This is a genomic window from Vitreoscilla sp. C1, assembly GCF_002951955.2.
Taxonomy (GTDB): Bacteria; Pseudomonadota; Gammaproteobacteria; order Burkholderiales; family Neisseriaceae; genus Vitreoscilla; species Vitreoscilla stercoraria.
Map to the genome: position 1 here is coordinate 1,205,038 of NZ_CP019644.2, position 57,671 is coordinate 1,262,708.

The 57,671-nt window shown below is 44.5% G+C and carries 46 protein-coding genes and 1 pseudogene (1 of these 47 running past the window's edge); 26 read left to right on the forward strand and 21 right to left on the reverse strand.

The genetic code is table 11. From position 1 onward, the window contains the following. Positions 1-94 precede the first annotated feature (94 nt). The gene (locus ADP71_RS05870; RefSeq protein ID WP_019957743.1) at positions 95-1,012 is read right to left on the reverse strand and encodes a LysR family transcriptional regulator; all 918 of its coding nucleotides are present in this window, start codon (positions 1,010-1,012) and stop codon (positions 95-97) included. 175 nt (positions 1,013-1,187) lie between these two features. Between ADP71_RS05870 and ADP71_RS05875 the strand changes: the two genes are divergently transcribed. From ADP71_RS05875 to ADP71_RS05900, 6 genes are all read left to right on the forward strand, one after another. Further along, positions 1,188-2,231 carry a cupin domain-containing protein gene (locus ADP71_RS05875; protein ID WP_019957742.1) on the forward strand — a complete coding sequence of 348 codons (1,044 nt, stop codon included), beginning with the start codon at positions 1,188-1,190 and terminating at the stop codon, positions 2,229-2,231. 75 nt (positions 2,232-2,306) lie between these two features. Beyond that, entirely contained in the window at positions 2,307-3,548 is a 1,242-nt protein-coding gene (locus ADP71_RS05880) for a 3-hydroxybenzoate 6-monooxygenase (protein ID WP_104931720.1), read from the forward strand. Continuing rightward, the gene (maiA, locus tag ADP71_RS05885; protein ID WP_237343048.1) at positions 3,529-4,179 is read left to right on the forward strand and encodes a maleylacetoacetate isomerase; all 651 of its coding nucleotides are present in this window, start codon (positions 3,529-3,531) and stop codon (positions 4,177-4,179) included. The genes ADP71_RS05880 and maiA overlap by 20 nt, the downstream gene beginning before the upstream one ends. A gap of 35 nt (positions 4,180-4,214) precedes the next feature. After that, complete coding sequence (locus tag ADP71_RS05890) at positions 4,215-4,919, forward strand: fumarylacetoacetate hydrolase family protein (protein WP_104931721.1); 705 nt, start codon at positions 4,215-4,217, stop codon at positions 4,917-4,919. A 136-nt stretch (positions 4,920-5,055) separates the two neighbouring features. Further along, positions 5,056-6,417, forward strand: coding sequence for an MFS transporter (locus ADP71_RS05895; RefSeq protein WP_171460977.1), 1,362 nt, complete (start codon positions 5,056-5,058; stop codon positions 6,415-6,417). 279 nt (positions 6,418-6,696) lie between these two features. Continuing rightward, positions 6,697-7,950 carry an IS256 family transposase gene (locus tag ADP71_RS05900; protein ID WP_104931213.1) on the forward strand — a complete coding sequence of 418 codons (1,254 nt, stop codon included), beginning with the start codon at positions 6,697-6,699 and terminating at the stop codon, positions 7,948-7,950. Here the strand turns inward: ADP71_RS05900 and ADP71_RS05905 are convergent. Further along, entirely contained in the window at positions 7,857-8,501 is a 645-nt protein-coding gene (locus ADP71_RS05905; protein WP_171460978.1) for a helix-turn-helix domain-containing protein, read from the reverse strand. The genes ADP71_RS05900 and ADP71_RS05905 overlap by 94 nt on opposite strands. Positions 8,502-8,901: 400 nt before the next feature. Between ADP71_RS05905 and ADP71_RS05910 the strand changes: the two genes are divergently transcribed. Beyond that, a complete protein-coding gene (locus tag ADP71_RS05910) occupies positions 8,902-9,087 on the forward strand; it encodes a hypothetical protein (RefSeq protein WP_104931722.1) in 186 nt (61 codons plus the stop codon). A gap of 54 nt (positions 9,088-9,141) precedes the next feature. On the opposite strand, the gene ADP71_RS05915 is transcribed toward ADP71_RS05910, so the two are convergent. Continuing rightward, entirely contained in the window at positions 9,142-9,426 is a 285-nt protein-coding gene (locus ADP71_RS05915) for a hypothetical protein (RefSeq protein ID WP_104931723.1), read from the reverse strand. A gap of 159 nt (positions 9,427-9,585) precedes the next feature. Between ADP71_RS05915 and ADP71_RS05920 the strand changes: the two genes are divergently transcribed. After that, the gene (locus ADP71_RS05920; RefSeq protein ID WP_019957734.1) at positions 9,586-10,119 is read left to right on the forward strand and encodes a YaeQ family protein; all 534 of its coding nucleotides are present in this window, start codon (positions 9,586-9,588) and stop codon (positions 10,117-10,119) included. Positions 10,120-10,188: 69 nt separating this feature from the next. Here the strand turns inward: ADP71_RS05920 and ADP71_RS05925 are convergent, their stop codons facing one another. Together ADP71_RS05925 and ADP71_RS05930 are read right to left on the reverse strand one after the other, a co-directional pair. Further along, positions 10,189-11,376, reverse strand: a complete 1,188-nt coding sequence (locus ADP71_RS05925) for a polyamine ABC transporter substrate-binding protein (RefSeq protein WP_026353449.1) — start codon at positions 11,374-11,376, stop codon at positions 10,189-10,191. Positions 11,377-11,724: 348 nt separating this feature from the next. Then, a complete protein-coding gene (locus ADP71_RS05930) occupies positions 11,725-12,882 on the reverse strand; it encodes an extracellular solute-binding protein (RefSeq protein ID WP_040755654.1) in 1,158 nt (385 codons plus the stop codon). Positions 12,883-13,290: 408 nt separating this feature from the next. On the opposite strand from ADP71_RS05930, the gene ADP71_RS05935 reads away from it, so the two are divergent. Genes ADP71_RS05935 through ADP71_RS05955 form a run of 5 tightly spaced genes read left to right on the forward strand, consistent with a single transcriptional unit; the run spans position 13,291 to position 20,988 of the window. Beyond that, the gene (locus ADP71_RS05935) at positions 13,291-14,688 is read left to right on the forward strand and encodes an SWIM zinc finger family protein (protein WP_171460979.1); all 1,398 of its coding nucleotides are present in this window, start codon (positions 13,291-13,293) and stop codon (positions 14,686-14,688) included. Continuing rightward, entirely contained in the window at positions 14,685-16,292 is a 1,608-nt protein-coding gene (locus tag ADP71_RS05940) for a DUF5691 domain-containing protein (RefSeq protein ID WP_019957729.1), read from the forward strand. The genes ADP71_RS05935 and ADP71_RS05940 overlap by 4 nt, the downstream gene beginning before the upstream one ends. Positions 16,293-16,306: 14 nt before the next feature. Next, on the forward strand, positions 16,307-17,392 hold the full coding sequence (locus ADP71_RS05945) for an ATP-binding protein (RefSeq protein WP_019957728.1): 1,086 nt from the start codon (positions 16,307-16,309) through the stop codon (positions 17,390-17,392). 36 nt (positions 17,393-17,428) lie between these two features. Beyond that, positions 17,429-19,819 carry a DUF5682 family protein gene (locus tag ADP71_RS05950; protein WP_171460980.1) on the forward strand — a complete coding sequence of 797 codons (2,391 nt, stop codon included), beginning with the start codon at positions 17,429-17,431 and terminating at the stop codon, positions 19,817-19,819. After that, positions 19,816-20,988 (forward strand): VWA domain-containing protein, encoded by a 1,173-nt coding sequence (locus ADP71_RS05955; RefSeq protein ID WP_019957726.1) that lies wholly within the window; start codon positions 19,816-19,818, stop codon positions 20,986-20,988. Before ADP71_RS05950 ends, ADP71_RS05955 begins: the two co-directional genes overlap by 4 nt. 59 nt (positions 20,989-21,047) lie before the next feature. Here ADP71_RS05955 and ADP71_RS05960 read toward each other — a convergent pair whose 3' ends face one another. The 3 genes from ADP71_RS05960 to ADP71_RS05970 form a co-directional block, all read right to left on the reverse strand. Next, positions 21,048-21,785: a peptidase gene (locus ADP71_RS05960; RefSeq protein ID WP_026353446.1), complete on the reverse strand. Its 738-nt coding sequence runs from the start codon at positions 21,783-21,785 to the stop codon at positions 21,048-21,050. Positions 21,786-22,174: 389 nt separating this feature from the next. Continuing rightward, positions 22,175-22,771, reverse strand: a complete 597-nt coding sequence (gene prfH, locus ADP71_RS05965; RefSeq protein WP_104931730.1) for a peptide chain release factor H — start codon at positions 22,769-22,771, stop codon at positions 22,175-22,177. Further along, positions 22,762-23,910 carry an RNA ligase RtcB family protein gene (locus ADP71_RS05970; protein WP_019957723.1) on the reverse strand — a complete coding sequence of 383 codons (1,149 nt, stop codon included), beginning with the start codon at positions 23,908-23,910 and terminating at the stop codon, positions 22,762-22,764. The genes prfH and ADP71_RS05970 overlap by 10 nt, the downstream gene beginning before the upstream one ends. Positions 23,911-24,161: 251 nt before the next feature. On the opposite strand from ADP71_RS05970, the gene ADP71_RS05975 reads away from it, so the two are divergent. Next, complete coding sequence (locus ADP71_RS05975) at positions 24,162-24,377, forward strand: hypothetical protein (RefSeq protein ID WP_104931731.1); 216 nt, start codon at positions 24,162-24,164, stop codon at positions 24,375-24,377. A 507-nt stretch (positions 24,378-24,884) separates the two neighbouring features. Here ADP71_RS05975 and ADP71_RS05980 read toward each other — a convergent pair. After that, positions 24,885-25,694 (reverse strand): FUSC family protein, encoded by an 810-nt coding sequence (locus ADP71_RS05980; protein ID WP_171460981.1) that lies wholly within the window; start codon positions 25,692-25,694, stop codon positions 24,885-24,887. On the opposite strand from ADP71_RS05980, the gene ADP71_RS05985 reads away from it, so the two are divergent. Continuing rightward, positions 25,678-26,175, forward strand: a complete 498-nt coding sequence (locus ADP71_RS05985; RefSeq protein ID WP_237343049.1) for a 2,4'-dihydroxyacetophenone dioxygenase family protein — start codon at positions 25,678-25,680, stop codon at positions 26,173-26,175. The two genes, ADP71_RS05980 and ADP71_RS05985, sit on opposite strands and share 17 nt — an antisense overlap. A 399-nt stretch (positions 26,176-26,574) precedes the next feature. Continuing rightward, complete coding sequence (locus ADP71_RS05990) at positions 26,575-27,807, forward strand: MFS transporter (RefSeq protein WP_171460982.1); 1,233 nt, start codon at positions 26,575-26,577, stop codon at positions 27,805-27,807. Between the two features lie 80 nt (positions 27,808-27,887). Here ADP71_RS05990 and hppD read toward each other — a convergent pair whose 3' ends face one another. The 3 genes from hppD to ADP71_RS06005 form a co-directional block, all read right to left on the reverse strand. Next, positions 27,888-28,991, reverse strand: coding sequence for a 4-hydroxyphenylpyruvate dioxygenase (gene hppD / locus ADP71_RS05995; RefSeq protein ID WP_171460983.1), 1,104 nt, complete (start codon positions 28,989-28,991; stop codon positions 27,888-27,890). Positions 28,992-29,209: 218 nt separating this feature from the next. Continuing rightward, positions 29,210-29,584, reverse strand: a complete 375-nt coding sequence (locus tag ADP71_RS06000) for a hypothetical protein (protein WP_019957717.1) — start codon at positions 29,582-29,584, stop codon at positions 29,210-29,212. Positions 29,585-29,695: 111 nt separating this feature from the next. Then, positions 29,696-30,247, reverse strand: coding sequence for a glutathione peroxidase (locus ADP71_RS06005; protein WP_171460984.1), 552 nt, complete (start codon positions 30,245-30,247; stop codon positions 29,696-29,698). 444 nt (positions 30,248-30,691) lie between these two features. Here ADP71_RS06005 and nadE point away from each other — a divergent pair, with 444 nt between their 5' ends. After that, positions 30,692-31,483 carry an NAD(+) synthase gene (gene nadE / locus ADP71_RS06010; RefSeq protein WP_019957715.1) on the forward strand — a complete coding sequence of 264 codons (792 nt, stop codon included), beginning with the start codon at positions 30,692-30,694 and terminating at the stop codon, positions 31,481-31,483. A gap of 223 nt (positions 31,484-31,706) precedes the next feature. Beyond that, a complete protein-coding gene (gene lolA / locus ADP71_RS06015; protein ID WP_171460985.1) occupies positions 31,707-32,324 on the forward strand; it encodes an outer membrane lipoprotein chaperone LolA in 618 nt (205 codons plus the stop codon). Positions 32,325-32,377: 53 nt separating this feature from the next. On the opposite strand, the gene ADP71_RS06020 is transcribed toward lolA, so the two are convergent. From ADP71_RS06020 to ilvA, 3 genes are all read right to left on the reverse strand, one after another. Beyond that, positions 32,378-33,679 (reverse strand): hypothetical protein, encoded by a 1,302-nt coding sequence (locus ADP71_RS06020; RefSeq protein ID WP_019957713.1) that lies wholly within the window; start codon positions 33,677-33,679, stop codon positions 32,378-32,380. A 166-nt stretch (positions 33,680-33,845) separates the two neighbouring features. Continuing rightward, entirely contained in the window at positions 33,846-38,621 is a 4,776-nt protein-coding gene (locus tag ADP71_RS06025; protein WP_171460986.1) for an NAD-glutamate dehydrogenase, read from the reverse strand. A gap of 218 nt (positions 38,622-38,839) precedes the next feature. Then, positions 38,840-40,357: a threonine ammonia-lyase, biosynthetic gene (gene ilvA, locus ADP71_RS06030; protein WP_171460987.1), complete on the reverse strand. Its 1,518-nt coding sequence runs from the start codon at positions 40,355-40,357 to the stop codon at positions 38,840-38,842. 254 nt (positions 40,358-40,611) lie between these two features. Between ilvA and ADP71_RS06035 the strand changes: the two are divergent. Next, positions 40,612-41,761: pseudogene (locus tag ADP71_RS06035) on the forward strand (D-alanyl-D-alanine carboxypeptidase family protein). A gap of 144 nt (positions 41,762-41,905) precedes the next feature. On the opposite strand, the gene ADP71_RS06040 reads toward ADP71_RS06035, so the two are convergent. Then, the gene (locus ADP71_RS06040; RefSeq protein ID WP_171460988.1) at positions 41,906-42,829 is read right to left on the reverse strand and encodes a DMT family transporter; all 924 of its coding nucleotides are present in this window, start codon (positions 42,827-42,829) and stop codon (positions 41,906-41,908) included. A gap of 82 nt (positions 42,830-42,911) precedes the next feature. Between ADP71_RS06040 and ADP71_RS06045 the strand changes: the two genes are divergently transcribed. Further along, complete coding sequence (locus ADP71_RS06045; protein WP_019957708.1) at positions 42,912-43,784, forward strand: LysR family transcriptional regulator; 873 nt, start codon at positions 42,912-42,914, stop codon at positions 43,782-43,784. Between the two features lie 179 nt (positions 43,785-43,963). Here ADP71_RS06045 and ADP71_RS06050 read toward each other — a convergent pair whose 3' ends face one another. From ADP71_RS06050 to ADP71_RS06070, 5 genes are all read right to left on the reverse strand, one after another. Then, on the reverse strand, positions 43,964-44,350 hold the full coding sequence (locus tag ADP71_RS06050; protein ID WP_019957707.1) for a PaaI family thioesterase: 387 nt from the start codon (positions 44,348-44,350) through the stop codon (positions 43,964-43,966). A gap of 54 nt (positions 44,351-44,404) precedes the next feature. After that, complete coding sequence (locus tag ADP71_RS06055) at positions 44,405-45,565, reverse strand: acyl-CoA dehydrogenase family protein (protein WP_104931741.1); 1,161 nt, start codon at positions 45,563-45,565, stop codon at positions 44,405-44,407. Positions 45,566-45,580: 15 nt separating this feature from the next. Beyond that, the gene (locus tag ADP71_RS06060) at positions 45,581-47,455 is read right to left on the reverse strand and encodes a feruloyl-CoA synthase (protein ID WP_019957705.1); all 1,875 of its coding nucleotides are present in this window, start codon (positions 47,453-47,455) and stop codon (positions 45,581-45,583) included. Positions 47,456-47,559: 104 nt separating this feature from the next. Then, on the reverse strand, positions 47,560-49,029 hold the full coding sequence (locus ADP71_RS06065) for an aldehyde dehydrogenase (RefSeq protein ID WP_019957704.1): 1,470 nt from the start codon (positions 49,027-49,029) through the stop codon (positions 47,560-47,562). 15 nt (positions 49,030-49,044) lie between these two features. Continuing rightward, positions 49,045-49,890 carry a p-hydroxycinnamoyl CoA hydratase/lyase gene (locus tag ADP71_RS06070; RefSeq protein WP_019957703.1) on the reverse strand — a complete coding sequence of 282 codons (846 nt, stop codon included), beginning with the start codon at positions 49,888-49,890 and terminating at the stop codon, positions 49,045-49,047. 283 nt (positions 49,891-50,173) lie between these two features. Between ADP71_RS06070 and mhpT the strand changes: the two genes are divergently transcribed. From mhpT to ADP71_RS06100, 6 genes are all read left to right on the forward strand, one after another. Beyond that, positions 50,174-51,373, forward strand: coding sequence for a 3-(3-hydroxy-phenyl)propionate transporter MhpT (mhpT, locus tag ADP71_RS06075; protein WP_019957702.1), 1,200 nt, complete (start codon positions 50,174-50,176; stop codon positions 51,371-51,373). Positions 51,374-51,433: 60 nt separating this feature from the next. Continuing rightward, positions 51,434-51,871 (forward strand): MarR family winged helix-turn-helix transcriptional regulator, encoded by a 438-nt coding sequence (locus tag ADP71_RS06080; protein ID WP_019957701.1) that lies wholly within the window; start codon positions 51,434-51,436, stop codon positions 51,869-51,871. Between the two features lie 485 nt (positions 51,872-52,356). Beyond that, positions 52,357-53,469: a YkvI family membrane protein gene (locus ADP71_RS06085; protein ID WP_171460989.1), complete on the forward strand. Its 1,113-nt coding sequence runs from the start codon at positions 52,357-52,359 to the stop codon at positions 53,467-53,469. A gap of 310 nt (positions 53,470-53,779) precedes the next feature. Then, positions 53,780-54,199, forward strand: coding sequence for a hypothetical protein (locus tag ADP71_RS06090; RefSeq protein ID WP_019958832.1), 420 nt, complete (start codon positions 53,780-53,782; stop codon positions 54,197-54,199). 51 nt (positions 54,200-54,250) lie between these two features. Next, positions 54,251-55,156: a formyltetrahydrofolate deformylase gene (gene purU, locus ADP71_RS06095; RefSeq protein ID WP_237343051.1), complete on the forward strand. Its 906-nt coding sequence runs from the start codon at positions 54,251-54,253 to the stop codon at positions 55,154-55,156. 33 nt (positions 55,157-55,189) lie between these two features. Then, a protein-coding gene (locus ADP71_RS06100) for a GcvT family protein (protein WP_104931743.1) crosses the window boundary here: on the forward strand, positions 55,190-57,671 show its 5' portion. The gene runs 23 nt beyond the window's last position; 2,482 of the gene's 2,505 nt are visible here — the first part of the coding sequence; its start codon is at positions 55,190-55,192; its stop codon lies beyond the right edge, outside the window.

The window sequence follows — 57,671 nt, forward strand, 5'->3', positions numbered from 1 at the left end:
CCATCATAAGTAGGGCAGCCCAATCTTTCAATGAATAAATCATGCGGCAACATTCTAATAGCTTTAATGAATACCGCTGCAAAATTGCTGTTTTTTACAGGACGCTGTTATGATGACCATGATGAAATAATTGAAAACAAACTTGGCGCAACCATTGGTTTTCAGGGCTGTTGTGCATGCGCTCATGCCAGTGTTGTTTGACGCTATACGTAGGCAAAGCATAAGGCAGTGGCAATGCTTTGATGTGACCACGAGACAACAACAAATGGCTCAAACGCTCTGGAATGGTGGCAATCAATTCGGTTTCTTGAATCACCAAGCCAACACCCAAATAACTGGGCAGCTTCACCACAACATTGCGCTTTAAACCCATTTTCCGCAATTCGCTCTCCACCAAATAATGCCCTGTTCCATGTGGCACAATTTCAATATGGTTTTCATTTAAATAAGCTTCCACACTCAATTCGTTGCCTTGTATGCGCGGATGATATTTGCTCACCAAGGCGACATAGTGTTGCTTAAATAAGGTTTGTTGATAAAACCCCGCTTCCAATTGTGGAATGAACCCGATGGCCAAATCCACTTCTCCCGTACTCATTAAGCCCGGTAAATTGCTGTTAATGGGCACCACATTGATGCGAATGTGTGGCGCATGATGTTTCAAATACTCTACCAATTTTGGAATCATCTGCAAATGGCTAATATCGGTCATGCTGAGACAGAATTCTTGGCTAGACACCGCAGGATTAAACGCTTTGCGATATTCGTTCACCGCCCGAATTTGTTCCAATGCCTCATCCACCATCGGTGCCAATTCTTTGGCAATGTCGGTTGCCTCCATCCGATTGCCGACACGCACAAACAATTGATTTGAGAAATGACTGCGCAACTTATTCAGACCAATGCTGGCAGCAGGTTGCCCAATATTGAGCTTCACCGCGGCTTTAGAAACACTGCCGTTGCGAAAAATGGCTTGAAAAAGTTGCAATAACCGAACATCTACATCAAACATGACCAACAGTCTCGCTTCAAAGATATTAAAAATATTAATACAGATTATTGCTTTTTGGCTATGGAAACAAGTGTTTTGAATTGCTACATTACAAACCTGCAAGCACAAACACACACGAAATTTAATGCATCACCTTGATTTTTAACAATTTGGTGAATTTCAATAAGGAAAGCAAATGGAAAACTTGGCCACTTTAGCAGATTTGCCAAAAGAATATGTCACTGACTTAGAGCAAAAAAATTTGGTACCGCTTTGGCCAAGTTTGCGCGATGTGATGCCGCCTGAAACACCGCGTCCACGCACTTTAGCCACTTGCTGGAATTTTCAAGACATTCGTCCATTGCTGTTACAAGCGGGTGAATTGACCCCAATTGAAAAAGCCGAACGCCGTGTGTTGGTGTTGGCCAATCCAGGTCACGGCTTGGAAAACATGCGTGCCAGCTCGATTATTTACTTGGGCATGCAATTGTTGTTGCCGGGCGAATGGGCTCCATCTCACCGCCATACGCCTAACGCGGTGCGTTTGATTGTGGAAGGCGAAGGCGCTTACACCACAGTTGAAGGCGAAAAATGCCCTATGGAACACGGTGACTTGATTTTGACCCCATCTGGCATGTGGCACGAACACGGTCACGATGGCGACAAAGAAGTGATTTGGTTGGATGTGTTGGATTTGCCATTGGTATATTACTCTGAAGCCACTTACGTTCAAGGCAGCGACGGTCAAAGTATCCACAAAACCGCCACTGACACCATTTACGGCGGCGGCATTGTGCCGAGCAAACATTTCCAACGCGCAAGCAGCACCACACCGATTATGCGTTACAAATGGTCTGATGCCAAAAAAGCTTTGGAAACCATGGCACAAGTGGAACCTGACAGCAATATTTTACAGGTCGCTTATGTCAATCCTGAAACAGGTGACGATTGCCAAAAAATCATCGGTTACAGCGCCATCATGTTGCGCCCGAACGAAAGCGTACAATTGCCACGCCGCTCTTGCGCGATGGTTTTCCACATCATTGACGGTGATGTCAAAGTGGATGTGGATGACAAAGCTTTCCAAATGACGCGTGCTGACACCAGTGTTGCCCCTGCTTTTGGTCATGTGACTTTGACCAACTTGCGCCATGAAGCAAGCTTTGTGTTTGTGGCTGATGAAGCCCCATTCCAGAAAAAATTAGGCTTGTATTCAGAACGCGAACGCAACGACCAATAATCTCTATCCAAGCGCCCTGTAAAACAGGGTGTTGCATACACAATAAGACACACAATAGAAGACAAGGAACGAATCATGACAACGGAACAACAACCGATTTTGATTGCAGGTGGCGGCATTGGTGGTTTTGCAGCAGCGTTGGCCTTGGTCAAACAAGGCTTTCACGTCAAAGTATTTGAACAAGCCCCTGAAATCGGTGAAATCGGTGCAGGCATCCAATTAGGCCCCAATGCGTTTCATGCTTTTGATGCTTTAGGCATTGGCGATGCAGCGCGTAAAGTTGCCGTTTATACCGATTATATGGTGATGCACGATGCCATCAATGAATATCAAGTGGGTAAAATTCCAACCGATGAAAATTTCATCAAGCGTTTTGGCAATCCATATGCCGTGATTCACCGCGCAGATGTGCATTCTTGTTTGGTCAATGGTGCTAAAGATTCTGGCGATGTCGAAATCATCACCAATTGCCGCATTCAAAGCGTCGATCAAGACGAAAATGGCGTGAGCATTGTTGACCAAAACGGCAATGTGTATACAGGTCGTGCTTTGATTGGTGCAGATGGCGTGAAATCAATTGTGCGTGAAAAATACGTCGGTGACCCCGCTTTGGTCACAGGTCATGTGGTTTACCGTGCGGTGGTGCCAAAAGAAGATTTCCCTGAAGAATTGCGTTGGAATGCGGCATCTATTTGGGTCGGTCCTAATTGCCATTTGGTACATTATCCATTGCGTGGCGGCGAAGAATACAATGTGGTCGTGACTTTCCACAGCCGCGAGCAAGAAGAATGGGGTGTGAAAGACGGCAGTCAAGAAGAAGTATTCAGCTATTTCAAAGAAGTTTGCCCATTGGCGCACAAATTGATTGAATTGCCAAAAACTTGGAAACGTTGGGCCACTGCTGACCGTGAACCAATCGACACTTGGACGTTTGGTCGCATCACATTATTAGGCGATGCTGCACATCCAACCACACAATACATGGCGCAAGGTGCTTGTATGGCGATGGAAGACGCAGTAACCTTGGGTGAGGCTTTGCGTGTTCATAACAATGACATCGACAAAGCATTCAATATGTATCAACGCGCTCGTGTGGCTCGTACGGCTCGCATCGTTTTGTCTTCTCGTGAAATGGGCAAAATTTACCATGCCAAAGGCGTACAACGCATGATACGCAATGATTTATGGCGTGGTCGCTCACCTGAGCGTTTCTATGATGCAATGGAATGGTTGTACGGCTGGAACGTGAACAACTGTTTGGATGCAGCACAACATTACACTGGTAAGGCACAAAACAATGAGCATGAAACTGTATAATTTTTTTAGAAGCGGCACTTCTCACCGCACCCGCATTGCTCTGAATCTGAAAGGCTTGGATTACGAGTATGTGGCGGTGAGCTTGGGCAAAGAAGAACATTTACAGGACGCTTTCAAAGCCATCAATCCTCAAGGTTTGGTGCCTGCTTTGGTCTTGGAAGATGGCAGCACTTTGACGCAAAGCCCTGCGATTTTGGAATGGTTGGAAGAAACTTTTACCGACACGCCTTTGTTACCAAACACTGCCATAGACCGTGCTCGTGTGCGCGCCATGGCGGCTTTGGTCGGTTGCGACATTCACCCTATTAACAATCGCCGTATTTTGGAATATTTACGCGGTGAATTAAAACAGCCTGAAGAGGCCGTGTTGCAATGGTGTGGTGAATGGATCAGCGCAGGCTTTGAAGCTTTGGAAGCTTTATTGGAACAAGACCAAAATCGTGGTGACTTTTGCTTTGGTAACAGCCCGACATTGGCAGATGTGTATTTGATTCCACAAGTGGAATCGGCTCGCCGCTTCAATGTGGATTTAAGCCCTTACCCTAATATTGTTGCCATCGACAAACATTGCATGCAATTGAAAGCCTTTGCAGATGCTGCACCGTTTGCACAACCTGATGCACCAAAATAATAAACCCTGTTGTTTTACCCATGAAGGAAGTCTCAATGTCTTACGCATTTGAACCGATGTCTATCGTAGGTTTGCCGATTCACGGCAGCGATGATTTGTACCCTGTACGCCGCATTTACTGCGTTGGTCGTAACTACGCTGCCCATGCTCGTGAAATGGGTTTCGATCCCGATCGTGAACCACCATTTTTCTTCTGTAAACCTAATGATGCACAATCGATTGTTCCTGTTAAAGCGGGCGAAACCATCGACTTGCCTTACCCTAGCCAAACTTCTAACTACCATTACGAAATCGAATTGGTAGTCGCCATTGGCAAAGGCGGCAAAAACATCAGCGTGGAAGAAGCTGCTGCTCACATCTTCGGCTATGCCGTTGGTTTGGATATGACCCGTCGTGACTTACAAATGAAAATGCGTGAAATGGGTCGCCCATGGGAAATCGGCAAAGCGTTTGATTACTCAGCTCCCATTGGTGCCATTCATCCTATCGCGGCTACTGGTGAATTGAATGTGGCTGACATTCATTTAACAGTAGATGGTGAAACCCGCCAACGCAGCGACATCAACCATTTGATTTGGAACGTGGCTGAAACCATTTCTAAATTGTCTGAATTGTTTGAATTGCAAGCGGGCGATTTGATCATGACAGGCACCCCAGAAGGCGTGGGTGCAGTGAAACAAGGCGAAACCATGCACGCTGAAGTAGCAGGTTTGAGCCCAATCACCGTCAAAATGATTTAATCAATCATGATTGCGTGACCTCAAAAGCCAACAGCAAACTGGCTGTTGGCTTTTTTATGCCTTAAGGCTTTAAAATAATAAAAATATTCATTAAAAATCAATTATTTAAAAAATAAACTGATCAAAGGAAATTCTCATGAAGACTAACGAACAATCTATGGACGTACAACAGTTCATAGATTCACAACCGCTTTCTCTCACCCAAAAACTGATCATTGCCTTGTGTTTTTGGGTCGTTGCTATTGATGGTTTTGATACCGCAGCTGTCGGTTTTATCGCTCCTGCTTTAAAAGACTTATGGCAATTAGAATCATCTCAATTGGCACCTTTAATGGGTGCAGGTTTGTTTGGTTTGATGTTGGGCGCTGTGATTTTTGGCCCATTAGCAGACAAAATTGGCCGCAAACCGATTTTGGTCGGTTCGGTATTTGTGTTTGGTGCTGCCAGCTGGGCTTCGGCTTACTCGCCTGATTTGACCACTTTGGTGATTTTGCGCTTTATCACAGGCTTAGGGTTAGGTGGTGCGATGCCGAACGCCATCACTTTGACCTCTGAATACTGCCCAACTTTGCGCCGCTCTTCTTTGGTGACTTTAATGTTCTGTGGCTTTACCGTAGGTTCTGCCTTCGGCGGTATTGTATCGGCACAATTATTAGATGTAGTCGGCTGGGAAGGCATTTTGATCATTGGTGGTATTTTGCCATTGGCAACTTTACCATTGTTAATTTGGTTGCTGCCTGAATCTTTGCGTTTTATGGTATTGCAGAAAAAACCTCAAGCCAAAATCGATGCCACAGCCAAACGTTTGTTGGCAGACAAAACCCAAGCTTTGCCTAAATTGGTGGCTTCCATCAATGAAAAAGCCAAAGTCAGTGTAAAAGAATTGTTCAGCAAAGATTATGCCATCGGTACGATGCTGATTTGGACTTCGTTCTTCATGAGCTTGTTAATCATTTACTTGATTTCAAGTTGGATGCCGACCTTATTGCGCAGCGCTGGTTTTGATTTGAAAAATGCATCATGGATTACCTCTGTCTTCCAAATTGGCGGTACGATTGGTGCCATCGCTTTGGGTTATATGATGGACAAATTGGGCGCGTCTAAAACCTTGTGCGCTGCGTACATTTTAGGTGCAGTCTTTGTCGTATTGGTCGGTCAAGGTATCAACAATTTGAACATGACATTGTTGTTAATCAGCATGTTTGGTGTGGGCGTTGGCATCAGTGGCTCACAAGTGGGTGCCAATGCATTTTCTTCGGCATTTTATCCGACTCATTGTCGTGCCACAGGCGTCAGCTGGGCCAATGCCGCAGGTCGTTCAGGTTCGGTTTTAGGTTCTTTGGTAGGCGGCTGGTTGATGCAAATGCACATGAATGCAGCTCAAATCATGGGTTTATTGGCCATTCCTGCGTTCATCGCCGCTTTTGCATTCTTCTTACTGAGCCGCCGCATGAACAAACAACCAACACTCAATGCCACTTTAAAACCAGCCAAATAATTTTATTTTGGCGTTATGCTCTTTGTCTCATTTAAAAAGCGTCCTGTAACTGTTTACAGGACGCTTTTTTTCAATCATTTCATCACCGCTTCATTGCTCATGAAAACTGTCGGTATAGATAATAATGGACAAAAAAACAATCGGAAAATGGGACAACGCACCCGGTCCATGTGGTGTATTGAGCTATAGTCATTTCTGGTGTATGACGAACAAATGAAGAAGGCGTATCCTGTTGATTGATTTCCGACCAAAGATTTCAACCAACAAAAGGAATACGCCATGACTGATTCTAACCCAAATGCATTCGTACAACCACAGCAAACATTCAATGACCCATTGACCGATTTGCTGCGTCAGGGAGCCAGGGAGTTGATTGCCAAAGCAGTTGAAACCGAATTGCAGATTTTGCTGGAGCAACACTCACCCAAGAAACTTCCCGATGGTCGCCAAGCATTGGTCAGAAATGGTTATTTGCCGGAACGAACAGTGCAGACTGGCATTGGTGATGTACAGGTGAAAGTGCCGAAGGTACGAGATCGCAGTGGTGACGGTGTGTGTTTCAACAGTCAATTGTTGCCGCCTTATTTGAAACGTACCAAAAGCATCGAAGAATTGCTGCCATGGCTGTATTTGAAAGGCATTTCCACAGGTGACCACCAACAAGCTTTGGCGGCTGTATTGGGAGAGCAGGCCAAAGGCTTGTCAGCCAATACCATCAGTCGTTTGAAGCAACATTGGACGGACGAACATCGGCAATGGAGCCAGCGGGATTTAAAGGGCAAACGCTATGTGTATTGGTGGGCCGATGGCATTTACAGCAATGTGCGATTGGACGATAGACTGTGTTTGCTGGTCATCATTGGTGTGACTGATCAAGGACATAAAGAGTTGGTGGCGGTTGAAGATGGTTATCGGGAATCTGAAGTCAGTTGGTCAGAAGTGTTGATAGGCTTGCGTTTGAGGGGTTTGGAAACCAGTCCAAAATTGGCGGTCGGCGATGGTGCGTTGGGCTTTTGGAATGCCATGGCCAAGTCTTATCCAGACACCAAACATCAGCGCTGTTGGGTGCACAAAACGGCCAATGTGTTGGCAGCCGTACCCAAATCGGTACAAGGCAAATTGCGAGAGGCTTTGAAAGAAATTTGGATGGCCGAAACCAAAGAAAGTGCAGAACAAGCCTTCAAACAAACAGTGGCTCGCTTTGGTGACAAATACCCCAAAGCCATTAACAAACTGGTGAAGGATGAAGAAGAGTTATTGGCATTCTATGACTTTCCAAATGTGCATTGGACGCACATCCGCACCACCAACCCGATTGAATCCACGTTTGCTACCGTACGATTGCGTAGTAAGCGGGCTAAAAACTGCGGTTCCAGAGAAACCACTTTGGCGATGGTGTACAAATTATTGGAAACGGCCCAAAAGCGTTGGCGCCGGATTCAAGGATTCAACTTATTGACCTTGGTGGTCAACAACGTCATCTTCAAAGATGGCAAGCAGGAAGACGAGCAATCAACAGAGAAAGCGGCCTGAATGCCATACACCAGATTTGACAATAACTCTGGTGTATTGCCATCAAACGTCAATGAATCTCCGGGCTGTAACACATAGGTATGTTGTCCATGGCGGTATTCCATTTCACCGCTGAGCATGTAAATAAACTCCGTGCCTGGGTGATCGAAATCAGGAAATTCTTCTGAATCATCGTGAATTTGCAAAAAAAACGCTTCAAAATATTTTTTCGGACCATGATCATAATTGAGCAAATGATAAGAATGGCCGCAACTAGTACCACGACGCACCACCTCCATGCCTTGCCCTTTTTTGACAAACTGAGCGCTGTCGCCTACATTGTCATAACCACGAAACAAATGCGACACAGAAACACCCAAAGCGTTGGCAATACTGACCAAGCTGTCTAAACTTGTGGTGGTTTGTGCATTTTCAATTTTTGATAACATGCCACGACTGATACCTGCCAAATCAGAAACATTGGCAATGGTTAACTTATTTTCTAGGCGAATGGCACGAATGGTTTTACCCAAATGCTGCGCCAAATCCAAGGTTTGATTCGTTTTGTTCACCGATATCCCCTTATATCATCATGTGTCATGGTTTCCGTTGCCTACTTATTTTTAACATACTAACACAATGGCAATCAACTCTAACAAACAGCATATTAACGACCAATTTCACCACATAATTGATACCAAATGTCTGTGAAATTAACAACATATTCTGATAAGACTCTATTTTTTAACCAATTCATCTAAATTGATACCTTAGACATAAAAATGTTGCACTGCACCCTTTCGCATTGTGCATAAGACACGTATATTATCTATAAACAAGAACCAACTTACTTGCAAAGACTCATCACCTATAGTCTGGCACCAAGATGATTTTTGACAGTGCCAAACGCTTGCTGTATGGGATTACTTTTGTCAGTGATACATTCAACCAACAAGAACGTTAGGAGTGAGTATGATGTATCGACCGAACAGCTCTCGAGCTGAGCGCATCAGAATTCAGGATTCTACTGAAGCCCACATTCGCTTTTTGTTTCACAACCTCCCCCATCCTAAACTCACGGACAAACAAAAACAGTTGGCCACTCGGCGCATTCAAGCAAGCGTAGACAAACATTATTTGGACACCATTAGCGATTGATTGAATGTATGAAAAAAGCCACCGTTGACGGTGGCTTTATGTTTTCACCATGGTTTAACCGCAAGACGCGCGAATGATTTGTTTGGTTGGCACATCAATGATGACATTGACACGGTCTAAGCGTTGGTCTTTGGTAACGGGTTGATTGGGTAACATGCGTCGTACCATATTGGCACCTGTGATTTCCTTGATTTGGGCATCATTCAGATTGCTTCTACCGACCAAAGCCGCCGCACCATCAGAACGACAAGCAGAATATTGCGCTAGCTGACCTGACGATGCACACGCTGACAAAACGCTCACAACAAGCACCAAAGCGCTCAGTAAAATGGTTTTCATAAATGCGTCCTTAAAATAAAAATCAATTGTCATCTGACTTTATTCAAGATTAATAGTTTCCCATCATATTGATTGGACAGATACAACCATCAAATTCATGACAAATCAGCGCAAATCGGCTATGCTTAAGCCCCAAAAATCTTGTGATAAAACATTCTCATGGCATTAAAAGCAACCATTTACAAAGCCACCTTGAACATCGCCAATGTCGATGAACATCTTTACGAAACCCATCAATTGACGATGGCGCAGCACCCTTCTGAAACCATCGAACGCTTGATGGTACGCTTATTGGCTTTTGCACGTTTTGCGCATGAGCGTTTGGAATTCACCAAAGATTTGTTTGAAACCAATATGCCTGCTTTGTGGCAACAAGATTTAACTGGCTTAACCGAGTTGTGGCTAGAAGTCGGCTTACCAGATGAAGACAAAGTCAAAAAAGCCAGCGCCCGTTGCCAAAAAGTGGCCGTCATCGCTTATGGCAGCATGGCAACCGATTGGTACCAAAAATCCAGCAAATTGAAAACTTTGCGCAATGTAGCAGTATGGGCATTGCCAACAGAAACCACCGCCGCTTTAGAAACGTTATGCGAACGCACGATGGATTTGCAATTGAATGTGATGGATGGTGAATGGACTTTGATCAGCGATCAAGGCAGTGTCATCATTGATTGGCAAGTATTACAAGCTTAATCAGCCATATCCAATATAAACAAGCGTCCTGTAAACTTACAGGACGCTTGTTATTTGCATCTTTGACTATCACACGCCTTTTTTAATGTCTTGCCACATTCGGGTAGCGGTTTTCAACGCATCCGCTTCCATTGGCAAATACATAAAGCCTTTTTCCAAATCTTCATCGTTTGGAAAAATCGAACGGTTTTCCGTATATTCTTTTTCCATCAATTCTTTGGCAGCCTTGCTCGCAGGCGCATACGTCACATAATTGCCATTTTTAGCGGCAACTTGCGGTGCCAAAGTGTCGTTAATGTATTTGTGCGCATTCAACACATTGCTAGCGTCTCGCGGAATCAAAAATGCATCCATCCACACCCCAAAACCTGTTTTCGGCACCAAAACTTCAATATTGACCTTGTTTTTGGCTTCTTCAGCTCGGCGTGCCGCAATATTCAAATCGCCACCATAACCCAAAGTCAAACACAAATCACCACGCGCCAAATCATCAATATAACCTGAGGAACTGAAACGGCGAATGTCCGGACGCACTTTTTTAATCAAATCCGCAGCAGCTTGTAAATCTTCTTTGGTTTGGCTGTGAGGGTCTTTGCCCAAATAATTCAAAGCCAATGGAAACACATCAGAAACGCTGTCTAAAATACTGATACCACATGATTTTAATTTATTGGTATATTCAGGCTTAAAAAGCAAATCCCATTGATTCTCTGGCAAAGGCGTGCCACCTAAAGCTTGATTGACCTTATCCACATTAATGCCCATGGTATTCATGCCCCAAAAATAAGGAATACTATATTCCCCTGTGGGATCAACCTCTTTTAAAAACACCATCAATTTCGGATCAATCTGAGATAAATTCGGCAATAAACTTTTGTCTAATTTTTGATAAGCGCCTGATTTGATTTGACGCCCAATATAAGTATTGCTTGGCGTGACCACATCATAACCCGATTGCCCTGTCAAAACTTTGGCTTCCAAGGTTTCGTTGCTGTCATATACATCGTAAACCACTTTAATGCCTTGGGATTTTTCAAAGTCTTTGACCGTCTCAGGGTCGACATAATCAGACCAATTGTAGATTTTCAGCTCCGCAGTCGTCGGTAAATTGGATGCAGGAGCACTGGATGCTGCCGTGTCGCTGCTTGCCACAGATGCCGCCGTTGGTGCCGTTTTATTGACGTCTGCCGAACCACCACCGCCACATGCAGCCAGAATCGTCAAAGTTATCGCCGAGATTGCCCACGCTTTTGTCATACCCATAACACGCTCCCCCATCTACAGTTTGAATTCACAGTGATGCTGCTTAATGCCATTGATATATTTGATTTGATTAAACGTGGTTTCCATCCGACAGGCAAGCCTAAAACCCTAACCTTGCCATTTTGTGGCAATATTTTGCACCCAAATTGGCATTTTTTCGCTTTTGATTCAAATATCTAAACCATGAACAAGGCTATGTGTTGATTTGTCGTAATTTCTCCAAAATTAAAACTTAAGCAATTGTTTATGATTAAAATATATCCACTCAAATTGAATATTAAATGCAACAAATACCGATAAAAAAGCGTCCTGTAAATTTACAGGACGCTTAATAAGGTTGATTTATTCGCCACGTTTTTTAACTTCTGTCCACAATGCTTCAGCAGCAGCTTCGGTTTCAGGGGTCAAAGCCACATACATGAAACCATTTTTCAAATCCGCATCGGTTGGGAAAATCGAACGATTGTCAGTATATTCTTTTTTCATCAATTCTTTTGCAGGCTGGCTAGCAGGCGCGTAAGTGACAAAATCACCATTTTGCGCCGCGATTTTGGCATCCAAAGTATGATTAATATATTGATAAGCATTGGCCACATTCACGGCATTTTTTGGCATCATTAAAGTATCAATCCACACACCAAAACCACTTTTTGGTACCAATATCTCAAGATTGACGCCTTTATTGGCTTCTTGGGCACGAGCTCTGGCAATATTCAAATCACCGCCATAACCCAAAGTCAAACACAAATTGCCATTGGCCATGTCATCAATATAGCCCGAAGAGCTGAAACGGCGCACATCTGGACGGATGTTTTTAACCAAATTAGCAGCGGCCTGTAAATCTGCTTGGTCTTGGCTATTTGGATTTTTACCCAAGTATTTCAATGCCAATGGAAAAACCATAGACACACTGTCTAACACGCTGATACCACAAGATTTCAACTTATTGGTGTATTCTGGCTTGAACAACAAATCCCATTCATTTTCTGGCAACGCACCACCCAAAGCTTCTTCCACCTTATCTTTGTTAATCGCCAAGGTATTCACACCCCAGAAATAAGGCACGGCATATTCATTGCCAGGATCGACTTCTTGCAAAAAGCCTAACAATTGAGGATTAATATTTTTATAATTGGGAATCAAGCTTTTATTGATTTTCTGATACTCACCTAAGTCAATATGGCGGCTGACAAAATGGTTGCTCGGACCTACCAAATCATGATTGATTTTGCCTGATTGCATATATTGCAACAATGCTTCCGTACTGTCATAAAAATCCAAGCCCACTGTGACGCCTTGCGCTTGTTCAAATGCCTTCACCGTTTCAGGGTTCACATAATCAGACCAATTGTAAATTTTCAACTCAGCCGTGGCTTCAGGCAACGCGCTGATGGCGGGCACACCCGCTGGTTTGGTTTCGGTTTTTTCAGCGGCGGGCTGATCATTACAAGCGCTTAACAACATCATCAGCAATGCCGATGCAATCAGTGTTTTCTTCATGATGACTCCTTTATGTTCAAAATCCAACAAATACACAACATATAAATAATTCATATAATGGGCATAATATGGCCAAATATTTTTCTGTTTTTACAAAAAACATGGTTTTTTATACCATATAAATACCATATTACAAAAAGATATCGCTCATGACAATGCATTCTAAAATAGAAATAATTTTATTAAAAAACCAGTTATTACACTAAAATTAAAAACTTTATTAATAAGAAAATATTAGCAAAAACCCTCGGTTTTACAGAGAATAAAAATGACATGATAGTTTTCCAACCACATATACATATTTTTCATTAAAAATTCTTGTAAGCATGAAGTGGTTAGTGCTATACATACATCCATTTCACGCAATGCATTCTTTTATCTCTCATTAGCTTGGCGCAGGAGTGTATTTTGAATTCGGTTTTAATGACGGCCGATGAGGTTTTAGCCTTATCACCAGATGCAGCCTCCATCAAAGCAGCCAAAGGCTTAGCCAAGCCTGAAAAATGGAGCCACCTAGGTCAAAAAGACACCGCAGTTTGGGGGGCTTGTCAAGGCAGTGGCAGCTCACCGTATCAAACCCAAGTCGACTTGTCTGGCCCCTCTTTCAAATGTTCTTGCCCTAGCCGCAAATTTCCCTGCAAACATGGCTTGGCCTTATTGCTGCTGCGCACCAACCAACAGGTCACATCCTCTGACACGCCACCAGCTTGGGTCAATGAATGGATGCAGACACGCCAAAAACGAGCACAAAAAAAAGAAGACAAGCAAGCTAGCAAAATCGAACAAGCCACCGATCCCGCAGCCACTGCCAAAAAAGAAGCACAACGTTGGAAAAAAGCACAAGCTGGGTTACAAGAATTGTCTTTGTGGTTGCAAGACACAGTCGATCAAGGCTTGGCACGTTTGTCACAAAACCAAACTTGGGCCAAACAAACCGCCACCATTGCCGCACACATGGTTGATGCGCAAATGCCCGCATTGAAAAACCGTTTGGAAGATTTAATCAGTATCATAGACACCCACCCACAATGGCCACGCATGGTTTTAAGCCAATTGGGGGACTTGCAATTGATTTTAGATGCGGCTGCACGTTGGGATGAACAAATCTTAGAGCCGCATCTGAAAGCCAAACTCAGCCAATATTTGGGTTGGAATATGGACAAAGCCGAAGTCATTGTTCAAGGCGAAGCGGTTAACGATGTTTGGCACGTCATCGGTTCGCGCCACATTCCATACGAAAACTTAACCGAACGCCATACTTGGTTGGTGAGCGCAGACTCTCAACGCCCCGCTTTCATTTTGGATTTTTCTTATCAAAATCGTGGCTTTGAACAATCTTTTTCCTTGGGTGCGGCTTATCAAGGCACGCTGCACTTTTACCACCATCAATTTGGCTTGCGAGCGGTCACAGGTTTGGATTGGTCGCCTGAACCTGCGGCAAATACAAAAGCATTGCTCGCGTCACACGCCAATATTGCCAACGCTTGGCCATACACCACACAATTGTTAGCCCACAATCCTTGGCAATATTTGTGTCCGCTGTGGCTCAAACAAGGAACGCTACAACAATACAATGGGGTGTGGCATGTGGTTTTTGATGAACATCTCGAAGCCAAAGCCATGCCATTACAGCTAGCCGATGAATATGTATGGCGCTTATTGGCCTGTTTGCAAGCACATCAAGTCTTGTATTGGTTTGGTGAATGGCAACAAGCGACATTTCAATTGTTAAGCGTGTGGCAACATCAACCAGACGATGACAGTTTGTCCTGTTTGTGGATGATGCCGAAGGAGTTTCAAGCATGAGTGTGTTGTCTTTGAATGCTTTACTGCCTATTGCTTTAAGCGGCACGCAACACGCCAGCTTGCCACAATTTCACGAACCCAAAACCGCTTTATTGCAAGCCTTACAACAACACGCACACCCATCAACGGCGACACAATTATTGCGTTTGAGCGCAGTTGCCAGCCGTTATGAACGCATGGTTTATCAAGCACCCAAGCGTCCTGAAAACAGCCAGACGCTGTCTTTACCACAACAATCTCAAAACAGCCTAGAAGGCATCACACCTACTTTACACACGTTGTTTCCCAAGCCCAATCTGGCGCATTGTATTGCCATATGGCGTGAATTGGCGCAAGCGCAACGACATTTGCCAGCCAGCGTATTGCCCGACTGTTTGGAAATTGCATATAGCCACAGCGTCTTGCGACCTTGGTTAATGCCTATTTTAGGACCACAAGGTTTGTTTTTGGCACAGTGCAATCCCAAATGGAAGTTTGCCATCGGCACCGATGAACATGCTTCAGATGAAGAAGCGTGGCAATACGGCAGCGTCTTTCAACGGGTACAAGTGTTACAACAACAAAGACAACACCATCCACAGCAAGCACGTGAACGTTTACAGGACACGTTAGAACAAAAAAATCTTAAAGTGGCCAAAGAGCGCAAGCAATTGCTAGAAGTTTTGTGGCTGCATTTGTCAGAAGCAGACGAAGCTTTATTGGAGTTTTGTTTGGATGACCGCTCTAGCGAAGTGAGCCTCTTGGCCGCACAAATGCTGGTGAATTTACCTAACAGTGCTTTGAGCCAACGCATGCAAGCCTTATTGCCTTTGCTATTGCAACAAGATGCCAAAGGCAAGTGGCTGTTAGAACCTCTGGACATAGAAGCAGCTCCAGCACAATGGCAACGTGATGGCATTGCCATCAAACCGCCATCTCACCATCTTTTTGGCAGCCCCAAAGCATGGTTACTGCACCAAATGGTGCGCATGATTCCTTTGCAGGCATGGCAGCAATACACAGGGATGGATATCAATGCTTTGTGGCAATGGTCAGCCACAGGCGATGTCAAAATGTGGCAAGATGCATTGCGCAGCGCATGGAAAGAAGCCATTTTCATGAACATCTCTCAGGTCGATTTAAACCAATTGCCTAGCAAAATTTTATTGGATTTGCGCCACAACAATGTCTTACACAACATGCTCGTTCAATGTTCAGATAGTGATCAAGAGGCATTTTGGCAACAGCAATTGGGGCATATTTTATCTTTAGACGATGTCGTGACAGTCTATATTTTGCGGCCTGTAAACTTTTCATTGGAATTTTCTCAATTTCTCTACCAATTTATCACACAGCAATTGCAGCCATTGGCGACGAAAGAAGTGGATTTGAAATTGTACTCGTGGATTGCCAGCCACCAATCCACGCTCATCAGCTTGGTGTGGTTGCTGCATCCTGATGTGGCGACTAAATTGTCACAATTGCCATGGCCACGATACGACAATCAAGAGTGCATCCCTGATTATTGTGAAGAGCTGAACCAAAAATTATTGGCACAACAGCAGATGCGCACACAATGGCAACAAGCACTGGCAAATTGCCCAACCCATCCCTTTGAATCTTAATAGAAAGACTTTCCATGAGCGCACAACAGGTTTTGCGGCAGCACGCTGAAATCCAATTTGCCACCGAATTGGAGGCTTTAAAACATGTCGATGACCGTCCACGTCCAAGCAATTGGCAATTGTCGCCTTGGGCGGTATTGCAATATTTGATGGGTGGCGAATTGTCCAATGGTGTGAACATTTCAGCCAAATACATTGGCAATCCTCGCTTGATGGAAATTGCCATTGCCACTTTGGCCACAGACCGTGCATTGCTGTTATACGGCGTACCAGGAACAGCCAAATCTTGGGTGTCTGAGCACTTGGCCGCAGCCATCAGTGGGGATTCGACGATGTTGATTCAGGGCACTGCAGGCACCAGCGAAGAGCAAATTCGCTATGGTTGGAATTATGCTGAATTGCTCGCCAACGGTCCTTCCGAAAAAGCCTTGATTGCCAGTCCACTCATGAATGCCATGCAAGACGGCAAAATTGCCCGTATCGAAGAATTGACCCGCATTCCTGCTGATGTACAAGACACTTTGATTACGGTTTTGTCCGAAAAAACCTTGCCCATACCTGAACTCAACAGCGAAGTACAAGCTATACATGGTTTTTCAGTGATTGCCACCGCCAACAATCGTGACAAAGGTGTGAATGAATTGTCCAGTGCTTTGAAACGCCGTTTTAACACAGTGATTTTACCTGTGCCTGACAGCGCCGAAGATGAAATCAAAATTGTCATGAAACGGGTCAGTGAACAAGCACAAGCTTTGCAATTACCGGGAGAACTGCCTGCTTTAGAAGAAGTGCGCCGTGTGGTACACATTTTCCGCGAATTGCGCAATGGTCAAACCGAAGATGCCAAAACCCGCCTCAAATCACCTACATCGACACTGTCTACTGCCGAAGCCATTTCTGTCATCAACAGCGGTATGGCTTTGGCCAGTCATTTTGGCGATGGCGTCCTGAATGCCCACGATTTGGCTTCAGGCTTAATCGGTGCCATTATCAAAGATCCGGTGCAAGACGCTGTGATTTGGAAAGAGTATTTGGAAACGGTGGTGCGCGATCGCAGCGATTGGAAAGATTTGTACCGTGCTTGTCGTGAGCAATTGTAAATCGGTGTCACACCACACATTCACAAAGGAATGTTGATGGCAACTACGTTTGAAGCGGTGCATTTTTTTGGCATACGCCACCATGGTCCGGGCTGCGCCCACTCATTGAAACAGGCTTTGGATGCCTTACAGGCCGATTGTGTCTTAATCGAAGGTCCGCCTGAAGGCGAAACCTTGTTAGATTGGGTAGGACACGAGGCTTTGGTGCCGCCTGTGGCGCTGCTTGTTTATGCACAAAATCAGCCTGAACAAGCTTCTTTCTACCCTTTGGCGGTGTTTTCACCCGAATGGCAAGCTTTGTTGTGGGCAAAGCAACAACGAGTACCTGTGCAGTTTTTTGACTTACCTCACACACACAAATTGGCATTGGAAACACAACAACAGCAACGTTTACAAGAAGCCAACACGCAAGATGACTCAACTTTGCAAGCGCCAGAAGATTTACAGGACGCTGTCAACGGGATATTGCCACCCTCACCAGATATGTCAGATTCGTCAGATGCAGCAGATGAAAACAGTATTGAAAATGACTATGCAGACCCATTGGATATGTTGGCACAGGCCGCAGGTTATGACGATGGCGAAACTTGGTGGAACCGTTTGGTAGAAGAGCGTCACAACAGCCAAGATGTGTTTGCCGCCATCAATGAAGCCATGACAGCAGTGCGCGAGCAAATCCCACAGCTGCACGCAAATTTTCAACGCCAATACTCAGAATCTTTGCGTGAAGCATGGATGCGCCAACGCATTCGAGCGGCCATTAAACAAGGTTTTCAACGCATTGCCGTGGTATGTGGTGCTTGGCATGTGCCTGCGTTGCAAGATGCCCAACACACAATCAAAGCCGATGCTGCTTTGCTCAAAGGCTTGCCCAAACTCAAAACCGAAACCACTTGGGCACCTTGGAGTTATCCTCACTTGGCGTATGCCAGTGGCTATGCCGCAGGCGTGGTGTCTCCGGGTTGGTATGAACACTTGTGGCAACACAAACACCTTGCCGCCACACCCACTCAGCGCACTGTCAGCTGGTTGCGCAAAGCAGCCATATTGATGCGCGAGCAAGATTGGGATTGTTCTTCTGCGCATTTGATTGAAGCGGCACGTTTGGCAGACATATTGGCCATCATGCGTGGACACGCCAGCGCCAGTTTAGAAGAAATCAACGAGGCCATCAGCACAGTCATCCATATGGGAGAGACTTTGCCCTTGCTCACCTTACACGAACAATTGACCATAGGCACGACTTTAGGACAAGTACCCGTAGCCATGCCTATGGTGCCTTTGCAAAATGACATTCATACCCAACAACAAAAACTGCGCTTAAAACCAGAAGCCTCCTACAAAACCTTGGCTTTGGATTTGCGCAAAGATTTGGATTTGGCGCGCAGCCACTTTTTACACCGTTTGGCTTTGCTTGGCATCACTTGGGCCAGCATCACTGACAATGAACAAAGAAATCGTGGTACGTTCCGCGAATCTTGGCGCATGGCGTGGCAGCCAGAAATGAGCATAGACATCATTGCCGCCAGCACTTACGGTACGTGTTTGGCACAAGCGGCGCACAATAAAATCATCAGCCTAGCCAAGCGTCCTGAAACCACATTGCAAACCTTGGCACAAGACTTGGACAACAGTTTATTGGCCAATTTGCCTTTGCTCGTTGCCGATTTGACCCGCCTCATCGAACAGCGTGCCGCTGTCACATTTGACATGAGCCAATTGCTGCAAACGGTTTTACCGTTGGCACAAGTGTTCCGCTACGGCAGCGTGCGCCAAAACGATCAAGATTTGTTGGCCAACATCATTGACAGTTTGATTGAGCGCATCGCCATCGGCCTGAAAGTGGCGTGCATGAATTTGGACAGCCCTAGTGCTCAACACATGCGCACGTGGCTGCTCGAAGCGCATCAAGCTGTTTATTTACGCCAAAACGACAACTTGACTCAATTGTGGCAACAAGTGTTGCAAGACACCATGCACAGCTTATTATCAGCCCCATTGTTGCGCGGCATGGCATGCCGCTTGTTGCTCGATGCCAAAGTATGTGAACAAGACAGCGTGGCTTTGGAGCTGTCTCGCAATTTGTCCGCTTCGGTTCCTGCTCTGGACGCATCAGATTGGCTACAAGGATTTTTAAATCAGCAAGCTTTGGTTTTGCTCCACCATGATTGGATTTTGCAAGCCATAGATGCTTGGGTCACACAATTGAATGAGGCGCATTTCATTCAAGTTTTGCCATTGGTAAGGCGCCATTTTGCCAATTTCAGCCATAGCGAACGCCAAAGCCTGCGCCAAAAAATCCAACAACCGATGACGGCCGTACCTGCTCCTCATACCACCAGCCCACAAGACACCGCCTTACTTAGCCTAGTCGACCCAATCTTATTGCAATTGTTTGGTTTACCTTCTGAAAGTTTGCCATCATGAGTACCGATATCACTCCAGAAGCACCACCTACCAACCACTTACAACGTTGGCGCTTGATTTTAGGCAGCGCCGCCAACCATCCTGAAACATCATTGTCAGCGGTGCATCAAAAAATGGATGCCGCTTTGGCGGCCTTATACGAAGATCAAAATTTGTCACGCCAAGGCGGACGCAACGACTCTGCACCGTATGTGAGCCAATGGCTGGGCGACATTCGCCAATATTTTCCTCAATCTACAGTTGAAATCATGCAACAAGACGCATTAGAGCGCTTGAATTTGACTGAATTGCTCTTGCATCCTGAAGTCTTAGAAAGCGTGCAAGCCGATGTGCATTTGGTTGCCAATTTAATGGCATTGTCGTCTGTGATTCCTGAAAACACCAAAGCCACTGCCCGTGCTGTGGTCAAAAAAGTGGTCGATGAGCTGTTACAAAAACTAGAAGAACCGATGCGCAGCGCTGTCAGTGGTGCCATAGACCGTAGCCAACGCAATCTGCGCCCACGCCACCAAGAAATCGATTGGCAACGCACCATTCGTGCCAATTTGCGTCATTGGCAATCAGAATATCGCAGCATTATCCCAGAAACCTTAATCGGTCACGGCCGCAAAATCCGTCGTCCACAACGTGAAATTGTATTAGCGATAGACCAAAGTGGCTCTATGGCCAATTCCATCGTTTATTCGGCCATTTTTGGTGCGGTCATGGCAAGTTTGCCAACAGTTTCGACCAAATTGGTCGTGTTTGATACTGCCGTCGTAGATTTGACCGAGCAATTAAGCGACCCCGTCGAAGTCTTGTTTGGCGTACAACTTGGCGGTGGTACCGATATCAACAAAGCCATAGGCTATTGCCAAGAAATCATTCAAGAACCACGCAATACCATTTTGGTGCTGATTTCAGATTTGTACGAAGGCGGTGTAGAAGCCAATTTGCTCAAACGCAGCGCCCAATTAATCGCCTCAGGCGTGCAAATGATTGCCTTGCCAGCGCTCAGCAATGAAGGTGAGCCTTGGTATGACAAACAATTAGCAACCAAACTAGCAGCTTTAGGTGTACCCACATTTGCCTGCACGCCCGATTTGTTTCCTGACTTGATGGCAGCCGCTATCAGGCGTGAAGATGTGGCCACTTGGGCTGCCAATCGCGGCTTTAAAATCGGCAAATAGCCCCAAAAAACCGTCCTGTAAAGTTTACAGGACGCTTGCAATCTCATCGTACACATCCACTATTGCGTATAGTCTAATGGTATGTCATCAAAATCCATCAATAAGCGTACCAAACCACTGCCCCATTCTTGGCAAATTTGCAGCATATATTCATCATCTGCATGAATACGCCTTCCGTGTGGCATACGCAAACTGTCAACTTGATACACCATCAAATCAATCGGGAAACCCACCGACAAATTAGAACGAATCGACGAATCAAACGACAACAAGACGGCTTTTAAAGCCACTGCCAATTCAGTTTCATACGTTACCACCCGATCCAAAATCGGCTTACCGTATTTGCTTTCTCCAATTTGAAAAAATGGTGTGTCTTCTGTTGCGGCAATACAATTGCCCTCACTGTAAACCGAATACAATTTGGGCGCTTGCCCTCTGATTTGCCCTCCAACCAAAAAATTGCTGCCAAAAGTGACTACTTCTTGCTGCGCAACCTTAGCCGCTTGTTTGGCAATTTGGCAAGACAACACGCCAATCAAATCTGCGACATCGAATAAAGTTGGCACATTTAAAACTGTTTTTTCCATTTGGCCGTGTATGTCTTGCTGTAAACGTTCAATTACCGCTTGAGAAGTCGCCAAATTGCCTGAAGTGAGAATAAAAATATTGCGCTCACCCTCGTTTTGAAAACAAGTCATTTTTTTAAAACTGGCAATATGATCCACTCCCGCATTGGTACGGGTATCACTGGCAAAAATCAGTCCATGCTTTAAGTTTAACGCAACACAATAAGTCATGGTTTTTCTTTCAAAATAAGGTAAGAAATCCATCCAACCCATGATTTTTTATAAAAATATCAACAGATGAGGAAATTTTGCGTATGCATTGTGTACATTTACAATCGCACTGACCATTTTGTTTGGGTCTTCACACCGAAAACAAGACCAAAATTTCCACACCTGTTTACTTAAACCTCAAATATAGGTTTTAGTTCTCTGCATTTTGTCCATTGAAAATAGAATGATGACTGTTTTTTCATTGCATATAGATGCTACTGTTCATGTCATACAGGTCGCTTTGATTGGAATATTGAAATAAGATAGAGGGCATTAAAACATGATGATTCAACCATTTTTTAACACCCTCCATCTTGGCTTGCAATCTTGTTCAAACTGATTTGGCAACGCTAAAACGGCCCATAACTTCGAATAGGATTACCGCGTTCTAATTGTCCATGTTGTTGGTGGCGTGAATGTTTGTCCTGCGCCACTTGCATTTGTAGGCGTTGTTGTAACTTCAATGCAATCAGCTCACGCGCCAGTTTTTTATTGGCATATTGACTGCGCTCGGTCATGACTTTCACGCTGATGCCACTGGCAATGTGAGTAGCATGGATGGCAGAATCGGTGGTATTGACATGTTGACCACCGCTGCCCGAAGCCCGACACGCTTGAAACACAATGCTGTCATCTTGAGGCAATGGCATCGTCAATACACATTGAGACACACCCACAAACCAGTTTTTACGTTTGTGATGCGGCCTGATTTTGCTTTGAAATACCCATTGAATGCTACCACACCAAGTCTCAGCCCAAGCTTGTAACTCTTGACCTTGCGCTTGCAACACAATCGATAAATAACCATGTTGCGTTGGGAAAGCTTCCACTACGTCAAGGCGGATGCCGTTTGATTTGGCATCACTCAGCATTTTTTGCAAAGTGTATTTTACTGCCAATTCACACTCTGCTGGACCTTGCGCAGCGGTGATTTGTATTAACAACATGGCGTCTCTCCTTTTTTGTACGTCATGACGGGCTTAAAACGTGCAATCAAACGGCACAAACCCACATCGACCAAACTGGCTATCACCGCATCAATATTTTTATAAGCTTGTGGGGCTTCTTCGTAAAGCAAGCCTTTGTCACCGCAAACAACAGTGCTACCAAACTGAGTTTGCCTTAAGTCTTGCGCTTTGAATTTGTGTGCCAAACGCCCCTGACAATCACCACGTGCCCACTTACGACCTGCGCCATGAGCCAAAGAATACAAAGCCATTTCGCCACCAATGGGCTCAACCAAATAAGAATAATCACCACGTGAACCCGGTATCATCACCCAACCTTGATCGGCAGGTGCCGCACCTTTACGGTGTAAAAAACCCGCTTGACCATTCCATTCAAATGGCACCACATGATTGTGGCTGATATCCAGCACACAAGATGCTGAGGTTTTCCATGCTTTGAACATGCGTTTGGCAATGTACAAACGATTCAGATGGGCATAATGCAAAGCTGCATTGTGCTGCGCCCAATATTTTGTGGCTTCTATACTGTTTGCAGCCAAACCTTGATGACCAAATTGATTCAAATGTTGACGTAAAATCTCACCACCCAAGCCGCGCGAGCCACTGTGTACCATTAAAAACAAATGGCTTTTGTCTAAATGCGGCTGTTCTACAAACAAAGAGTCTAATTGCAAAAGTTCTGCAAAATGATTGCCGCCACCGATGGTGCCCAAGCTTTGGTGCAGACTATCAAAATCAAGCGGTAAATGTTGTAACGCCAAACCACCTAAAGCATTGGCAGCGTCCTGTAACAAATTATCAGGCAATACACCATCCATATTGCCCAACTGTTTGGCAAGTTTACTACCCGATATTTTGTGGTGTTTTAAATCGGTTTGCCACAAAGCCATACCGCAACCGATATCACCTCCGACCAAGGCGGGATAAAAATGCGCGGTAGAAAAAAAGGCCGCACCAATAGGATAACCGCGTCCTGCATGCAAATCAGGTAAACCGACCGCAGCTTGTATGTGCGCTAAGGCAGCAGTGGCCTGTAATTGCGCAATGGCACTGTCTTCAAGCCAAACATTTTGATTGGCGATAATGTTAATGTGAGTGTGCTGGCTAAAATTGCCCATAAAATCACTTTCTGAAAAAACAAAAAAACACGCAATCGCGTGTGTTTCAGAAAGCAATGAATGCTCAGAGTGTGACGCGATTGCAAAGGTCAGTGATTATGGTATGGTGTCGCATGCTAATCTCCTTTGCTGGCAGTGAAATAAAAAGTGACGCTATCGTAACAATTCTGTTTATATTGGTCAAGGTTTCTAAATAAGTGATATTTTTCAATTCAATATGAATTGAATCGTCCCAAGTATTTAAGATAGCCATGTGCGGCCAATACAGTCCTGAGCATTTGAAAGCCGATGGTTTGACAGCTGTTGAATCTTATTCTGTGTATGATCCACCACCAGCACTTAAAACAGTACTGCGGCTATTATGCTTTGATGAAGTTGCGCTAAACATGCTCAACCGCTCAAAGAACTATCTGTTGGGTAAAGTATTTGTGGATACGACACAAGTGCAATATGTTGCCCATCGTTGAAGATTTCCATGATGAGAATACAGGACGCATCAACAATGCTGGTTTAGGGATCAGACCCAAAATGGCAAGTACAAGCACGCTTGGGCATCCCTTTTATGGGTAAGCCACACAACGTGCAGACAGACATGGTTGAATATTACCAAACGTTTTTAAAACATTATAAAAATACTCTGTCTTATACTGTGCCACTTAATCGATAAAATACAGCAGTAATTTTATTAGATGGTTATCCGAGCCTGTGCACTATTTTGTGTCAGCTGCCGTCTATGGCGAAAGTCACTGACACACAAAGTGCACAAACTCGTTCATAATATTTTTAACAATGAAAACCGCAAAATTTGCCTGCTTGCATAAAAATAAAATTCATTTCTAGCATTCATCAGCCATTGCTTCAAATATAAGAACCGTCACAATCTTGTTAACATCATTAAGATGGATATTGCAATCATCGATAGAATCTGCAGGATTTTTTAATGAAAAATCACCTATTGTATTGACGCAGTTAAACTAAAAAAACAAGGTTTGCAATGGGTGTTGCATCGGTAACCGCTGTTTCAAAACGCGTATAAAATGCGCCTCTTGTTCAAGATTGGCTTGTGGTTTTTGCCAAGATTGAAGCAAGGCTCGCATCAGTCTTTGCGTTGAGCTAGAAGATATGCTGCCAATGCTACGATGGATACATAAAATTATTTGTGCTTGCTGCAATGTATACAACAAAGCACGACTTAAATCTGCATCGGGCTGCGGTAATTTGTCATTGATGCGCTGCGCTTTCAAAACACTGTGTACCAAACGATTGCGTTGTCGCATCAGCTGCCTGTCATTGCCTTTGGCGTTGCACAAGCCACGTAGCTGGAAACGCACCATACTCAATAAATGCTGTAAGCGCTTTTGCGGATTAGGCGGGAAAATCCAAGTGAAAGCCAACATGGCAATGATGGGACCCATGACCACCGCCAAGCCATTGGCAAGACTTTGGCCCATGCTTATATGCACAGGATAATGCGGTTGTAACAAGATTAACATCACCATGATGGTGTCAAAAGCACCCAACATCAACCGTTTTTGAGCATAAATGAACGTATGCAACAACATAAAGGGTAACATCCAAAAAATCATTTGCCATGAAGAATGTGCCAAATAATGCCAAGCCGTCCAAGTACACAAAAAAGCCAAAATTGCGCCAATGAATTGGCCTGAAGTGACGTGACGTAAAAACCACGCTGGGTTTTCAAACCCCACAAAAACCGACAACATCACCGACAAGCCCAGCATCATTAACGGCATGAATGCCCAATCTGTGACCACCCACAACATGCCCACTATGGCACCTGATTTGGTGCTGCTGGGCGTGTTAAGTCACTATTTAGAAGACGATAACTTGTGGGTGCCAACTTCAGAATCAGTAAGCTTCAAGCCCATTTTACTTAATACAACCCACGGTTATTATATCAATTTACTGCGTGTGAAAAAAAGTGGCATTTTGTTACGTCACCGCCATACTGGAGCCGTTCATGCATTTGTTCTAAAAGGACGATGGTATTATCTAGAACACGATTGGGTAGCCGAACAAGGCTCATTCGCTTATGAACCTCCTGGTGAAACGCATACCTTATTTGTGCCAGAAGATGTAGACGAGATGATTACTTTGTTTACTGTTCAGGGCGGTTATACCTATGTTGACCCTTATGGCAAAGCAACAGGTTACGAAGATGTATTTACCAAATTAGCAGCGACTCAAGCACATTATGGAAAACTTGGTTTAAACCCATCAGAGTTGGAAAAAATGATTCGCTAATTCGTATTTTTCGATTTGTCCAAATCATCGTCCTCCCATTATTCATGGGAGTTTTTTATCATTTGTCTCTATCTATATCGATACTTTATTGAACTGCCTATTAAATCTAGAAGTTTCCCAATAATCGAGAAGTTTGGGTTAAGCCTGAACTGATTGTGAATAGGGTTTGCGATGCGCTTGCATCACCGCCGCTTACGCAGTTATCTATAACAAAATTCACTGACACAAAATAGCGTACAAGTGCCCTCCAATCCATGACAAGATGGTAATGCTATATAAATTTATCAGCCCCCAAACCCTCCCAAATAAGCCGCCGCCGTGTTAGTGGTATAATTCAAGCCCGCATCATTGGCAACCATCTTGCTAACTGAACCCTCTTTTTTACTACTATTGTTTCTTATGTCCACACCCAAACTCAGCTTAAACAAACTCACATTTTTATTTCCATTAGCGCTCGTTTTATTTGAATTTTCTGTCTATATTGGCAACGATTTGGTACAACCTGCCATGTTGGCCATTACTAAAGAATTTGGCGTCAGCAGCAGCCTCGCCCCATCTTCGATGTCTTTGTATTTATTAGGTGGCGCTTGTGTGGCATGGCTACTTGGCCCCCTATCCGACCGCTTAGGGCGAAAAAAAGTCATGCTCGCAGGCGTGGCTTTTTTCAGCATTTGCTGCTTGATCATTTTACTAAGCCAAAATATCGAACAATTTTTATTCTTGCGCTTACTCCAAGGCACAGGTTTGGCGGTCATTTCCGCAGTCGGCTACGCCACCATCCAAGAAACATTTGACGAAAAAGATGCCATCAAAGTCATGGCTTTGATGGCAAATATTTCTTTGCTTGCACCCTTATTAGGACCTGTTTTGGGTGCATTTTTAATTGATTATGTGTCTTGGCACTGGGGTTTTGTCGGCATTGCCGTTTTGTCTTTCACCAGTTTTTTTGGCTTAAAAAATAAAATGCCCAATACGCCACCCACCACAACCACACCTTTATCATTTAAAAATATGTACCTAGACTTCAAAGAAGTTTACCGCAACCCACGCTTTATCGGTTTGACTTTGGCTTTGCCCATGCTCAGCCTGCCTTTGATGCTTTGGATTGCCTTATCACCTGTGATGTTGGTTGAAGATTGGGGTTTATCAAGCATGCAATACGGCTGGGCACAATTTCCTGTTTTAGGTGGTTTGATTACGGGCAATGTGCTTTTGGTACGCTTGGTAGACCGTTTTCCTTTGGGGAAAACCATTTTCATCGGCGTACCACTGATGCTTATCGGCGCCATCTTGATTGTTATCGGCACAATATGGCAAGTGCACTTTTTAACTTTGTTAATCATCGGCATGACATGCATCAGTTTGGGCGAAGGCTTGAGTTTCTCGGTTTTATACCGCTTTGCATTGATGTCGTCTGATGTCAGCAAAGGCACAGTTGCTGCGGCAGTTTCTATGCTGATGACTTTGTGTTTTTTCCTTGTCATTGAATTGGTGCGTGTGACTTACGATGCTTACGGCATTTGGATGTACAGCTTAACTTGTTTGGGCTTAATCGCCTTATGGTTTACCTTTCCTTATGCCTTGATTCAAAAAATCATGCGCGAAAAAGCAAGCCAAGCAACCCACCATTAAGAGCCGTCTGATGCAAAAAAAGCGTCCTGTAAAATCTTTACAGGACGCTTTTTTACTTGATACGCAAACCGTTTATCGAATCAATCTATCGCTTTGACCACGCCACGGCGCATTTGGTCTAATTCTATGGATTCAAACAAAGCTTTGAAATTGCCCTCACCGAAACCTTCATTGCCTTTGCGCTGAATGACCTCGTAAAAAATCGGACCCAATTGGTTAGATGTGAAAATTTGCAACAACAAATCGTTGTCAGGTCCACCATCGAGCAAAATTTTATTTTGTTGCAAGCGGGCAACATCCTCACCATGATTGGGCAAACGTGTGTCGAGCAATTCATAATAAGTATCAGGCGTACCCAAAAATTTCACATTTTGTGCACGCAATACTTCAATCGACTCATAAATATTGTCCGTACCCAAAGCAATGTGTTGGATGCCCTCGCCTTGATACATATCCAAATACTCTTGAATTTGGCCTTTTTCAGCCGTACCTTCTTCATTGATAGGGATGCGAATTTGACCACAAGGTGAAGTCATCGCCTTGGATTTCACACCAGTGACCTTGCCTTCAATGTCAAAATAACGCACTTCACGGAAATTGAACAAACGCTCATAAAACTCTGCCCATTCTTTCATGCGCCCTTTATGAACGTTGTGGGTCAAATGGTCAATATAAGTCAACCCTGCCCCTTGATGGCACAAATCGGCTTCAGCCGTTTCAGGATTCAAAGACACAAAATCCACATCGTAAATGTCAATATCACCTATGCCACCGTCTTGTTTGCCACGCCAGCGGTCAACCAAATAAATCAATGAATCGCCAATACCTTTGATAGCAGGAATGTTCAATTCCATCGCTCCACTACCAGAAGGCACGCCCCAAGCACCTAATTCAATCGCACGTGCATACGCTTGCTGCGCATCATCCACACGGAATGCAATGGCGCACACAGAAGGACCATGCAAACGGGCAAAGCGTTGAGCAAATGAATTGGGTTCGGCATTTAAAATAAAATTGATATGTCCTTGGCGGTATAACAAAATATTTTTATGGCGGTGTTTGGCAATGGCTTTAAAGCCCAAAGATTCAAAAATTTTGCCCATTTCTTCTGGATTGGGTGCAGCGTATTCGATGAATTCAAAGCCGCTGGTACCCATTGGATTGTCCCAAGTTTCAAATCCCATTGTTGTCTCCTTTGTGTTTGGTCTGATTTTTTTGGTTTTTTAAATATTAAAAATCAATTTACAACATAAAAATAAAACAGACAATCAATGTTAATTTGTTATTTAAAACTTCATGCTGATTGATAAGATTATTTTGACATTCTGATTAAAAAATCATGGCATAAAAAAGCGTCCTGTAAATTGACAGGACGCTTTGTTTCATCAACATGCCACCTCTATCAATCTTCTTCTTCAAATACCGCAGGGTCCGTGTCACCACTGTCATCGCTCAATACAAAACCTGCCGTATTGATGGCATATGTATATTGATCGCCACTGATGGGAAAGCGTACGCTACCGGTATAAGCACCGCCGCCGTCATATTCCACATAATGTTGATTCACAATCTCCAAACTGTCTTTTTCTTCCGAAGTGTTCCAATAAAACACTTGATTGATGTGTCCTGGTCGTGTGTCCGAATAATTCACCTCAATCCATTCGCTGACAATACCTGGATAACGACCATCCAAACGGTAAGTCATCGACTCAGCCCAAGCCATCGTACCCATACCCAACAAAACCAGCACCGCTGCCGTTTTCAACCATTTCTGCATCTTTGCATCCCTTTTTTATGCTTTTGTATTAGAAATGCAGTATAAAATCACCATGTTAAAAAACACACCATTTTCACAGTGTGTTTGCATAATATCTCTTAAAAACAACGCTTATTTGGCCAATTCAGCTTCAATCAATGCCACCAAACGTTCATCATCAGGCGCCACATCAGGTGCAAAACGAGCAATGACTTCACCGTTTTTCTCCACCACAAATTTTTCAAAATTCCACATGATGTCATGCGCCTCGCCACTTAACAAACCTTTGGATTCGAGCAATGTTTTCAAATGACTGTCTGCTTTGGTTTGCGCTTGCGGCTGTGCTTGCGTCAAAACAGCATATAAAGGATGTTGCCCTTCACCTTTGACCACTATTTTTTCAAACATTGGAAACTTCACGCCAAACGTGCCACGACAAAAATCGGCAATTTCTGCATTGCTGCCTGGCTCTTGCGCACCAAACTCATTGGCAGGAAAACCCAAAACTTCCAAACCTTGTGCTTGATATTGCTCATACAAAGCTTCTAAGCTTTCGTATTGTTTGGTCAAACCACATTGGGATGCCACATTGACCACCAACAATACTTGACCTTGAAAATCCGCCAAGCTTTTGGCTTCGCCTGCAATCGTATTGACCGTAATATTGTGAATATTATTGCTCATTTTCAACCTTTCTTCATTTTGTACTGTGAGTGTGTTTGATTGGAACACCATCATGTTTAAAAGTCGATATATTCTGTCACAATCATCAAAAATTCTTTCAATTTTTCAAACATCCCACAAACAAACACTTGTGACTCACTCAAATTGTGGTCATGTTAGATTGATTCAATCGAAGCGGATTAACCGAGCACGAATGATTGAATTTTAGCTGTTTCATGTAAACGATATTTGTTTTGTATCACCTGTAACAGCAAACTTTATACTCACATTGAAATCCATTCATTAGCATCAAAATTAATCTCAAAAAGAGTCATAAAATCTGTTGGTAAATTTGGTTCTTAAGACAGTTAAATATGTGTATATCCTGCATTTGCGCCTTTTCAGGACGCTGTAAGGCTTGTATCATGAAACGCTGTTTTATTCACCCTATCATTCGGAGTTCGCATGCAAACGCAAGCCGTGATTGAGCACATTGTTCATTGGTTAAAGGACTATGCTACCAAAGCCCATGCTAAAGGTTTTGTGATTGGCATTTCAGGCGGTATTGATTCTGCCGTGGTATCCATTTTGGCCGCCAAAACCGGTTTGAACACCATGTTAATTGAGTTGCCCATTCGCCAACACCCTGACCAAGTGAATCGCGCCCAAACCCACATGCAACAATTGGCTGAACGTTTTGACAACGTCAGCAATTTGCGTGTGGACTTAACCCCAACATTCAATCAATTTGTCAACGACAATCCTGTGGATGCGACTGAATTTGCCAATCTTGATTTGGCATTGGCCAATGCCCGTTCACGCTTGCGCATGGTGACTTTGTATTATTACGGTCAATTGCATGGTCTGCTCGTGACAGGAACAGGCAATAAAATTGAAGATTTTGGCGTGGGTTTTTTCACCAAATACGGTGATGGTGGTGTGGATTTGAGCCCTATTGCAGACTTAACCAAAACCCAAGTTTACCAATTGGCCAAAGCCTTAGGCGTGGATGATTCCATTCAAACTGCCGTACCGACTGATGGTTTGTGGGATGAAGAACGCACCGATGAATCGCAAATGGGCGCAACTTACCCAGAACTCGAATGGGCCATGAGCGTGCACGCCGATCACAACGCTGCCGATTTTACAGGCCGCCAACAAGAGGTTTTCCAGATTTATGACCGCTTGCACCGTGCCATGCAACACAAAATCAACCCTATTCCTGTGTGTGTGATTCCTGAAAACCTGCACCAATAAGCATTTCATCGTCTGAAAGCTGCAAATTTATGCAAGTTTTTAGGCAAAACACAAAATAAGGCTTAGCAAATGTTTTTCTTGCAAAGCCTTATTTTTCAAATGGGTTTTATCCTCTTTACCAAAATTCACATAGCATAGGCTCTCGCCAACAGATACAGACAAGCGCAACCAATTGGCTTATAGTTTGCCTTATGTATTCCCATTTATTTAGAAAAGAGCTTGTATGAAATTCAACGCCTTGAAACTCGTTGCCTTGACCACTGTATTTGGCTTAAGCCTCAGCGCCCACGCCAGCGGCATCGAAGCTTTGCAAAAATTCAACCAAGACAGCAACGGTTTGTCAGGCTCGTTCACACAAACCGTGACTTCTAAAAAGAAAACCCAAACTTCCAGCGGCACATTCAAAATCTTGCGTCCGGGCTATTTCCGTTGGAACTATACCAAACCTTACCAACAAGTGATTGTTGGCGACAGCAAAACCGTATGGTTGTACGATCCTGAACTCAAACAAGTGACCAAAAAATCCCAAGCTGAAGCTTTGGGTGACAGCCCTGCGGCGATTTTATCCGATCGCAATGCGTTGGGTAACAGCTACACATTGAAAGAAGATGGCAGCCAAAACGGCGTGAATTGGGTCAAAGCCACACCCAAATCGTCTAACGCAGGCTACCAATATATTCGCTTAGGTTTCAAAAACAACCAATTAAACGGCATGCAATTGCGTGACAGCTTTGGCAACAACACCAACATCACCTTTGCCAGCTTAAACAACAATCCCAATGTTTCAGCGACAGATTTCAAATTCACGCCACCAAAAGGCGTAGATGTATTGAGCAATTAAACATGCCATCATCCATAAAAAAACCACTGCTAAGCAGTGGTTTTTTTATACGCTTATTCAAGCTCTTTGGCCTCAGCCTCAGCTTCCATAAAATCCCAAACCGACACAGTAGGACGATTTTTAATGAGCATTTGCATTTGCGGACGACCGAAATTGCTCAATTTGATTTGAGAAGTATAGACCAAGTTTTTCTTCGCTGTATCAGATTTCAAGACCATCACATCTTGCATGCCCAAAATGCGACCGCTGCGATTCAAATACAAATTGTGCTGCAAGCGAGGCAAGCCAGCCAATTGTTGTTGTAATTGCTGTTGCGCTTGTTCACAAGCTTGTTGCATTTCTTCTGATTCTTGACAAGTTTCAGATGTCGTATCGGTAGCACCCCAAACCATTGCGCCCAGCAACAACAATCCTTGCACCTCTTCATAAGCCTCTTCACTGACACCTGCTTCGGGTGCAGTCTTTTGCAAATGCAAGAATTCTTCTTGATAACCTTTCAAAAATGCCGCCGACCATTTCATAGAATCTTGAACGCCGTAATCAACCTGCACTCGATGCGCCGCATTCAAACTGCGACCATACGCATCCATAGGTTCCAAAGTAAACAGTTTTGCATCCATCGCTTGCAAAGACTGCTCTAAACCTTTAGGCAAAGCACGTACAACGGTTTTAAGAGGATAACGTTGATGTTCTTTGCCTGCATGCAATTCCAACAACGCGCCTTCCTCTAAGCGTCGTACCAATTGAGAGCTTGTCGCAGAGCCGCTGTCGCCCAAAATAGAGGTTTGCAATAAGCCTGCATAACCTTGTACATCCATCAACACCCGTTCATTTTTACCATCAATATAGATAGGCAATTGTGCCCAAGCACCATAATTGGCCGTGCCCAATTTCAAAGCAGGAATGATTTCGACCACGCCATTGGGCAAATCCATCGCACCATCAACTTTCACAGCCGAATGTTGCATCAAAGACGATATCACAGGGTATTTTTCTGCACTTTCCACCATCAGTTGCGACAGTTCAGACAACCACTCATCGCTGTTGATGCCGTCATTGTCAGTCACATCATGCTCATCTAACACTATTTTGACGCCATCTGCTGCCATTTCGCCAAACAACGCTTCAGCTTGCGTATTGTCGCTGGCAGCCACTGGCGCAGATGCAGCAGATGCCGCTTCATTGTGTTGCCAAGACAATGTTGCCTCGCCATTGAAGTTGTATTGATTGTCTTTTTGCATGTTGTGCATGATGGCTTGGCGGTACATTTTGTCTGGATGTGCAGTGTCCAAAGTCGTACACGCAGACAATGCCAATGCCATCGCTGCCAATGACCCAATTTGATAAACTTTCATACTCTTTCCTTTTGTGGCTAGATTTCAAGTGCTTTTACACCAAAACAATATAAGCATATTTCATTAATTTGTCATTTCATTTGCAATATTAGGTACGGTTTAATCCGATAAAAAAAAGCGTCCTGTAAACTTTACAGGACGCTTAACAGAATGAATCAAAAAAGATTTATTGCTGTACCAACTTGGTCAAATTGCGCAGCAATGCTGACAACATCGCCAAGTCAATATTTGGGTAAGGCTGCATTAAATGGACTTGTTCTGTCATCCATTGCAATTTTTGCTGCCAAACGACCTCTTCTTCCGCATCTTCGACCAACAACATATGGCGCGTGACTTTGAGCAATAATTTTTGCGTGTCTTCACGAACGGCCAAACAAGCTTGGTTTTGCCAAGTGTTTTCGCGCGGCAAATTGGCAATAGTGTGGTATAACCAATCGCTGTCTAAAGTGGCACAGACATTGAAATAATGCTCTGCCACCATTTCCAATGGTCGTTGGGTTTTGACGCTCAAATCAATCAAACTGAGCAAGTCTTCGGCATAAGGCAAACGTGACAAGCGCAAAACAGTGGCTTCGTCCAATGCACTGTGATGGCGCAAACCATGAGCCACTTGCGCCACTTTGTCATGACCTTCCTCATTGATTAATTCTGGCAATTGTTGCAATAATTGTTGCAAAGGCTCGCCATAACGTGTTTTCCACGCTGCCACATCGCCTAAATCAGCATAATCACGCAACAAGCCACGCGCCACACGACTCATCAAACGCGACACCATCGCCATCAAACGCATTTGCACATCGGCAGGTATTTGATTGTCCCAAGATTCAATTTGCTGGAATTGCTCTTCGGTTTGGTACAACTGGCTGACTATCCAATACGCACGCACCACATCGGCAACGGAACGGTTCATTTCGGTGGTCAAACGCTGCACAAAACTCACGCCCAAACGGTTAACCACTTGATTGGCCAATTGGTTGGCAATGATTTCACGACGCAAATAATGTTGCTCAATTTGCGGCAAATAAGCGTCCTGTAAAGCTTGTGGGAAATAATTCACCAACACGCTGTTAAATGCAGCATCGTCAGGCACGCTAGAAGCCAGTAAAGCGTCCTGTAAATGCATTTTGCTGTAAGCGAGCAATACCGCCACTTCTGGATTGGCCAAGCCTTGTTGGGTGGCGATGCGTTGCTGCATTTGTGTGCGGCTAGGCAAAAACTCCAAACCACGATGCAAATTGGCATGGGTTTCCAAATACGTCATCAATTCATTCAAAGCAGGCAAATTTTTCACCGCATCCAATTGGTTCATCGCCAACATTTGCGTTTGCAAATAATTGTTACGAAGCACTAAGGCCGCCACTTCATCGGTCATGGATTTGAGCAAAACATTGCGCTCTTGCAAAGTCAAATCGCCAGCTTGCACCACACCACCGAGCAAGATTTTGATGTTCACTTCGTGGTCAGAACAATCCACACCAGCGGAATTGTCCACCGCATCGGTATTACAGCGACCACCGCTTTGCCAATATTCAATGCGCCCCAATTGCGTCATACCCAAATTGCCACCTTCGCCGATGACTTGGGCTTGAATCTCGCCGCCATTCACACGCAACGCATCGCTGCCTTTGTCCATCGCATCGGCATGGCTTTCAGTACTGGCTTTGACATAAGTACCAATGCCACCGTTGTACAACAATTCCACTTTGGCTTTGAGCAAAATATGAATCAATTCATTCGGTGTCATCGACTCAGCATCCACTTGCAACCAAGCTTTAATCTGTGGACTTAAAGTGATTTTTTTGGCACTGCGCTCAAACACGCCACCACCTTCAGAAATCAAATTTTTGTCATATTCACCCCAACCTAAAACGCCCTCAAACAAACGTTGGCGCTCGACAAAACTGATGGTGGCATCGGGATTGGGATCTAAGAAGATGTGTTGATGATTGAATGCTGCCAACAAACGAATATGGCGTGACAACAACATGCCATTGCCAAACACATCGCCTGCCATATCGCCAATACCCACCACGGTAAAATCTTCGGTTTGAATGTCTTTGCCCAAATGACGGAAATGGCGTTTGACCGATTCCCACGCACCACGAGCGGTAATGCCCATGCCTTTGTGGTCGTAACCTGCCGAGCCACCTGAAGCAAACGCATCGTCCAACCAAAATCCATTGTCCATCGCAATTTGGTTGGCAATGTCTGAAAATTTAGCCGTCCCTTTGTCTGCCGCCACCACCAAATAAGGATCGGCTTCATCACGACAATGGGTGTTGTCTGGCGCTTGCAAAGAGCCGTCTGCTAAGCGGTTATCCGTCAAATCCAACAAACCTTGAATAAAACGTTGGTAACAGGCAATGCCTTCTTCCAAATACGCTTGTCGGTCGCGAATTTGCCCAGCTTGCTTGCACACAAAACCGCCTTTAGAGCCATTGGGCACAATCACCGCATTTTTCACCATTTGCGCTTTGACCAAACCCAATACTTCGGTGCGGAAGTCTTCCATGCGGTCAGACCAACGCAAACCGCCGCGTGCCACTTTCGCGCCACGCAAATGCACACCCTCTACACGCGGGCTGTAAACCCAAATTTCAAACATCGGCCAAGGCTTAGGCAAGAAATCAATTTTTGCCGATTCCAATTTGAAGCTTAATACAGTTTTGTCATGCCCATCGGCATCGGTTTGCCAAAAATTGGTCCTCACCACTGCCAACATCACGGTTAAGAAAGCATGCAAAATTCGATCTTCATCGGCATTGCTGACATCGTCTAATTGCGTTTTAAATTGTTGTACCAACAATTCAGATTTCACTTCGCTGGCATGTTTTGGCTGTAAACGCATATTCCACAACTGGCACAAAGTCACCACAGGCAAAATATTGTGCTGCAAACATTGCTCAACATAGGTTTGACTAAACGGCAAAGTTGCTTGACGCAAATATTTGGCCAAAGCACGCAATAATACGGTTTCACGCCACGCGATGCCAGACTTCACTACCAGTGCATTGAAACCATCGATTTCCACTTGATGGTCAAATACTTGTTGCAATAATGCGGTAAACTGCGCTTGCACTTCCACGTTTTGTAAGCGTGGCAAATCTTCTGGTGTCACATCCAAACCAATGTCACTGATGCCAATGTATTGACCGTCTGCCAATTGGAATTCATATGGCAATTCCTCATACACCGTCACACCCAAGCTTTCAATCATCGGCAAGACTTTGGACAAACTAGGCAAAGGATTGCGATGGTACAAACGCAAACGCCATGGCGCAGCGACATCATCGCTTGGATCCAAATAAATACCAACCGCACCTTGTGTTAATTGTGCCCAACGTTCAATGTCTGTCCACGCTTCTTCTGGGGTGTGCAAATCTTGATACACAAGATTGACCGCTTGCAAACACTGCAAAGCAAATGCTTTTTTCTGTTCGTCAGAATCGGCCAACACATTTTGAAAACGCGCACGCCAACCGCGCACCAATTGCTCCATTTTTGCTTCTAAAGCGGCAGAATCCACTGCAGGCAAACGTTTGGCATCGGTACGGAACATAAAATGCACCCGTGCCAATGGTCCATCGCCTTGATTGACTGAAAAATCAAAATCTGTCGAAGCAAAAGCGTCCTGTAAAACCTGAGCAACTTGTTCACGCAACGTGGTATTAAATGCTTCGCGCGGTAAAAACACCATTGCGCTGACATAACGCTTAAAATCATCCACACGCGTAAACACTCGAGTACGTGGACGTTCTTGTAAAGTCACCATGCCTTCAACTATCGGTGCCAATTGAACAGCATCGATTTGCAACAATTCATCGCGTGGATAAGTTTGCAAAATGAAATGCAACATTTTGTCTTTGTAACCACCGCTAACATAATCGCACTCTTGCACCACATAACGGCATTTTTGACGCACAATCGGAATGTCCCATACCGAACCCAAATACGTTTGCGATGTATACAATCCCAAAAAGCGCCATTGTCCTACCACTTCGCCTGCGGCATTGATTTTGTGAATGCCAATCAAATCATAATGCATCGCACGGTGAATATTGGAGCGTTGCTGTGATTTGCTTAAAACCAAACGAGGACCATCGAGCCAAGCTTGTTTTTCATGGCTTTCTAAATTTTGAAAGCCAGTGGAATACGCATATTCTTCACGCAATTGGAACATGCCCAAACAGCTGTCTTGGTGAATTTGCAATTGTTGTTGACCATCAACATCCGTCACCAAGTCGTATTCACAAAAACCCATGAACAAAAAATGATTGGCGGAAAGCCAATTTAAAAAGGCCAAGATTTCATCATTGTCTTTGTGCCATTGCTGTTGCACTTGCGTGACCACTTGTGACAAAGTGCGGCGCATCAAGCCTTCATCATCCACCACTTTGTACAAAGTTTTCAGGACGCCTTCAATATCGGCTTTCAATTGTGCCGCCACTTCATCACTGAGCAAATTCAAGCGAATTTGTACCCAAGACTCTCGCCCATTGTCGGTACTGCGACTGCGTGACCAATTTTGCAATTCGCCTTGCTCATTGCGCTTGATGGTAAAAATCGGATGCACCAATAATTTCAATTGCACCAACTCACCACCTTGATAAGTCCGGCGTTGGTTGAGCAATAAAATCAAAGAGTCAATCAAAAATGGTAAATCATCAAACACAATATTGATGATGGTTTCATTGGCAGCAAAATCCGCATGTGCCGTTTGCTGTAAAACTTCGACATGAGACTCTCCAGACTGCCTTGGACGCGCAGCCGTTTGCTGATGGCTTCGGGCGGCAGCAACCAAATCGGCCATATCCAAAGTAGCCAAATCTTCGCTGTCCACATCTTCATAATAAATCTGTAAAAATGTTTGACTGGATTCGTTGATATTGTGCTCTTGCGCAAAGGCATGCAATTGCGTTTGCCAAACTTGTTGCATCGTCATAATGAAACCACTCCAAATTAATCTGGGATAAATATTTCAAAAACCGTTTTTAAGTTGGCATACATGCCAATTGAGTCATCTTGATTCTCACACATTAACGTAGGCATTCTAAACAAACAAGGGGCAGATTTATCTTGTGATAACAAACACTTTAAAAAAAAATGCACCGTTATAATATTAACGGTGCATTGAATCATCATTCAGAAAAAATATCCGACTTATAAGAACAAGCGATATGCCTCATTGTCAGTTTGGTCTTGCCACGCAAAACCCAAACTCTCAAGAAATTGGTTTAATTGTTCGTCTTCTTCGGCAGGCACATCAATGCCAATTAAAATGCGTCCATAATCAGCACCATGATTGCGGTAATGGAACAAAGTAATGTTCCAACCGCTTTGCATCGCCATCAAGAAATTGCCCAATGCGCCAGGTCTTTCGGGGAAAACAAAACTGAACACACGCTCATTACCCACCTTATCGGTACGACCACCGACCATATAACGAATGTGAATTTTGGCGATTTCATTATCAGTTAAATCAATCACAGGTAAATCTGCTGCTTGTAGTGCTTGTACAATCGTTTCTTTATCGGCAACGCCATTGGTTTGAATACCGACAAAAATATGCGCCTCGTTTTCGTCACCATAACGGTAGTTAAACTCGGTAATATTGCGCGCACCCAAAATCTGAATGAATTTTAAAAAGCTGCCACGGCGTTCAGGAATCGTTACGGCCAAAATCGCTTCGCGTTTTTCGCCCAATTCGCTGCGTTCTGCCACATGGCGCAAACGATCGAAATTCATGTTCGCACCACTGATCACTGCAACCAAATGTTGATCGGTAGCATTTTCTCGCTCAATATACGCTTTCAAACCCGCCACAGCCAACGCGCCTGAGGTTTCGGCAATACTGCGAGTATCATCAAAAATGTCTTTGATGGCTGAACAAATATCATCGGTATCCACCAAAATGACTTCATCAAGCAAATCACGGCACATCTCAAACGTTTCTTCACCCACCAATTTCACCGCCGTACCATCAGCAAACAAGCCCACATCTTTCAATTCTTTGCGTTCACCTGCTTGAATCGATTGGTACATGGCACACGAATCTTCCGTTTGTACACCGATGACTTTGATATCAGGACGCACATTTTTAATATACGCCGCCACACCCGCAGCCAAACCACCACCACCAATAGCAACAAACACCGCATCAATTTTTTTCGGATGTTGGCGGCAAATTTCCATTGCCAAAGTGCCTTGCCCTGCAATCACATCAGGATGGTCAAACGGTGGAATATAGGTTTTACCCGTTTCTTGTACCAATTTCATCGCATGGTCATATGCATCATTGTAAGACTCACCCGCCAACACCACTTTGCCACCACGGTTTTTGACCGCATCAACTTTAATATTTGGTGTGGTTTTGGGCATCACAATCGTTGCCTCACAACCCAAACGCTGCGCTGACAAAGCCACGCCTTGCGCATGGTTGCCTGCGCTGGCAGTAATCACACCACGCGACAACTCAGTCGGTGTCAATTGCGCCATCATATTGTAAGCACCACGCAATTTGAACGAAAAGACTGGTTGCAAATCTTCGCGTTTCAAATAAATGTGATTGCCCAAGCGGCGTGACAAGCTTTTAGCTGGGTCTAATGGGGTTTCAATGGCCACATCGTAAACCGATGCAGTAAGGATTTTGGTCAAGTAATGCTGGTACGAAGCGCTCATGATTGTTCAGTGTGTCATCAATGGTTTTCAGAAAAAGACTTCAACAATAACGCTTCAAACGGACAGATGCAAGTATCGATTGTAAGATATCTTTACATGTCTTAATCATCTAGCATCACAAAACTGCGCCATTATCGCTATAATAAAGCCCCTTGTAAGTTCTCTTGCATCCTCACGTGGTTTGCAAGCGTCCTGTAAAATAAAACGATGTTCGTTCAGTTCTCCACATATTTAAATACGGCTTTTTTGACACCATGAAAAAACATTTGCTTGCCTTAGGCTTGTCTTTATTTGCATTTCAAAGCATCGCGGCAACAGCCCCCACTGCACCCACTTTAGAAGCCTCGGCTTATATGTTCTACGACGTGCAAAGTGGTCAGATTTTGACGTCTAAAAACCCAGACGCCCGTATTGAACCTGCTTCTTTAACCAAATTGATGACGGCATATTTAACGTTTGCGGCATTAAAAGAAGAACGCCTGACTCTAGAACAAAAACTGACCGTCTCAGACAAAGCGTGGAAAAGCGAAGGCTCACGCATGTTCTTAGATCCGAAAGTACCTGTGAGCGTGGAGGATTTAATCAAAGGCATGATTGTGCAATCAGGCAACGATGCTTGCGTGACTTTGGCTGAAGCGATTGCTGGCAGCGAAGAGGGTTTTGCGCAGATGATGAATGCTCAGGCGAAAAAATTGGGCATGCTCAACTCTAACTTCACCAACAGCACCGGCTTGCCAGACGAAAATTTGTATACCACTGTTCACGATTTGGCGATTTTGTCTAAAGCCTTAATCAACGACTTTCCTGAATTTTATCCAACGTATGCGCTGAAATCGTTCACCTACAACAACATCACCCAGCCTAATCGCAATTTATTGCTCTACCGCGATTCAAGTGTCGATGGCTTAAAAACAGGTCATACCGAGTCAGCAGGTTACAATTTGATTGCTTCGAGCAAACGCGATGGTCGTCGCGTCATTTCGGTTGTGGTGGGCACCAAATCTATGGAAGCGCGCGCCACCGAAAGCAGCAAATTGTTAAACTGGGGTTTAAGTCACTACCAAACTCCGAAGTTATACGATGCCAACCAAGCTTTGTCTAAAGTGGAAGTTTTCAAAGGTTCGGAAAACCAATTGGATGTGGGCTTTTTAGAACCTGTGTACATCACCTTGCCTCGTGGCAGCGAAGACGTTACGCCTGTTTTGGAAACCAACCAACCGGTTGTGGCACCGATTGCCAAAGGCACACAAATGGGCACTTTGAAACTGATGTCAGGCAATACTTTATTGGCTGAGCGTCTTATTGGCTGAGCGTCCTGTAGTGGCCTTACAAAATATCGAAGAAGCAGGTTTTTTTGGTCGCATGTGGGATAGCATTGTATTGTGGTTCAAACGCACGTTTTAACCTCACAAAGACCATCTCATGAAGCCATTTAGGTGAATACATAGCGAATTATCCAACCAAAAGCATCCGATTCGGATGCTTTTTTTCAAATTCCAAGCCAGCACACATACACCTATACCGTTTCAACACCGTCCACACATGAGTTTATCCCCCTCGTTTCACCGACCAAATCGCCACACCCATCACCAATAAGCCCAACCATTGCCAGAGCGACAAGCTGTGATCGTAAATCAACCAGTCAACCACAAATGCCGTCATCGGATAAATGAATTGCAATACTGCCATGCGGCCTGTACTCAAACGGGCAAAACCTGCAAACATCAACACATAAGCCAAACCACTGTGTATCGTGCCCAAACCAAACAACCAAGCCAAGCTTTCTAACGGTGGTATGCCATTCATCAATGGCCACCAAAACGTCAACAACATCCCCACCAAACATTGCCACCATGTCAATGCCAAAGCACTGACCGATGTCAGTTTTTTTGCCACCAGCGGCATGAAAGCGTAGACCATCGCCCCGATAAAACTCAATAATATTCCCACCAAATAATCATGGGAATAATTTTGTTTCAGGACGCCCATATCCAATAAGCCCGTACTCAAATCCAAGCCTATGAATGCCAATACCGTCAAACCCACTTGCCGAGATGTGACTTGTTCTTTGAGCAGCCAAGCGCCTAAAGCCATGGTCAAAAATGGTTGAATGTGGAACACCACGGTTGATACACCAATAGAAGTGCGGGCAATGGCAGCAAAATGCAGTCCCCAGCTGCTCGCCATCAATAAGCCTGCGCCCACCACGCCCCATAAGGCTTGACCTGATATTTTCAATTCAGCCAAGCGGTGTGTCATCGTTGCCCAACACAATAAGGCCAAACAACCAAACATGCAGCGAAACGCCACCGTCGTCATAGGATCTTGCCCCGACTCAATGACAAACACCCCCATCGTACCCAAAATCAAGCCCGCCACCACCACCACCAAAACAGTGCCGTGCGCATCTTGTGCGTGTGGTGAGATACTCACCTGTTGCTGCGTCAAAGACGTTGTATTTTTCGTATTCATGCACTCATGATGCGATGAGGATGGCATTTTGCAAAGCGAATATATGTTACATTCACCATTCGATTATCGAATGATAAAAACCATGCAAGACTTACAAATAGATTGGCTGCGCACGTTTGTCGCCGTGGTCGATACAGGCTCGATTACCGCTGCCGCGCGGCAAGTATCACGCTCACAGTCGGCAGTGAGCATGCAATTGAAAAAGCTCGAAGACAGCATTGGTCATACCTTGCTCAATCGCAGCCCACGCCACTTGTCTTTGACACCGACTGGTTTTGATTTGCTCACTTATGCTCGCCAATTGATTGAATTGCATGCCCAAGCTCAAGTCGCAATGCATGGACATTCGCTTTCAGGAAAGGTGTCGTTTGGTGTGCCTGATGATTATGTTTCGACTTATCTGGCACCCGTATTGCGCACTTTTGCCAACAAATTCAATGATATTGAAATTTCTTTGGTATGCGAACCCTCAAGCGCCTTATTGCCCCGCATCGACAAAGGCGAAATCGATTTGGCGTTGGTCACGCGCGACACTGCTTTGCGTGGAGACCCCAGCCCCGGCACATTGGTGTTTCATGAACAATTGATGTGGGTTGCCTCAGAACAACATGAAGTGTGGCGCAAGCAACCTTTGCCATTGGCATTACATGAATATGGCAACCGTTTTCGCAGCGCTATTTTGAACAGCTTGGCAGCGCAAAACCGCAGCTACCGTGTGGCATACAGCAGCGCCAATGTGCATGGACAATTGGCGATGGTAGAAGCAGGTTTGGCGGTGGCGATTGTCACCCGTTGCAGCGTACCGCCGCATTTGAAAGTTTTGGACAGCCGTCATGGCTTGCCTGAGTTGCCGAAAATGGAAGTGGCATTGGTGCGCAGCCAAGATTCATGGCGCTCGCAAGCGGTAGATGCTTTGTATCAAGAAGTGATGCACATGTTGCAAATACAAGCTTAAAACATGTTTGCTAAAGTACGGCTTTTTGGCATCAACCTGCAACAGGCGATGTGAATGAGGCATCAATGATGCTTATATACTCAGTCTTTGATATAACCTGAGCCAAATCAAAATATGCTGAATCAACAGCGTCCTGTAAATCATTTTACAGGACGCTGGTTTTAATTTTCTATATGCATTCAATCGGCTTGCAACACCAAAAAACTGGCATGGCATTTGGCAACCATTTTACCGTTTTGCCACGCTTGGCTTTCCATATTCAGCACCGATTTGCCTTGTTTGATGAAATACGCTTGCGTTTGCACTTCACCCACGAAACACGGGCGCAAAAATTCCATGCTCAAACTCACAGTCGAGCTGGGTTTGTCCGTACTCAAATGCGCCAATATGCCCATCACATCGTCAAGCATGGCACAAATCATCCCACCTTCAATCGTGTTTTTCGGATTGGTAAAACTTGCCAAAGCTTGGTATTTCACTGACAGGCGTTGATTTTGCTCGTCCCAATCCAAATCGTGTCCGCCCAATAATTGGTGTATCGGCGGCAATAATGCTGTGTCTAACATGGTATTCTTTCATCATGAAAAAGCGTCCTGTAACTGTTTACAGGACGCTTGTATTTACTTGCCTAACAATTCGCGCGCCACGATTTCTTTCATGATTTCGTTGGTGCCGCCATAAATTTTTTGCACCCGTGCATCCACATAAAAACGCGAAATTGGATACTCTTGCATATAGCCATAACCACCAAACAATTGCAGCAATTGATCCACAATCTCGCATTGCGTGTCAGTGATAAAGCATTTGAGCGACGCAACATGGCTGACACTCAACGCATTGCGTGCATACAATGCGACACATTCATTGACAAACGCTTGTGCGGCGCGTGCTTTGATTTGCGCATTGGCCAATACAAAACGGGTATTTTGCAATTGCGCCAAAGCCTGACCAAACGCTTTGCGCTCCAACACATATTGGCGGGTGATTTCAATCGCACCCAAAATCGAGCCCATCGCCATCATTGCAATGCTCAAACGCTCGCGCGGCAATTCTTGCATCAAATACGCAAAGCCTTTGCCTTCTTCACCCAATAATTGGTCTTTCGGAACCCGAACTTTGTCAAAAAACAACTCTGCTGTGTCTTGTGCATGCAAGCCAATTTTCTTCAAACCACGCCCTTTGGTGACGCCGTCTAAATGTGCATCGACCAACAAAATCGATGTGCCTTTGGCACCCAATTGCGGATTGGTTTTGGCTACCACCACAATTAAATCGGCATGATGACCATTGGAAATAAAGGTTTTCGAGCCATCCACCACATAAGCATCACCGTCTAAAAGTGCTTGTGTGCGTATTGCCTGTAAATCCGAACCTGCGTTGGCCTCGGTCATCGCTATCGCCGTTACCACCTCGCCTGTCACCATTTTGGGCAACCAATACTGTTTTTGTGCCTCAGTACCAATATTTTGAATATATGGCGACACCAACTCGGTTTGTCCACCAATGGCAACGGCCAATGAAGTAAACCCCGCTTGCGCTGTTTCTTGCACAATCATCAAAGAATAATGCACAGGCGCACCATAGCCACCGTATTCTTCTGGAACATCGATACACAAAAAGCCATTGTCACCCAATTGGCTCCAAATCTCGCGCGGCATCATGCCCGCTTCTTCCCACTGCTCATAAAACGGTGCAACAAATTCCGCTAAAAAACGGCGGTAATTGTCCCGAAACAATTCAAAATCGCTGTCTACTTCAGCAATCAACACAGCTTCAGACATTTTCATTCCTTCCCATCAAGCCAAGCGCACAATCAAATCATTGACAGTGTTTGCGTCGTACAATGCTTTCACCAAATCAGCGCGGTGTTTCAAAATGCTGTTTTGATTGAGATTGCCTTTGTCGGTGACTTCACCCAAATCCAAATGTGCAGGCTCTTGCATCAAATACAATTTTTCCACCCGTTTGGAGCTGCCCGTTTCGCCTTCATTGAAGTCACGCAAAAATTGCGCAAACCAAGCCTTAACATTCGGGTGTGCCAAGATTTCTGCGGCGCTGTGAGTTTTGACATCCAAACCCGCTTCTTCTGCACACACGGTCAATTTTGGAAACACCAAAAACCCCACCGAACTTAAATTAGAACCAGTAATACACACGTCTTGCAACAAATGATTGCCTAAAATCAATGCCTTGTTACGCAAAGTGCCGACATTGACAAACGTGCCTGTATCCAATTTAAAATCTTCTGCCATGCGCCCGTCGTACATCAAACCATGACTAGGATCATTGGCATCGACCAAACGGACTGCATCGCCAGTGCGGAAAAAACCTTCATCATCAAAAATGTCCACTTGTTGTTCTTGCGGCAAACGCCAATAGTGTTTCATCACATGTTTGCCACGCACACGAAATTCCCATTTGTCGCCTTGATGCACCAATTTGATTTCACAACCGGGTGCAGGATAACCAATAAAACCTGCCATCACACGAGGACCTGTGGAAAACGAACACGATGGCGCGGTTTCAGTCATGCCCAAACCACACATAATGCGAATGCGCTCACCACAATGCTCTATGGCAATTTGGTCGATACGATCCCAAATGTCTTGCGACAAAGCCGCACCTGCAAAAAACAACACTTTGACTTTGGCAAAAAAACTTTCTCGCAATTCGGCATCTTGTTCTAAAGCATTGGTCAATTCTTCCCAACCTTTAGGCACGTTAAAATACACTGTTGGCGAAACGTCTTTCAAATTGCGTATGGTTTCATCAAACTTGCCTGCCACAGGCTTGCCATCATCAATGTAAATCGTACCGCCGTTATACAAAGCAATACCAACATTGTGGCTGCCACCAAACGTGTGGTGCCACGACAACCAATCGAGCAAAACAGGTGGCTCTTCACCAAACTCAGGAAAGGTTTGCAACAGCATTTGTTGGTTGGCACACAACATCAAATGCGTGGTTGGCACCGCTTTGGGCATTTTGGTTGAGCCAGACGTGAACAAAAATTTGGCAATGTGGTTTTCATCTAAAGTGGGATAAAAATCCTGTACATTGCCGATTTCTGTTGCAAGCAAGCTGGCAAAAGCCGTACAGGCCGCCTCACCACACTGACCACTATTGGTCACAATTTCGATGTCTTTGGCGGCACAAGTTTGAATCGCTGATGCAAATGCTTGCCCATCATTGGCATATACCAAACCTGGGGTTAAGGTTGCAAAAACATGTTTGAGTTTAGCAAAATCTTTTGAAATCAACGAATATGCTGGCGAAATCGATGCAAATGGCACACCTGCCAACATCGCTGCGGTCGACAACACCAAATGTTCCAAATCATTGCCCGACAAAATCAACAACGGGCGCTCAACCGATAAATCCTGACGATTGTGCAAAGCTTGGGCAATATGCCAAGCTTGTGACAAAGTTTCAGCATAACTGAGCTTGATCCATTCACCATCTGCGCCACGGCGAGCCGCAAAGATGCGCTCAGGATGGGCAGCAGCGTTTTCCATCAAACGATCGGTGAGTTTTTGTGGATAGGTTTGCAATGCCTCTTGCGGAGTAATATATAAGGTCTGTTCATCAGCATAATGGTAGTCAATTGCATGACCACCAATTTTTACAGGCCGCTCTTGTGACATGAGGACAGTTTCAGATGTGCTAGACATGTTCTATTCTCTCTTTGTATCGGTGTACATGACACACCGAGGGTTGGTTTTTTATTGTTGTTGTTTTTGAAAAGCGGTGCCATTTTGACACCGCTTCAAACTGCTTAAATCGGGTAATGGCGCGGACTGGTTTGGATGGTCATCCAACGCAACTCCGTAAATTCTGCCACCGATACTTTGCTACCAAAACGGCCATAACCACTTTGCTTCACGCCACCGAATGGCATTTGTGCCTCATCGTGTACAGTCGCACCATTGATATGGCAAATGCCCGACTCAATTTGTTTGGCAATAGCCAAAGCTTGCGCCAAATCTTGGCTGTATACCGCTGCCGACAAACCAAACTCACTGTCGTTGGCCAAAGCCACAGCTTCTGCTTCGGTTTGAAAACGCTGTACCGTACAAATCGGTGCAAAAGTTTCTTCGGCATAAATGCGCATTTGTGGCGTAACATCCACGACCACAGTCGGCTGCATCACCGTGCCATCGATTTGAATGCCCAAAGGCAAAGCCGCACCTTGAGCTTGCGCATCCTCCAACAAGGCTTTAGCACGTTCTGCCGCACGCACGCTTTCTAACACGCCCAATGGGAATTGCTGGTCGGTTGGATTACCCGCTTGTATGGTTTTGGTTTTGAGCAACAAACGCTCAATGAACTCATTGGCAATGCGCTCATCCACCAACACCCGTTCGGTTGACATGCAAATTTGGCCTTGATTGAAAAAAGCACCAAACACCACGCCATTAACCGCTTCATCCAAATCGGCTTTGTCCAACACCACCACAGGCGCTTTGCCGCCAAGCTCTAGCAAAACAGGCTTTAAGTATTTGGCAGCGTGTTCGGCGATGATTTTACCCACATGGGTTGAACCTGTGAAATTGATTCGTTTAACCAATGGATGGGCAATCAGACGTTCGACCACTTGCGGTGCATCGGCAGCAGCATGGGTCACCACATTGACCACACCTGCACCCACGCCCGCTTCATGCAAAACCTGACCAATCAATTGATGCACAGCAGGACACGCTTCAGAAGCTTTCAATACCACAGTATTACCACAAGCCAACGGCATCGCCAAAGCACGGGTTGCCAAAATCACAGGCGCATTCCAAGGTGCTATGCCCACAATCACACCACACGGCACACGCACACCCAAAGCCAAATTGCCAGGTACATCCGATGGAATGATACTGCCATCCATTTGCGTGGTCATGGCCGCAGCTTCTCGCAACATGTTCGCTGCCAAATGCACATTGAAACCATACCAAGTGGCAGTGGAACCCGCCTCTTGGATGCCCAACTGAATGAATTCAGCTGTTTTGGCATCCATCAAATCTGCTGCTTTCAATAAACGCAAACGGCGTTCGGTTGGCGACAATTTCGACCAAATTAAAAAAGCTTGGTGAGCCGATTCAATCGCTGCATCGACATCATCCAAAGTCGCCGCCGCCGCCACCGAAGCCACGCTACCATCAATCGGACTGATGCGTTCAAAGGTTTTGCCATCGCTGGCATCACGCAATTGCCCATCAATCAACAATTGTACAGAATGAATCACATTGTTTTCAGACATGCCATTCTCCTGTGCTTATTCGGTCACGCTTACAGGACGCTTGTAAGATTGCAAACCTGGTTTAATGGTCTTGTCATCCAAAAATTGTTTCAAACCTTCTTGACGACCGTTTTCCGTATCACGATGAATACATTGGTCAAGTTTGGCGTACAAATAATCTTCGTTTTGATCCCAAGTCAACTCACGGCAGCGTTTAAAACCATTTTTCGCGGTACGCAACACCACAGGATTTTTCTCTAATAAAGTGTTCGCCAATTCGGTCACTTCAGCCCGCAATTGCGCCAAAGGCACACTTTTGTTCACCAAGCCCATTTTTTCGGCTTCTTGGCCACCGAAAGGTTTGCCTGTCATGATGTAATACAAAGAAGCACGGTGACCGACTGTATCCGCCATGGCTTTGCTCACCAAATTGCCCGGAGGAATGCCCCAATTGATTTCTGACAAGCCAAACGTTGCTTCATCGGCAGCAATGGCCAAATCACACGCCACCAATGGCGAGAAACCACCACCGAAACACCAACCGTTCACCATCGCAATGGTCGGCTTAGAATACATGCGCAACAACTGCCACTGCCAACGGCAAGAATCGCGGCGAATGCGTTCGTTGTAAATTTCAGGTTTGTCATCGACTTCACGGAAATACTCTTTCAAATCCATGCCTGCCGTCCAAGAATCGCCCGCACCAGTCAATACCAATACTTGTGCCGCTTCGTCCAACTCCAAAGTTTCCAACACATCAATCATTTCACGATTCAAAGTTGGGCTCATCGCATTTTTCTTTTCAGGACGGTTTAAAGTCACCCAAGCAATGCCTGCATCCACTTGTACATCTACAGTTGTCCAACGGTTTTCATAACTCATTTTGCTTCTCCAATGTTTTGTTTGTCGTTTGTTGTTTTGCTGCCATGTCGTCAATTTAATATCAGTTAAACTTATATTCAAGTCTTTTTTTAATTTTTTTTAAAATCTTTTTTTGGAAATTAATTTGAATATCTGAAAAAAATTTACCAAAAAAGTAAAAAACTTACTAAAAAAATAAAAAAGCATTTGATTTTTTAGTAAGCTTAACTGATATTATAAATATGCAGTAAAAACCAATAATCCCATTCATGGGAACAACAAATCCATACAAAAGGAATAGAGAATGAAGCAACCATCCACCCAAATGGGAGGTGCAGGCTTGATATTGGCCTTGTGCTTTGCCATTGCCGTTTTTGAAGGTTTCGACTTACAATCCATGGGCGTTGCCGCACCACGTATGCGCGCTGAATTTGGCTTAGATGCCGCCCAAATGGCTTGGGCATTCAGTGCTGCCACATTAGGTACTTTGCCAGGGGCTTTGATTGGCGGTCGTTTGGCCGACAGCATCGGTCGCAAAACCGTTTTGATTATCAGCGTGTTGGTTTTCGGCATCATGTCGGTGATGACAGCTTATGCCAGCAATTTTAGTTTGTTATTGTTGATTCGCTTTTTAACTGGTTTGGGCATGGGCGGCGCATTGCCGATGATGATTACCATCGCCTCAGAAGCGGTTTCCGAACAACGCCGAGCCACTGCTGTGAGTATTATGTATTGTGGTATTCCATTCGGTGGTATTTTGACATCAATAGTGGCGATGACGTTGACAGCAGATGAACAATGGCGCCATATTTTCTATATTGGTGGTTTTGCACCCGTATTGATGATTCCTTTGCTATTGAAATTCTTGCCTGAATCACACACCATCAAAACCCAACAAACCAACAAAACACCTTTTTTGGAAGTATTGTTTGCCAAAGAACGTCGTTTTGCCACTTTACAATTGTGGGTCAGCTTCTTCTGTACCTTGGTCGTGTTGTATTTCTTATTGAATTGGTTGCCATTGTTAATGGGCGAACAAGGTTTGAGCAAAATCGAAGCCAATTACGTGCAAATTGGTTATAACTTCGGTGGCATCATTGGTTCTATCATGTTGGGTATGTTGCTAGACCGTTTGCGCATGAGCAATGTGGTGAAATTGATTTACGTGGGTATTTTGGTTTCTTTGTGCTGCTTGGCGATTTCTCCAAGCTTGGCCTTGTTGATTGTGTCTGCCATCGGTTGCGGCATGTTCATTGTCGGTGGTCAATCGGCTTTGTACGGTTTGGCAGCCATGTTCTACCCAACGTCTATGCGTGGTACAGGCGTGGGTTCAGCCGTTGCCATTGGTCGCATTGGCTCCTTTGCAGGTCCATTGGTCGCGGGTATGTTATTGCAATTTGGTTCAAGCTCAGCCATGGTCATCGGTTATACCATCCCATTGATTGTCTTGGCAGCCGTATCGGCTTTATTCTTGGTGAGCAAACCTCGCCCAGTAGAAGCGTAATACCTCGTCCAAAGAGGTCAAATCTTCCGATTTGACCTCGTTTTAAGAAATGATTGAAATATGATTGATACCCGTCCTGTATCCAAACCTTTGTTGGCATATACCGTGGCCAGATTGGATCGCTTGGTCAGCAAATTATTGACCCAGCAGCTCAAAGCCATGGACATCACCTTGCCGCAATACACCGCTTTGTCGGTACTAGCAGCAAAAGGCAGCTTGTCCAATGCCCAATTGGCAGAGCGCTCTTTTATCAAGCCTCAATCAGCCAATAAAATTTTACAAGATTTATTACAGGCCGGTTTGATTGAACGCCATGCAGACCCATCGCATGGGCGCATCATTCTGATGACGCTAACCGAACAAGGTCAACGCACTTTAGCGCAATGTCACCAATTGGCTTTGGAAGTCGAACACAAAATGCTACAAAACATGGACATTCATCTGGTTAATCTGATTCAAAGCAGCATGGAAAAAATGACCAAAAATCTCAAAGATTGATTTTTGCCACTCCTTCTCTTCTGGCATTGACCACTTCGGTGGTCTTTTTTTATGCTTACAGGATTAGGAGATGATGTTTGAAATCTTTCAAAATATATGGTGTATCTATCCCATCTTACAGGACGCTTCTATCTAAATAATCACTATTTAAGTGATTGCCGCCATACCACACAGCTCGCATCTTACGCCATACACTTAATCCAATATTCTGCAATAAATATAAATTTTTTATCACTTTATTGAAATTTTTAATCTATTTCTTTTGTTTTGAGTATATTTAATCTTATTAATATGAAAAATATATAAAAGTTCCCTCTTACAGAAGAGATTAAAATTTTAGCAAGAAAACCAATTAAATGTTAACAAAGACCAAGACGTTTTTAGAATAAAATGCGTCGAAAATTATCAAATCCATCCCCTAGTGCTCGCTTAGATTAAAAAAAAGTCACAATGTTTTTCCCACCTTTACTCTAAGAAAGTCAGCTATGAGCCATTCAATCAGTACTAAAAGAGTTTTGACTTATGCAGGTGCTTACATCGCTTTTCTCATCGGTTCAGGCTTTGCCACCGGTCAAGAGATTGTCCAATATTTTAGTGCTTACTCATGGCAAGGTGTGTTGGGCACTGTCATGGTTTTTATCTTGTTCTTATATGTCGGATATGAGTTTGTTAAAATTGGACATGAGAAAAAAGTGCCCAATACTGGCGCCATCTATACTCATATATGTGGTCCAACTATTGGACGTTTTTACGATTACTTTGCTGTTTTAGTAATTTATATGTCATTCATTGTGATGCTCGGTGGCGCTGGTGCGACGGTGCAACAGCAATATGGCATTGAGCCTTGGATAGGTTCTTGTGTGATGGCGGTGATGGCCATTTTCACGGTAGTCGTGGGTTTGGACAATATGCTCAAAATCTTGGGCAAAATTGGACCATTGATTGTCATTTTGACCATCACCTTGGGTATTTGGGGCACACTGCGCAATCCTGAAGGCTTGATGAGAATTGATGAAATTTTACCGACCATGAATTTAATGACGGCATCGACCAATTGGTTTTTTTCAGCAGCATCGTATGTGGGCTTTTGTATGTTGTGGTTGGCAGGTTTCATGAGCGTGATGGGCAATTCAGCATCCAATTTACGAGAAGTCTCTATTGGTGCCGCCTTGGGTGCCAGCAGTTTCAGCTTGGCTTTGATTTTGATCACGTTAGGTTTGATGGCCAATATTGAATTGGTGGGTCACTCAATGATTCCTTCTTTGATGCTCGCCAGTGACATCCATCCATTTTTTGGCTCCGTGTTTGCGATAGTGGTATTGGCAGGTGTATACACCACTGCGGTGCCTTTGTTGTGGCAATCGGCTTCTCGTTTTACCAGTGGCAAACCCAAAATGTTTCAAATTTTGACGTTGATATTAACTTTGATTGCGATATTTGTGAGTTTGAAAGTGCCGTTTAATACTTTGGTGAATGTCATTTACGTTATCAATGGTTATGTTGGCGTGATTTTATTGTTCTTCATGTTTTATGGTACCTTCAAAAGAATTCGCACCAATAAAGCCACTCGTGCTGTGCTAGCGTCATCTTCTAAATAAAACCGTTAAAGATTTTCATACCAAGCGTCCTGTAAAGCTTACAGGACGCTTTTTTAATGTCTTTTTATTAATACTCAATTCAAGAAAATCTTTTTTAAAACAATTACAAACAATGTTTTTTATGATTTATGGGCATATTTTACCTATGGCAATTATTGAAAATATCAATGCAAATCAAAATGTCGATTTTAAGCAAAATAGTGTGTGGTATTACGCAGTTTCTCATAAAAAGACATGCCTATACTGATCACAGATTCAAAAACCAATGTGTGTGTTTCCAACCATTTCTCATGCAGGTAAAGGATAAAAAATGACTCAATCTTTTGTGGATACTACAGGCGGTATTTATTTGATTAAAGCAGGCAGCCAACAAGCCAACGAGTTGTCTGAATTGAAAAACATACCTGAGTTAAAAGGGCAAATTTTAGACATTCCTTTGACTTTATCCAATCAGCAAGCTTTGACCTTAGGCTATTTCTCACTTCAGCCATCGGTCAGCTATGAGGCTGTTTTTAATTTTATCGAAGTCAAAATTGTCACCAAAGGCAAGATGGTGGTTCGAGATGGACGCAATCAAAAATATGTCGCTTATGCCGGTGATGTGCTGGTATTCATGCCCGACACTTTGGTGATTTTTGATGGTGAAAGCGATGGTGAAGCGGTGTATTTCAAAAATGTTGCCGCCACCGAAAGCTATTTAAGCCCAGCTGTAGCGACAATGAAAGCATAAACAATACTGGTCATTTTGTATGGCTCAAATGAATTTCAAGGAGTGAGAAACATGTATATCGATATCTCAGCAAAAAATGCCAATGCTCAGACAGTGACTGAAACTGCCAGCCATCATTTTATTTTGACATTCACTTGTCCAGATCAAGTGGGTATTTTGTCAGCGGCCAGCGAGTTTTTGTCTTCACGAGGTTTGAACATTCGTGAGCACCAACAATTTGATGATGTGGGCAATGGTAAAGTGCATGTGCGCACCGCTTTTCACACTCAAGAAGCCAAATTTTTGAGCCAATTACAAGCTGATTTTCAAAATGTGGCCAATCGTTTTGACATGCAATTTGCCATCCATGATGCAACTCAACAATCGCGTTTGTTGTTGATGGTGTCCAAACAAGGCCATTGCTTGAATGATTTGATTTTCCGCTGGCGTACAGGTGCGTTGAATGCCCATATTGCCTTGGTGGTATCCAATCATGAAGATTTGCGTCCTATGGCCGAAGCAGCTGGCATTCCTTATGTTCACATACCTGTGAGTGCTGCGACCAAACCAGAAGCCGAAGCACAATTATTGCAATTGGTTGCAGAACATAAAATTGATTTGGTGGTGTTAGCGCGCTATATGCAGATTTTTTCAGATGAATTGTCTGCCAAATTGTCTGGTAAAGCCATCAATATCCATCATTCGTTTTTACCTGGTTTCAAAGGTGCCAAGCCTTACCATCAAGCTCATGCTCGTGGCGTAAAAATGATTGGAGCCACCGCACATTATGTGACAGCTGATTTGGATGAAGGTCCTATCATTGAACAAGAAGTTATCCGTGTAAACCATACCAATGATCCACGCGCTTTGTCGCAAGTGGGTCAAACCGCTGAAGCGCAAGCTTTGAGTCGCGCAGTGCAATGGCATTGTGAGCATCGTGTGTTACTTGATGGCCACAGCACCATCGTCTTTCAATAACAATCAAAATGAAGGTTTACAGGAGCATAAAGAATGGAAAATAACAAACGAGTGGTGATTATTGGTGCGGGCATTGTGGGTACCAATGTGGCAGATGAATTGGTACAACGCGGTTGGAACCATATTACCGTCATTGAACAAGGTCCTTTGGCTTTGCCTGGTGGCTCAACGTCTCATGCGCCTGGCTTGGTATTTCAAATCAACTCATCCAAAGCGATGACGCAATTTGCCAATTACACAGTCGAAAAACTCAAATCATTGGATGCGTTCACACCTGTAGGTGGTTTGGAAGTGGCAACAACACCAACCCGTTTGAATGATTTGCGTCGAAAACATAGTTGGGGACAATCTTGGGGCACTGAAACCAAATTATTGACAGCAGCAGAATGCAAAGCCTTATATCCTTTGTTAGACGAAGAATTTGTATTAGGCGGCCTGCATATTCCTTCAGATGGTTTGGCTTTGGCAGGCAAAGCGGTAAATGGTTTGATTGAGCGCACCCAAGCTGCAGGCGTGGTTTATCGTGACCGCACCACCATTACTGGCATCAAACATGAAAACAACCAAATCAAAGGCGTTTGGATTGGCGAAGAATTGATTGAAGCCGATGTGGTGGTGTGTTGCGCAGGTTTTTGGGGTGTGAACGTCGGCAAAATGGTCGGCATGAAAGTGCCATTGGTGCCTTTGGCGCACCAATACGCCAAAACCACGCCTGTTAAAGGCTTGAAAGGTCGCAATACCGATCCTAATGGCGTGAGCTTGCCGATTTTACGTTTCCAAGACCAAGATTTGTATTACCGTGAACATGGCGACGGCTATGGTATCGGTTCTTATTTGCACAAGCCTATGCCAACTTTGTTGGAACATTTGCCTAAAATTCCTTTGGATGAATACACCAAAGACAATATGCCATCGAGCCAAAAATTCACCCCTGAGGATTTTGCCTCTTCATGGGAAGCATCAAAACGTTTGTTGCCTGATTTGGCTGATGCTGAAATTGCCAATGGCTTCAATGGTATTTTCTCGTTCACGCCTGATGGTGGCTCATTAGTTGGCGAATCGCCTAAAGTACAAGGCTTTTTCTTAGCCGAAGCGGTTTGGGTGACGCATTCTGCAGGTATTTCACGTGCGGTCGCTGAATTGATTACTACAGGACGCTCAGAAATCGACTTGTCCAGTTGTGACATCAACCGCTTTGAAGAAGTGCAATTGGCACCGAGTTTTGTCTTGGAAACCTCTAAACAAAATTTCGTGGAAATTTACGATGTGCGCCATCCTTTAGAGCCACGTTTGATTGCCAGAGATTTGCGTGTAAGCCCGTTTCATGCTCGTCAAGGTCAGTTGGGCGCCCACTTTTTAGAAGGCGGCGGTTGGGAGCGTCCATATTGGTTCCAATCCAATGCCAAACATTTTAAAGATTTGCCTTGGACTTGGCAGCCTGTCAGCCGTGATTTGTGGAGTAGTTTGCATCACTCGCCTATCGCAGCTATTGAAGCTTATAAAACGCGTACCGCTGTTGCGATGTATGACATGACGCCATTGAAACGCTTGGAAATTTGTGGTCCAGGTGCTTTGCCTTTGTTACAACGTTTGACCACAGGTGAAATGAACAAATCTATTGGATCAATCACCTACACTTTGATGGTTGACGAAAAAGGTGGTATTCGCAGTGACATCACTGTTGCACGTTTGGATGAAGAAACTTTTCAAATTGGTGCCAATGGCAATATTGATACCGCTTATTTTGAGGTGGAGGCCAGAAAACAAAACAAGGGCCAATTGCCAGGTGGTTGGGTACATGTTCGTGACATTACTGGTGGCACCTGTTGTATTGGTTTATGGGGACCTTTGGCGCGTGACGTGGTTTCAAAAATCAGTACTGATGATTTTTCAAATGATGGTTTGAAATATTTCAGAGCCATGCAAGCGCACATTGGCGGAGTACCGGTGACCGCTTGGCGTTTGTCTTATGTGGGTGAGTTGGGCTGGGAAATTTACACTTCTGCTGACAATGGTCAGCGTTTGTGGGATGTTTTGTGGGAAGCTGGTCAAGAACACGGCATTGTGGCTGGAGGACGCGCTGCATTTGCATCATTGCGCTTGGAAAAAGGTTATCGCTCTTGGGGTGTGGACATGAATACGGAACACAATCCGTATGAAGCGGGTTTGGGTTTTGCAGTGAGTGCCAAAAAAGAAGCAGATTTTGTGGGCAAAGAAGCCTTGGCAGCACTGCGTCAACAGCCTCAACAAAAATACTTGCGTTGTTTGTTAATTGATACCGCCAACGACGTTGTTTTAGGCAGTGAAGCGGTTTATCACCAAAACATGGCTGTGGGCTATGTGACCAGCGCAGGTTTTGCTTATACCGTTGGCCGTCCGATTGCTTATGCTTGGTTGCCTGCCAACATTGACATTGATGACAAAGTACAGATTGATTACTTTGGCAAGAAAATTTCGGCAACGGTAACACAAGATCCCGTTTATGACCCAGAAATGCTGCGTTTGCGTGGCGTCT

Coding starts and splice junctions, on each gene's coding strand:
- ADP71_RS05870 (WP_019957743.1), bottom strand. CDS start 1,012: ATGTTTGATGTAGATGTTCGGTTATTGCAACTTTTTCAAGCCATTTTT.
- ADP71_RS05875 (WP_019957742.1), top strand. CDS start 1,188: ATGGAAAACTTGGCCACTTTAGCAGATTTGCCAAAAGAATATGTCACT.
- ADP71_RS05880 (WP_104931720.1), top strand. CDS start 2,307: ATGACAACGGAACAACAACCGATTTTGATTGCAGGTGGCGGCATTGGT.
- maiA (WP_237343048.1), top strand. CDS start 3,529: ATGAGCATGAAACTGTATAATTTTTTTAGAAGCGGCACTTCTCACCGC.
- ADP71_RS05890 (WP_104931721.1), top strand. CDS start 4,215: ATGTCTTACGCATTTGAACCGATGTCTATCGTAGGTTTGCCGATTCAC.
- ADP71_RS05895 (WP_171460977.1), top strand. CDS start 5,056: ATGAAGACTAACGAACAATCTATGGACGTACAACAGTTCATAGATTCA.
- ADP71_RS05900 (WP_104931213.1), top strand. CDS start 6,697: ATGACTGATTCTAACCCAAATGCATTCGTACAACCACAGCAAACATTC.
- ADP71_RS05910 (WP_104931722.1), top strand. CDS start 8,902: ATGATGTATCGACCGAACAGCTCTCGAGCTGAGCGCATCAGAATTCAG.
- ADP71_RS05915 (WP_104931723.1), bottom strand. CDS start 9,426: ATGAAAACCATTTTACTGAGCGCTTTGGTGCTTGTTGTGAGCGTTTTG.
- ADP71_RS05920 (WP_019957734.1), top strand. CDS start 9,586: ATGGCATTAAAAGCAACCATTTACAAAGCCACCTTGAACATCGCCAAT.
- ADP71_RS05925 (WP_026353449.1), bottom strand. CDS start 11,376: ATGACAAAAGCGTGGGCAATCTCGGCGATAACTTTGACGATTCTGGCT.
- ADP71_RS05930 (WP_040755654.1), bottom strand. CDS start 12,882: ATGAAGAAAACACTGATTGCATCGGCATTGCTGATGATGTTGTTAAGC.
- ADP71_RS05940 (WP_019957729.1), top strand. CDS start 14,685: ATGAGTGTGTTGTCTTTGAATGCTTTACTGCCTATTGCTTTAAGCGGC.
- ADP71_RS05945 (WP_019957728.1), top strand. CDS start 16,307: ATGAGCGCACAACAGGTTTTGCGGCAGCACGCTGAAATCCAATTTGCC.
- ADP71_RS05950 (WP_171460980.1), top strand. CDS start 17,429: ATGGCAACTACGTTTGAAGCGGTGCATTTTTTTGGCATACGCCACCAT.
- ADP71_RS05955 (WP_019957726.1), top strand. CDS start 19,816: ATGAGTACCGATATCACTCCAGAAGCACCACCTACCAACCACTTACAA.
- ADP71_RS05960 (WP_026353446.1), bottom strand. CDS start 21,785: ATGACTTATTGTGTTGCGTTAAACTTAAAGCATGGACTGATTTTTGCC.
- prfH (WP_104931730.1), bottom strand. CDS start 22,771: ATGTTGTTAATACAAATCACCGCTGCGCAAGGTCCAGCAGAGTGTGAA.
- ADP71_RS05970 (WP_019957723.1), bottom strand. CDS start 23,910: ATGGGCAATTTTAGCCAGCACACTCACATTAACATTATCGCCAATCAA.
- ADP71_RS05975 (WP_104931731.1), top strand. CDS start 24,162: ATGTGCGGCCAATACAGTCCTGAGCATTTGAAAGCCGATGGTTTGACA.
- ADP71_RS05980 (WP_171460981.1), bottom strand. CDS start 25,694: ATGTTGTGGGTGGTCACAGATTGGGCATTCATGCCGTTAATGATGCTG.
- ADP71_RS05990 (WP_171460982.1), top strand. CDS start 26,575: ATGTCCACACCCAAACTCAGCTTAAACAAACTCACATTTTTATTTCCA.
- hppD (WP_171460983.1), bottom strand. CDS start 28,991: ATGGGATTTGAAACTTGGGACAATCCAATGGGTACCAGCGGCTTTGAA.
- ADP71_RS06000 (WP_019957717.1), bottom strand. CDS start 29,584: ATGCAGAAATGGTTGAAAACGGCAGCGGTGCTGGTTTTGTTGGGTATG.
- ADP71_RS06005 (WP_171460984.1), bottom strand. CDS start 30,247: ATGAGCAATAATATTCACAATATTACGGTCAATACGATTGCAGGCGAA.
- nadE (WP_019957715.1), top strand. CDS start 30,692: ATGCAAACGCAAGCCGTGATTGAGCACATTGTTCATTGGTTAAAGGAC.
- lolA (WP_171460985.1), top strand. CDS start 31,707: ATGAAATTCAACGCCTTGAAACTCGTTGCCTTGACCACTGTATTTGGC.
- ADP71_RS06020 (WP_019957713.1), bottom strand. CDS start 33,679: ATGAAAGTTTATCAAATTGGGTCATTGGCAGCGATGGCATTGGCATTG.
- ADP71_RS06025 (WP_171460986.1), bottom strand. CDS start 38,621: ATGACGATGCAACAAGTTTGGCAAACGCAATTGCATGCCTTTGCGCAA.
- ilvA (WP_171460987.1), bottom strand. CDS start 40,357: ATGAGCGCTTCGTACCAGCATTACTTGACCAAAATCCTTACTGCATCG.
- ADP71_RS06040 (WP_171460988.1), bottom strand. CDS start 42,829: ATGAATACGAAAAATACAACGTCTTTGACGCAGCAACAGGTGAGTATC.
- ADP71_RS06045 (WP_019957708.1), top strand. CDS start 42,912: ATGCAAGACTTACAAATAGATTGGCTGCGCACGTTTGTCGCCGTGGTC.
- ADP71_RS06050 (WP_019957707.1), bottom strand. CDS start 44,350: ATGTTAGACACAGCATTATTGCCGCCGATACACCAATTATTGGGCGGA.
- ADP71_RS06055 (WP_104931741.1), bottom strand. CDS start 45,565: ATGTCTGAAGCTGTGTTGATTGCTGAAGTAGACAGCGATTTTGAATTG.
- ADP71_RS06060 (WP_019957705.1), bottom strand. CDS start 47,455: ATGTCTAGCACATCTGAAACTGTCCTCATGTCACAAGAGCGGCCTGTA.
- ADP71_RS06065 (WP_019957704.1), bottom strand. CDS start 49,029: ATGTCTGAAAACAATGTGATTCATTCTGTACAATTGTTGATTGATGGG.
- ADP71_RS06070 (WP_019957703.1), bottom strand. CDS start 49,890: ATGAGTTATGAAAACCGTTGGACAACTGTAGATGTACAAGTGGATGCA.
- mhpT (WP_019957702.1), top strand. CDS start 50,174: ATGAAGCAACCATCCACCCAAATGGGAGGTGCAGGCTTGATATTGGCC.
- ADP71_RS06080 (WP_019957701.1), top strand. CDS start 51,434: ATGATTGATACCCGTCCTGTATCCAAACCTTTGTTGGCATATACCGTG.
- ADP71_RS06085 (WP_171460989.1), top strand. CDS start 52,357: ATGAGCCATTCAATCAGTACTAAAAGAGTTTTGACTTATGCAGGTGCT.
- ADP71_RS06090 (WP_019958832.1), top strand. CDS start 53,780: ATGACTCAATCTTTTGTGGATACTACAGGCGGTATTTATTTGATTAAA.
- purU (WP_237343051.1), top strand. CDS start 54,251: ATGTATATCGATATCTCAGCAAAAAATGCCAATGCTCAGACAGTGACT.